This window comes from Campylobacter sp. CNRCH_2007_0968H (genome assembly GCF_025773245.1).
Taxonomy (GTDB): Bacteria; Campylobacterota; Campylobacteria; order Campylobacterales; family Campylobacteraceae; genus Campylobacter_D; species Campylobacter_D lari_D.
The window spans coordinates 1-57,671 of record NZ_JAKMTQ010000004.1 but is presented as its reverse complement, the minus strand read 5'-3'; the positions used below and the strand labels follow the sequence as shown (position 1 = coordinate 57,671).

55 protein-coding genes and 2 pseudogenes are annotated in these 57,671 nt (G+C 30.0%); 39 read left to right on the top strand and 18 right to left on the bottom strand.

The window, feature by feature from the left end:
- The 5 genes and pseudogenes from L8Y18_RS08720 to surE all read right to left on the bottom strand — a co-directional run.
- Nucleotides 1-182: pseudogene (locus tag L8Y18_RS08720) on the bottom strand (class D beta-lactamase); the annotation flags it as partial.
- A gap of 30 nt (nucleotides 183-212) precedes the next feature.
- A pseudogene (locus L8Y18_RS08715) lies at nucleotides 213-308 on the bottom strand (class D beta-lactamase); the annotation flags it as partial.
- Nucleotides 298-753, bottom strand: coding sequence for a GNAT family N-acetyltransferase (locus L8Y18_RS03275; RefSeq protein ID WP_263676228.1), 456 nt, complete (start codon nucleotides 751-753; stop codon nucleotides 298-300). The gene L8Y18_RS03275 and the pseudogene L8Y18_RS08715, both read right to left, overlap by 11 nt.
- Nucleotides 737-1,390, bottom strand: a complete 654-nt coding sequence (locus L8Y18_RS03270; RefSeq protein WP_220566570.1) for a ThiF family adenylyltransferase — start codon at nucleotides 1,388-1,390, stop codon at nucleotides 737-739. Before L8Y18_RS03270 ends, L8Y18_RS03275 begins: the two co-directional genes overlap by 17 nt.
- On the bottom strand, nucleotides 1,369-2,157 hold the full coding sequence (gene surE / locus L8Y18_RS03265; protein ID WP_263676226.1) for a 5'/3'-nucleotidase SurE: 789 nt from the start codon (nucleotides 2,155-2,157) through the stop codon (nucleotides 1,369-1,371). Before surE ends, L8Y18_RS03270 begins: the two co-directional genes overlap by 22 nt.
- A 119-nt stretch (nucleotides 2,158-2,276) precedes the next feature.
- On the opposite strand from surE, the gene pepE reads away from it, so the two are divergent.
- Both pepE and dcuC read left to right on the top strand, forming a co-directional pair.
- Nucleotides 2,277-2,981: a dipeptidase PepE gene (pepE, locus tag L8Y18_RS03260; protein WP_263664578.1), complete on the top strand. Its 705-nt coding sequence runs from the start codon at nucleotides 2,277-2,279 to the stop codon at nucleotides 2,979-2,981.
- A 9-nt stretch (nucleotides 2,982-2,990) separates the two neighbouring features.
- The gene (dcuC, locus tag L8Y18_RS03255; RefSeq protein ID WP_263664579.1) at nucleotides 2,991-4,283 is read left to right on the top strand and encodes a C4-dicarboxylate transporter DcuC; all 1,293 of its coding nucleotides are present in this window, start codon (nucleotides 2,991-2,993) and stop codon (nucleotides 4,281-4,283) included.
- A gap of 24 nt (nucleotides 4,284-4,307) precedes the next feature.
- Here dcuC and pepT read toward each other — a convergent pair whose 3' ends face one another.
- Nucleotides 4,308-5,534: a peptidase T gene (gene pepT, locus L8Y18_RS03250; protein ID WP_133319528.1), complete on the bottom strand. Its 1,227-nt coding sequence runs from the start codon at nucleotides 5,532-5,534 to the stop codon at nucleotides 4,308-4,310.
- A 156-nt stretch (nucleotides 5,535-5,690) separates the two neighbouring features.
- Here pepT and L8Y18_RS03245 point away from each other — a divergent pair, with 156 nt between their 5' ends.
- The 30 genes from L8Y18_RS03245 to serC all read left to right on the top strand — a co-directional run bounded on the left by L8Y18_RS03245 (nucleotide 5,691) and on the right by serC (nucleotide 37,984).
- Entirely contained in the window at nucleotides 5,691-6,497 is an 807-nt protein-coding gene (locus L8Y18_RS03245) for a cytolethal distending toxin subunit A/C (RefSeq protein ID WP_133319529.1), read from the top strand.
- 2 nt (nucleotides 6,498-6,499) lie between these two features.
- The gene (locus L8Y18_RS03240) at nucleotides 6,500-7,303 is read left to right on the top strand and encodes a cytolethal distending toxin subunit B family protein (protein WP_133319572.1); all 804 of its coding nucleotides are present in this window, start codon (nucleotides 6,500-6,502) and stop codon (nucleotides 7,301-7,303) included.
- Nucleotides 7,304-7,312: 9 nt separating this feature from the next.
- A complete protein-coding gene (locus L8Y18_RS03235; protein WP_263676224.1) occupies nucleotides 7,313-7,885 on the top strand; it encodes a cytolethal distending toxin subunit A in 573 nt (190 codons plus the stop codon).
- A 78-nt stretch (nucleotides 7,886-7,963) separates the two neighbouring features.
- Nucleotides 7,964-10,813, top strand: a complete 2,850-nt coding sequence (locus L8Y18_RS03230; RefSeq protein ID WP_263664580.1) for a DEAD/DEAH box helicase family protein — start codon at nucleotides 7,964-7,966, stop codon at nucleotides 10,811-10,813.
- On the top strand, nucleotides 10,800-12,638 hold the full coding sequence (locus L8Y18_RS03225) for a site-specific DNA-methyltransferase (protein ID WP_220566577.1): 1,839 nt from the start codon (nucleotides 10,800-10,802) through the stop codon (nucleotides 12,636-12,638). Before L8Y18_RS03230 ends, L8Y18_RS03225 begins: the two co-directional genes overlap by 14 nt.
- A gap of 1 nt (nucleotide 12,639) precedes the next feature.
- A complete protein-coding gene (locus L8Y18_RS03220; RefSeq protein WP_263664582.1) occupies nucleotides 12,640-13,794 on the top strand; it encodes a serine/threonine-protein kinase in 1,155 nt (384 codons plus the stop codon).
- A 149-nt stretch (nucleotides 13,795-13,943) separates the two neighbouring features.
- Nucleotides 13,944-15,041, top strand: a complete 1,098-nt coding sequence (lpxB, locus tag L8Y18_RS03215) for a lipid-A-disaccharide synthase (RefSeq protein WP_263664583.1) — start codon at nucleotides 13,944-13,946, stop codon at nucleotides 15,039-15,041.
- A gap of 9 nt (nucleotides 15,042-15,050) precedes the next feature.
- Nucleotides 15,051-15,536 (top strand): transcription elongation factor GreA, encoded by a 486-nt coding sequence (greA, locus tag L8Y18_RS03210; RefSeq protein WP_039619215.1) that lies wholly within the window; start codon nucleotides 15,051-15,053, stop codon nucleotides 15,534-15,536.
- A 3-nt stretch (nucleotides 15,537-15,539) separates the two neighbouring features.
- Entirely contained in the window at nucleotides 15,540-16,268 is a 729-nt protein-coding gene (locus L8Y18_RS03205; protein WP_412175452.1) for a UDP-2,3-diacylglucosamine diphosphatase, read from the top strand.
- The gene (locus L8Y18_RS03200; protein WP_133319535.1) at nucleotides 16,268-17,221 is read left to right on the top strand and encodes a chemotaxis protein; all 954 of its coding nucleotides are present in this window, start codon (nucleotides 16,268-16,270) and stop codon (nucleotides 17,219-17,221) included. Before L8Y18_RS03205 ends, L8Y18_RS03200 begins: the two co-directional genes overlap by 1 nt.
- 2 nt (nucleotides 17,222-17,223) lie before the next feature.
- Nucleotides 17,224-19,530, top strand: a complete 2,307-nt coding sequence (locus L8Y18_RS03195) for a chemotaxis protein CheW (protein WP_263664584.1) — start codon at nucleotides 17,224-17,226, stop codon at nucleotides 19,528-19,530.
- A 4-nt stretch (nucleotides 19,531-19,534) separates the two neighbouring features.
- The gene (locus L8Y18_RS03190) at nucleotides 19,535-20,053 is read left to right on the top strand and encodes a chemotaxis protein CheW (protein ID WP_133319537.1); all 519 of its coding nucleotides are present in this window, start codon (nucleotides 19,535-19,537) and stop codon (nucleotides 20,051-20,053) included.
- Nucleotides 20,053-20,679, top strand: a complete 627-nt coding sequence (gene serB / locus L8Y18_RS03185) for a phosphoserine phosphatase SerB (protein ID WP_263676223.1) — start codon at nucleotides 20,053-20,055, stop codon at nucleotides 20,677-20,679. The genes L8Y18_RS03190 and serB overlap by 1 nt, the downstream gene beginning before the upstream one ends.
- Entirely contained in the window at nucleotides 20,676-21,647 is a 972-nt protein-coding gene (locus tag L8Y18_RS03180) for a transaldolase (protein WP_133319539.1), read from the top strand. Before serB ends, L8Y18_RS03180 begins: the two co-directional genes overlap by 4 nt.
- Before the next feature lie 47 nt (nucleotides 21,648-21,694).
- A complete protein-coding gene (locus tag L8Y18_RS03175) occupies nucleotides 21,695-22,231 on the top strand; it encodes a 50S ribosomal protein L25/general stress protein Ctc (RefSeq protein WP_133319540.1) in 537 nt (178 codons plus the stop codon).
- 1 nt (nucleotide 22,232) lies between these two features.
- Nucleotides 22,233-22,772, top strand: a complete 540-nt coding sequence (pth, locus tag L8Y18_RS03170; protein ID WP_263665473.1) for an aminoacyl-tRNA hydrolase — start codon at nucleotides 22,233-22,235, stop codon at nucleotides 22,770-22,772.
- A 3-nt stretch (nucleotides 22,773-22,775) separates the two neighbouring features.
- Entirely contained in the window at nucleotides 22,776-23,837 is a 1,062-nt protein-coding gene (locus tag L8Y18_RS03165; RefSeq protein WP_263659768.1) for an LptF/LptG family permease, read from the top strand.
- Between the two features lie 17 nt (nucleotides 23,838-23,854).
- Nucleotides 23,855-25,060 (top strand): diaminopimelate decarboxylase, encoded by a 1,206-nt coding sequence (gene lysA, locus L8Y18_RS03160; RefSeq protein ID WP_263676222.1) that lies wholly within the window; start codon nucleotides 23,855-23,857, stop codon nucleotides 25,058-25,060.
- 1 nt (nucleotide 25,061) lies between these two features.
- A complete protein-coding gene (locus tag L8Y18_RS03155; RefSeq protein ID WP_263664589.1) occupies nucleotides 25,062-25,823 on the top strand; it encodes an HAD-IIA family hydrolase in 762 nt (253 codons plus the stop codon).
- A complete protein-coding gene (pheA, locus tag L8Y18_RS03150) occupies nucleotides 25,820-26,893 on the top strand; it encodes a prephenate dehydratase (RefSeq protein ID WP_263659771.1) in 1,074 nt (357 codons plus the stop codon). The genes L8Y18_RS03155 and pheA overlap by 4 nt, the downstream gene beginning before the upstream one ends.
- Nucleotides 26,883-27,974: a histidinol-phosphate transaminase gene (hisC, locus tag L8Y18_RS03145; protein WP_263676221.1), complete on the top strand. Its 1,092-nt coding sequence runs from the start codon at nucleotides 26,883-26,885 to the stop codon at nucleotides 27,972-27,974. The genes pheA and hisC overlap by 11 nt, the downstream gene beginning before the upstream one ends.
- A 14-nt stretch (nucleotides 27,975-27,988) precedes the next feature.
- Nucleotides 27,989-29,674: a flagellar basal-body MS-ring/collar protein FliF gene (fliF, locus tag L8Y18_RS03140; protein WP_263676220.1), complete on the top strand. Its 1,686-nt coding sequence runs from the start codon at nucleotides 27,989-27,991 to the stop codon at nucleotides 29,672-29,674.
- Complete coding sequence (gene fliG / locus L8Y18_RS03135) at nucleotides 29,674-30,702, top strand: flagellar motor switch protein FliG (protein WP_039619192.1); 1,029 nt, start codon at nucleotides 29,674-29,676, stop codon at nucleotides 30,700-30,702. Before fliF ends, fliG begins: the two co-directional genes overlap by 1 nt.
- A 4-nt stretch (nucleotides 30,703-30,706) precedes the next feature.
- On the top strand, nucleotides 30,707-31,519 hold the full coding sequence (gene fliH / locus L8Y18_RS03130; protein ID WP_263659773.1) for a flagellar assembly protein FliH: 813 nt from the start codon (nucleotides 30,707-30,709) through the stop codon (nucleotides 31,517-31,519).
- Nucleotides 31,516-33,345, top strand: a complete 1,830-nt coding sequence (dxs, locus tag L8Y18_RS03125; RefSeq protein WP_263676219.1) for a 1-deoxy-D-xylulose-5-phosphate synthase — start codon at nucleotides 31,516-31,518, stop codon at nucleotides 33,343-33,345. Before fliH ends, dxs begins: the two co-directional genes overlap by 4 nt.
- Before the next feature lie 81 nt (nucleotides 33,346-33,426).
- Nucleotides 33,427-33,840 (top strand): peroxide-responsive transcriptional repressor PerR, encoded by a 414-nt coding sequence (perR, locus tag L8Y18_RS03120; RefSeq protein WP_133319550.1) that lies wholly within the window; start codon nucleotides 33,427-33,429, stop codon nucleotides 33,838-33,840.
- Between the two features lies 1 nt (nucleotide 33,841).
- Nucleotides 33,842-35,026 carry a hypothetical protein gene (locus L8Y18_RS03115; RefSeq protein WP_220566594.1) on the top strand — a complete coding sequence of 395 codons (1,185 nt, stop codon included), beginning with the start codon at nucleotides 33,842-33,844 and terminating at the stop codon, nucleotides 35,024-35,026.
- 7 nt (nucleotides 35,027-35,033) lie between these two features.
- Nucleotides 35,034-35,735 carry a bifunctional demethylmenaquinone methyltransferase/2-methoxy-6-polyprenyl-1,4-benzoquinol methylase UbiE gene (ubiE, locus tag L8Y18_RS03110; protein ID WP_133319552.1) on the top strand — a complete coding sequence of 234 codons (702 nt, stop codon included), beginning with the start codon at nucleotides 35,034-35,036 and terminating at the stop codon, nucleotides 35,733-35,735.
- A complete protein-coding gene (gene xseA, locus L8Y18_RS03105) occupies nucleotides 35,732-36,895 on the top strand; it encodes an exodeoxyribonuclease VII large subunit (RefSeq protein WP_263676217.1) in 1,164 nt (387 codons plus the stop codon). The genes ubiE and xseA overlap by 4 nt, the downstream gene beginning before the upstream one ends.
- 12 nt (nucleotides 36,896-36,907) lie before the next feature.
- Entirely contained in the window at nucleotides 36,908-37,984 is a 1,077-nt protein-coding gene (gene serC, locus L8Y18_RS03100; protein ID WP_263664597.1) for a phosphoserine transaminase, read from the top strand.
- A gap of 60 nt (nucleotides 37,985-38,044) precedes the next feature.
- Here serC and kcuS read toward each other — a convergent pair whose 3' ends face one another.
- The 3 genes from kcuS to L8Y18_RS03085 all read right to left on the bottom strand — a co-directional run bounded on the left by kcuS (nucleotide 38,045) and on the right by L8Y18_RS03085 (nucleotide 41,200).
- Nucleotides 38,045-38,236, bottom strand: coding sequence for a KCU-star family selenoprotein (gene kcuS / locus L8Y18_RS03095; RefSeq protein ID WP_133319555.1), 192 nt, complete (start codon nucleotides 38,234-38,236; stop codon nucleotides 38,045-38,047).
- Nucleotides 38,233-40,338 carry a carbon starvation CstA family protein gene (locus tag L8Y18_RS03090; protein WP_263676216.1) on the bottom strand — a complete coding sequence of 702 codons (2,106 nt, stop codon included), beginning with the start codon at nucleotides 40,336-40,338 and terminating at the stop codon, nucleotides 38,233-38,235. The genes kcuS and L8Y18_RS03090 overlap by 4 nt, the downstream gene beginning before the upstream one ends.
- A 148-nt stretch (nucleotides 40,339-40,486) precedes the next feature.
- Nucleotides 40,487-41,200: a DUF4198 domain-containing protein gene (locus L8Y18_RS03085; protein WP_220566597.1), complete on the bottom strand. Its 714-nt coding sequence runs from the start codon at nucleotides 41,198-41,200 to the stop codon at nucleotides 40,487-40,489.
- 158 nt (nucleotides 41,201-41,358) lie between these two features.
- Here L8Y18_RS03085 and uvrA point away from each other — a divergent pair, with 158 nt between their 5' ends.
- Complete coding sequence (gene uvrA, locus L8Y18_RS03080; RefSeq protein ID WP_220566598.1) at nucleotides 41,359-44,181, top strand: excinuclease ABC subunit UvrA; 2,823 nt, start codon at nucleotides 41,359-41,361, stop codon at nucleotides 44,179-44,181.
- A gap of 18 nt (nucleotides 44,182-44,199) precedes the next feature.
- On the opposite strand, the gene trpB is transcribed toward uvrA, so the two are convergent.
- Complete coding sequence (gene trpB, locus L8Y18_RS03075) at nucleotides 44,200-45,375, bottom strand: tryptophan synthase subunit beta (protein WP_263676215.1); 1,176 nt, start codon at nucleotides 45,373-45,375, stop codon at nucleotides 44,200-44,202.
- Nucleotides 45,376-45,651: 276 nt separating this feature from the next.
- On the opposite strand from trpB, the gene L8Y18_RS03070 reads away from it, so the two are divergent.
- Nucleotides 45,652-46,095, top strand: coding sequence for a YqaA family protein (locus L8Y18_RS03070; protein WP_263659782.1), 444 nt, complete (start codon nucleotides 45,652-45,654; stop codon nucleotides 46,093-46,095).
- Here L8Y18_RS03070 and L8Y18_RS03065 read toward each other — a convergent pair.
- A complete protein-coding gene (locus L8Y18_RS03065; protein WP_263660492.1) occupies nucleotides 46,051-47,055 on the bottom strand; it encodes a nucleoside hydrolase in 1,005 nt (334 codons plus the stop codon). The two genes, L8Y18_RS03070 and L8Y18_RS03065, sit on opposite strands and share 45 nt — an antisense overlap.
- On the bottom strand, nucleotides 47,055-48,410 hold the full coding sequence (locus tag L8Y18_RS03060; protein ID WP_263676267.1) for an MFS transporter: 1,356 nt from the start codon (nucleotides 48,408-48,410) through the stop codon (nucleotides 47,055-47,057). Before L8Y18_RS03060 ends, L8Y18_RS03065 begins: the two co-directional genes overlap by 1 nt.
- Nucleotides 48,411-48,537: 127 nt before the next feature.
- On the opposite strand from L8Y18_RS03060, the gene polA reads away from it, so the two are divergent.
- The 3 genes from polA to motB are packed head-to-tail and all read left to right on the top strand — an operon-like array spanning nucleotide 48,538 to nucleotide 52,707.
- Complete coding sequence (polA, locus tag L8Y18_RS03055; protein ID WP_263666631.1) at nucleotides 48,538-51,177, top strand: DNA polymerase I; 2,640 nt, start codon at nucleotides 48,538-48,540, stop codon at nucleotides 51,175-51,177.
- A gap of 12 nt (nucleotides 51,178-51,189) precedes the next feature.
- Nucleotides 51,190-51,963: a flagellar motor stator protein MotA gene (gene motA / locus L8Y18_RS03050; protein ID WP_133319563.1), complete on the top strand. Its 774-nt coding sequence runs from the start codon at nucleotides 51,190-51,192 to the stop codon at nucleotides 51,961-51,963.
- A 9-nt stretch (nucleotides 51,964-51,972) separates the two neighbouring features.
- Nucleotides 51,973-52,707 carry a flagellar motor protein MotB gene (gene motB, locus L8Y18_RS03045; protein WP_133319564.1) on the top strand — a complete coding sequence of 245 codons (735 nt, stop codon included), beginning with the start codon at nucleotides 51,973-51,975 and terminating at the stop codon, nucleotides 52,705-52,707.
- Nucleotides 52,708-52,725: 18 nt separating this feature from the next.
- Here motB and L8Y18_RS03040 read toward each other — a convergent pair whose 3' ends face one another.
- The 6 genes from L8Y18_RS03040 to L8Y18_RS03015 form a co-directional block, all read right to left on the bottom strand.
- Nucleotides 52,726-53,709 (bottom strand): beta-ketoacyl-ACP synthase III, encoded by a 984-nt coding sequence (locus L8Y18_RS03040; RefSeq protein ID WP_263676214.1) that lies wholly within the window; start codon nucleotides 53,707-53,709, stop codon nucleotides 52,726-52,728.
- Nucleotides 53,696-54,685 carry a phosphate acyltransferase PlsX gene (gene plsX, locus L8Y18_RS03035; RefSeq protein ID WP_220566604.1) on the bottom strand — a complete coding sequence of 330 codons (990 nt, stop codon included), beginning with the start codon at nucleotides 54,683-54,685 and terminating at the stop codon, nucleotides 53,696-53,698. Before plsX ends, L8Y18_RS03040 begins: the two co-directional genes overlap by 14 nt.
- 5 nt (nucleotides 54,686-54,690) lie before the next feature.
- Complete coding sequence (gene rpmF, locus L8Y18_RS03030; protein WP_012662034.1) at nucleotides 54,691-54,837, bottom strand: 50S ribosomal protein L32; 147 nt, start codon at nucleotides 54,835-54,837, stop codon at nucleotides 54,691-54,693.
- A 14-nt stretch (nucleotides 54,838-54,851) separates the two neighbouring features.
- On the bottom strand, nucleotides 54,852-55,205 hold the full coding sequence (locus L8Y18_RS03025) for a hypothetical protein (protein WP_087699608.1): 354 nt from the start codon (nucleotides 55,203-55,205) through the stop codon (nucleotides 54,852-54,854).
- Nucleotides 55,205-55,618: a nucleoside-diphosphate kinase gene (ndk, locus tag L8Y18_RS03020; RefSeq protein ID WP_039642239.1), complete on the bottom strand. Its 414-nt coding sequence runs from the start codon at nucleotides 55,616-55,618 to the stop codon at nucleotides 55,205-55,207. Before ndk ends, L8Y18_RS03025 begins: the two co-directional genes overlap by 1 nt.
- 156 nt (nucleotides 55,619-55,774) lie before the next feature.
- Nucleotides 55,775-56,059 (bottom strand): ferredoxin, 4Fe-4S, encoded by a 285-nt coding sequence (locus L8Y18_RS03015; RefSeq protein WP_039619165.1) that lies wholly within the window; start codon nucleotides 56,057-56,059, stop codon nucleotides 55,775-55,777.
- A gap of 186 nt (nucleotides 56,060-56,245) precedes the next feature.
- Here L8Y18_RS03015 and L8Y18_RS03010 point away from each other — a divergent pair, with 186 nt between their 5' ends.
- Entirely contained in the window at nucleotides 56,246-56,842 is a 597-nt protein-coding gene (locus L8Y18_RS03010; protein ID WP_133319569.1) for a peroxiredoxin, read from the top strand.
- Between the two features lie 244 nt (nucleotides 56,843-57,086).
- The coding region (locus L8Y18_RS03005; RefSeq protein WP_263665462.1) for a cache domain-containing protein at nucleotides 57,087-57,671 on the top strand (585 nt) is incomplete at its 3' end.

The following is a 57,671-nucleotide window of genomic DNA, read 5'->3' as shown; positions in this document are numbered from 1 at the left end:
TTATGATTGATCTAGATATAGTTTTACTACTTCTTCTCTTAGGTAAAGCTTTTTTAAATCATTTACATTTATATATTTAAGACAAAAGCGTAAATTTTGTTACTTTTTATAAAACTTACAATTTGTCTATATTGTTTTAAATTCCAGTTTGTGTTTTCACTTAGCTTGATGATATTTATAATTTTTACCTTTGTAGTGAAAAATTTATTATTATCTTTTACAATACCTTTATTGAGTGTAATTAAGACATTGAAAATTTTAAAGTAGAAGCAGATAAAATGCATTTTATTTGCTTTTTTAAAATCGTTTTATTTTCTTTTTCATGAAAAAATTTTTTAATTCTTGTTGATCTCTTATAGCAATGTTTTCTTTGATGATTTTAAATCCTGCTTTTAAAAAGAAATTTTTAGCGCTAAGACTAGCAAAAGTATAAATTTCACTATAAGGGTAGTTTTTAAGAGCAAATTCTAATAAAGCTTTACCATAACCTTGATGAGCATAGTTTGCATGAGTAAAGCAAAGATCGAGTGTTTTTTCTTCTAAATTTATACTTATAAAAGATATGATTTGACCTTTTTCTTTATAAGCAAAGCCTAGTTGATTTTGAAATTTTCTTTCCCAAGTTTTTTGGTCTATATTAATCCATGCATGAATTTGTTCTTTTGTATAATCATTTTTACAAAGAGTGGATACGCTTTGTTTAAAAAGCTTGATACAAGGAGCTAAGTCTTTTATATCAAGCTTTCTTATCAAGCACTTTCCTTAAAGCCAAAGAAGCTAAAGCAAGTCCAAAAGAAGCTGTCACACCCATAAATGAGCCAAGATCTTTACAATGAGCTTCTTCATCTGAAAATACCACATCAAAATCCCCTTTAAAGCCCGATTTTCTAAGTTCATAGCGGAATTTTTTAGCTAAAGCATCGCCATGTGTTTTAAATATGCTTGTCGTTTTAATACGCGTTGGATCAAGCTTTCTAGCTCCACCGGTTGATGAGATAAAAATTTGCTTTTTCAAATCAAGTAAATTAGCCAAAGCAACCTTAGCAGGTATATCATCAATCGCATCGATGATAAGATCAAATTCACTCAAATTAAAACTTTTCAAAAACTCATCATCGATTTTACTGACTATACCTTTAGCATTGTAAATACGCTCAAAAACCTTAGCTTTTTCTTCGCCTATATTTTCACTATGAAGCTGGCGGTTTTGATTAGTAGTTTCAAATTTATCCGCATCAATTAAAGTTAGATTACTAAAGCCACTTCTAAAAAGCGCATCAACACAAATTCCACCAACTCCACCAAGCCCACAAACTAAAACTTTAGTGTTTTGAATTTTGATAAAATTTTCTTCATTAATAAGCCATTTTATACGCGTGTATCTATCCATTTTTTCATCCATTTTTTGAGATTTTTCATTTGTTTATAAGCTGTTAGATCAAGCATTATAGGGGTTATTGTGGCATAGCCTTGTTTTAAAAGTGCTATGTCTGAATCTTTTTCATTTTCATGATCAAGATTAGCAGCAGCTAGCCAGTAGTATTCTACACCTCTTGGATTTGTATTTGAGTGTGCTTTATAGCTATAAATTCTTTTACCTGCTTTGCAAATTTTTAAGCCTTGAAAGGCTGTTTTGCTAGAAGGAAAGTTGATATTTAAAAATTCTTTTTTATCTAAAGGAAAGCCCTTTTCAAAGATATTTTTGACTATTTTTTTAGTAAGTTTTAAAGCAAGTTTATAATCAAGCTCTTTTTGATTATCTTTGTAAAATTGCGATAAAGCTATGGCAGGAATTCCATGAAGTACTGCTTCCATAGCACCTGCGCAAGTTCCTGAGTAGGTTATATCCTCGCCTACATTAGCACCTTTGTTAATTCCACTTATGACAAGATCAGGCAAACGCTTTTTATATAAAGCATGTAAAGCTAGATAAATACAATCTGCAGGCGTGCCATCATCAAGCTTGTAAAATCTTTTACTAACCTTATGAAATCTTAAAGGCTTAGTTAGTGTTATGGAGTGTGAGCATGCTGATTTTTCACTAGCAGGAGCTACTATGGTAATTTTAGCTTTAAAATGCTTTCTTAGCATTTTTATAAGCTTTTTTAAACCCTCACTTTCATAGCCATCATCGTTTGTTATTAAAATTTCTTTCATGTTTTTTCCTTTTTTTAAATTCTAACACAAGTAATACAATATTTTTTATTACTAAATTGTTTTTTCATTTTTTAAATATTAAAATTATAGTTTTGATTAATTTTTTAAAGGAAAGAATGATGTCAAAACTTTTACTTTTTAGTGCTTCTGGCTATAAAGATAGTGCTTATTTAAGTCATACTAGAGAATTTATAGATGATTTTTTAAAAGAAAATTCCATGAAAGATGAAGAAATTCTTTTTATACCTTATGCGGGTGTTAGAAGGACTTATGATGCTTATGAAGCTAAGGTAAAAGAAGGCTTGAAAAAAGATAATATCAAATCATTACACCATTTTGAAAATTTAAAAGAAACGATTTTAAATGCAAAAGTTTTTTTAGTAGGTGGTGGCAATAGTTTTATGCTTTTGCATAAATTATATGAAAATGATTTGCTTGAAGTGTTAAAAGAGCGTATTGAAAAAGGGGCTTGTTATATAGGTTGGAGCGCAGGCTCAAATATAGCAGGTCTTAGCATAAAAACAACTAATGATATGCCTATTGTTATGCCAAAAAGTTTTGATAGTTTAGGGGTTTTTCCTTATCAAATCAACCCACATTTTATTGGCGGGAAAATTCCTGGACACAACGGAGAAAGTAGAGAGGAGCGTTTGGAAGAGTTTTTATTAACTAATCCAAAAGACATTGTTTATGCTATACCGGAGGGTTCTGCATTAAAAGTGCAAGATGATAGCTTAAAAATCATAGGTCATCATGATGTGTTAAAACTAAGCTATCCATTTAATGTAGAATATTTAAAAGTCAATCAAATAACTAAAATCTAAAGGAGAAAAATGCAAACTTTTTATCTTTTAGCTGCGATTTTTGGTATTGTGGCTGTGGTTTATTTGCTTATTAAAAAAGTAGAAACAAAAACAGCTTTAATTAGTGTTGGTTTTATTTTATGTTTGATTTCGCTTAAGCCCATTGAAGCTTTGAGTGCTTTTACACATGCTATGGTGCAACCTGCTTTGATTAAGGCAATTTGTGCAAGTATGGGCTTTGCTTTTGTGATGAAAGTGACTAAATGTGATAAACATTTGGTTAAATTACTTACAACACCTTTGAAAAATGTAGGATTTTTCTTAATCCCACTTGCTTTTATGGTAACTTTTTTCATCGCTATAGCTATACCTTCAGCGGCAGGATGTTCAGCTGCAGTTGGTGCGACTTTAATACCACTTTTAATGGCTTCGGGTATAAAACCTGCCATGGCAGCAGCAACAGTGCTTTGTGGAACTATAGGAGGAATTTTAAGTCCAGGTGTTTCTCATACGGCTTTGATTTCTGAAATTTCAGGGAAAAATATACAAGAAATTGTTTTAACTCAAACTCCAAATGCATTAACAGCAGGAGTGATAGTGATGATTTCTTTGATGATTATGGCAGTGATTTTTAAAGATTATCAAAAAGGGCAAGTTTTTGAAGTGGCTAATCAAAACAAGACTGAAGATAATATTGAAAAAGTAAATGTATTTTATGCGCTTATGCCTTTAGTGCCTTTGATTGTACTAATCATAGGCGCAAGTCCTTTAAATGATTATGAGTTTTTAACATGGACAAAACAAGTTGGAGTTGCTGAAGCCATGCTTTTAGGGGCGATTATAGCTTTGGTAGTAACTATGAGTAAGCCTGATAATATTTTTAAAGAGTTTTTCAATGGTATGGGAAAATCTTATGCAGAGATTATAGGGATTATCATAGCTGCTAGTGTTTTTGTTGCGGGTTTAAAAGCATGCGGTGTAATTGATATTATCATAGAATGGCTTAAAAATGAACAGCATTATGTGCGTTTTGGTGGAACTTTTATACCATTTTTAATGGCTATGATTACAGGTAGCGGTGATGCTGCTGCTATGGCATTTAACAAGGCTGTAACTATTCATGCTCAAGATCTTGGTTTTGATCAAGTTAAACTTGGTACTGCAGTGGCAATGTCAGCAGTGCTTGGAAGATACCTTTCGCCTATTTTAGGAGCTTGCATTATCGTTTCAGCTATAGCTGGGGTTAGTCCTTTAGAAATTGTTAAAAGAACTGCTTTAGGTTGTGTTGTTTCGGTGGTTGTAATTGCTTTTGTGTTATTATAATTTTAAGCCTTAAAAGGCTTAAATTTATTTTGCGGCTAGGATGATGATTTCTTGTATAACTTTGCTTGCTGCTTTTAAAGATTTAACAGGTAAATACTCATAAATAGAGTGAAAATTATGTGCTCCGGTAAAGATATTTGGACAAGGTAGGCCTTTTTCTGAAAGCACCGCTCCATCGTATCCTCCACGCATAGGAATGATTTTAGTTTTGATATTTAAATTTTCATAAGCTTGTAAAGCAAGTTTAATAGGCAAAGATTTGGTTGTTTTTAGACTATTAAAGACATTTTTATAACGATCGTTAAGTTTAATGTTAATTCTTTCTTCTCCGTATAGCTTTTTAAAACTATCGTTTAAATCTTGTAAAAATTGCATTCTTTGTTTGTATTTTTCATCATCAAATTCTCTAATATCTATTTTTAAAATAGTTTTAGCACTATTTCCCTTGAGTTCTTTAACCCAAAAATATCCTTCTTTATTTTCTGTGTATTCAGGTGCTTCGCCATTTGGAAGCATAGAGATAAATTTATGTGCTAAAAGTAAAGAATTAACTAATTTTCCCTTAGCACTCATAGGATGAGCAGATTTTCCTATAAATTCTACTTCACAATCTCCTGCATTCCAATTTTCATAAATAAACTCTCCTATCTCGCAACAATCTAAACAATATCCAAAATCAGCATTAATTTCTTTTATATCAAAAGCTTTTGCACCTCTTAAACCTTGTTCTTCATCAGGTAAAAAGCAAGCATAAATATCACCATGCTTAATATCAGGATTTTTAACAAAAAATTCAAGCATATCCATAATAGCTGCAATAGCTGCTTTATCATCAGCTCCAAGCAAGCTTGTGCCATCAGTGTGGATAATATCATCTCCTATGTAGTTTTTAAGCTCTTTAAATTCACTTTCTTTCAAATAAAGATCTAAGTTTTTATTTAAGCATATATCTCCACCTTGATACTTAGTGATTTGTGCTTTGGTGTCATTAGTTTGTTCCATACTTGTATCTAAATGCGCAAAAAAGGCTATTTTAGGAGCATTTGGAGTGTTTGCTGGTAAAAGAGCTGTGGTAATGGTGTTTTCTCTTCTTTTGATGTCTTTTAAACCTAGTTCTTGTAATTCTTTTTCAAGTAATTTTGCAAGCTCCATTTGATTAGGACTTGATGGCATAATGCCTTTGGCGCCATTTTCTCTACTTGTAGTAGTATTAATCTTAGTGTAATTTATAAATCTTTGTACAATATCCATAATTTTTCCTTTTTAGATTAAAATTAATAAAATTATAACAATTCATTTTTAAAATATTTGATCAATCTAAGAAGATTTTATTAAATGATATTTTCTATCAAAATTTATTTAAAATTATGATAATATATTTAAATTTATATTTTTTAAGGAGAGAATATGCAAAAACTTAGATTTATGATGATATTGAGCGTATTTATAACTTTTTTTGTTGGATGTTCTTCTAAAGAAATCAATCCTTTAGGGCGTTCTTTTGGAGAATTTAGCGATGGAGATCCTTTGAAAATAGGTAAAAATCCAACTCCACCGGCTAAACAAAAAACACCAACTTTAGTGGAAGGTAAGAAAATCCCAGCTATACCACTTGAGCCACCTCTTATGAAAGTCAATACTTTTAAAGGAGATAATGCTGTAAAAGGACCATTACCAAGGCTTACATCAAGCAATGGATTTACTTCAAATGCTTTGTATGAAAATATAGGATTTGTAAGCGATTTTGTAACTATTATGAACCCAAATGGAGCTGCATTAACGGTTTGGGCTTTAAATCCAGGCAATTGGATATGGGGGTATAATTTATTTGATAGTAAATCTTTTGGTGATGCAAGAGTGTGGCAACTCATTGAATTTCCAAATAATACTGTGATGATTAAAAATGCAAAAACTTTAACTTGCTTAAATGCTTATGGTAATGGTATAGTACATTATCCTTGCGATCAGACAAATTTTGCACAATTTTGGAGATTATATCCTATGAGCAATGGTGCTTATCAAATTCAAAATTTTGCAACACAACAATGTATACAAACGACAGTTGGAAATGTAATGGAGGAATTTTATTTTGACTATTATAGTATTTATTTGACACCTTGTTTGAAATCAAAAGAAAAAAATTTAGATAGACAATGGAGCATTAGTGCGCCTGCTTTTCAAACAAGATCGCCTTATGCTTATACGGGAGAGTGATGATGAAAAAGATAGTATTTTTGATTTTTAGTTTTAATTTATTATTTGCTGCTTTGGAAAATTATAATAGCGGTACTTGGAATTTACAAGGTGCATCAGCTTCTACCGAAAGTAAGTGGAATATTAGTATAAGACAGCTTGTAACCGGTGCTAATCCTATGGATATTTTGGCTGTTCAAGAAGCAGGAGTTTTACCAAGTACTGCTATAATGACGCCAAGACAAGTTCAACCCGTGGGAGTTGGCATTCCTATTCATGAGTATGAGTGGAATTTGGGCTCATCAAGTCGTCCAAATTCAGTTTATATATACTACTCAAGAGTTGATGTTGGGGCAAATCGCGTAAATATGGCTATTGTGAGTAGAACGCGAGCTGATGAGGTGATAGTTTTACCGCCTCCAACCGTTGCTTCAAGGCCTATTATAGGAATTCGTATAGGAAATGATGCGTTTTTTAGCATACACGCTTTATCAAGAGGTGGTAATGATGCAGGGGCTATTATAAGTGCTGTGGATATGCACTTTAGGAATATGCCACAGGTTAATTGGATGATTTTAGGGGATTTTAACAGACCTCCTGGGACTATTGTAAATTTAATTGATCCGGATTTAAGATCTCGCATTAATATAGTCGCACCTCCTTCTTTTACACAAACAGGTGGCAATACAATTGATTATGCGATTACGGGAAATTCAAGCACTACATCTTTATATAGTCCGCCTAGAATTCTTGCAATCTTAGCTGTAGCAGGACTTAGGACTTTTTTAGCTTCGGATCATTTTCCTGTAAATTTTAGAAGACCTTAGGAGAAGATGATGAGAAAAATTTGTATTTTATTTTACTTTATTTTAAGTTTTTTAAAAGCTGAAGTTTTATTTGATGATTTAGAAGATTTTACACCTATGTTCGCGATAAGATCTTTAGAAACGGGAATTTCACTTAGTCCTTTTAGATATAGCTCTGAAAAACTAGAAGAGCAAAATTGGTTTTTAAAAGAGATAATTCTTAGCGATGCGTTAAAACAAAAAGATAGATATGCCGTGCAACGCCCTTTTGGCTATGTGCAGTTTATAAACCCTAGAGGTGCTGATGTATGTTTAGCTGTCTTAAGTGAAAAATCTTTTGGAGTGAAATCTTGCAAGCAAGATTTGCAAGATGGGCAAATGCAAACGGTTTTTTCTATCATGCCTACTACAAGTTCAGCTGTGCAAATTAGATCTTTAACTCATGGCGGGGTAAAATGCATGAGTACCTTTTATGAAGCGCGCGTGCCTATAGAAAATCGTTTTGGCTTAGATGATTGCACTGTAAATCCTTCTGTGCCGATAGAGTTAAAAGAGTTATTTTTCTTTGCTCCTGCTATTGTTGAAGCAACTCCGATTTATTAAATTTAACCCGCTTTTGCGGGTTTAAACTCTAAGTTAAAATTTGTTAGAATGTCTTTTTAGTTTTTGTTAGGGAAAAAAATGATTTTTGAAAAACAAGAATATCAAGAAAAGTGCATAAACAACATCATAGAGCTTTTAAAAGATTTTGATTTTAAAAAACAAGATAATTTAAAAGAATGTTTGCAAGAATTTTATAAAACCACAATCTTGCCGGTACAAAATATCACCGATAAGTTAAATTTAGATGTTTTAATGGAAACAGGTACAGGAAAAACCTTTACTTATCTAAATTTGATTTTTGAGCTTAACAAAATTTACAAACAAAATAAATTCATTATTTTTGTTCCAAGAAAAGCAATTTTAGAAAGCGTAAAGCAAAACATAGATCTTACTAGAGAATATTTTTATGTGCAGTATAAAAAACACATAAAAGCTTATTTTTATACAGATGCAAAAAGCCAAAATTCTATCATCAGTCATTATATAAAAAATCAAGATGAGCTTTCAGTGTTGATTTTAACAAATAGTGCTATAGATAAAAAAGATAATATATTAAACAAAAACAATGAAAATTTATTTAATTCAAAAAGTATTTTTGAAAATATCATAGATCTAAAGCCTATTAGTATTATAGATGAACCACATTTGCTTAAAGGTAAAGCCTTTAATGAGTATTTTTCTAGATTAAATTCTATTTATTTTCGTTTTGGAGCTACTTTTCCAAAAGAAAAAGATTATGAGCTTAGCAATTTAGTATATTGTCTTGATTCTATATCGGCATTTAAAGAATATCTTGTAAAGCAAGTTAGAGTAAGTTCTTTAGGAACTCAAAATAAAAATATTTTTTTAAAAGAATATAAAAGAGATTTAGTTACTTTTACTTATTTTTCAAATGGCATAGAACAAGAAATAAAAATCAAAAAAGGCGATAGTTGTCAAATTTTAAATAATGCTATTTTAAAAAGTGTAAAAGAAAATAAAGCGTATTTTGATAATGATATTATCATAGAAAAAAAAGAAAGTTATATTTTAAGTGAAGAAGAAATCACAGGGCTTTTGCAAAATGCTATTAATTTACACTTTGAAAAAGAAGAAAAATTATTTAAACAAAATATTAAAGCATTAAGCTTATTTTTTATACCAAATATTTTAGATTTTAGAGGCGATAATCCTTTTATAAAAAATAAATTTGAAGAGCTTTATAAAGAAAAAAGAAAACAAATACTTGAAACTAAAATAGACAAATCTTATAGAGAATATTTGGAAAAAGATTTTGATGAAGATGGAAATTTAAAAGTCCATCAAGGTTATTTTAGTGGCGATAAAGGGAGTGCTGATGAAAAAGAAGCTTACGGGGTTAAACTTATTTTAGAAGATAAAGAAAAATTACTTTCATTTGACACTTCTTTGCGTTTTATTTTTAGTGTTTGGGCTTTGCAAGAAGGCTGGGATAATCCAAATATTTTTACCCTTACCAAGCTTTCAAATTCTTCTTCGCAAATTAGCATACACCAACAAGTTGGTCGTGGACTTAGACTTTGTGTAAATGATAAAGGCAAAAGAATTACCCATAGTTATTTAGATTTTAATGATAGCAAATTTTATGATATTAATTATCTTGATATTTTAGTTAGTGCAAGAGAATTTAACTATATAGAAAATTTGCAAAAGGAAATTACAAATTCTAGTTTTGCTTTTGATAATAAAATATTAGAAAAAAGTTTTTTAGAAAATCTTTTGAATATAGATTTAGCTAATGATTTGGTCTATATTTTAAAAAAATTAAAATTAATCACTTACAATGAAGAACAAAGTAATTATGAAATAATATCTCCTATATATGAAAACATAAAAGATAATGATGAGATTAAAGAACTTCTAGGTGATAAATTTGAAGTTTTATTAAAAATTCTTAATGAAAACTCCCAAAATAAATACAAGCAAATCATAAATGCAAACAAAGAAAATAAAAAAATAAAAATAAATTCAAATCTAGCTAAAGATTTTAAAGAGCTTTGGGATATTATAAATAAAAAAGCAAATATAGTTTATAAAAATATAAAAGAAAATGAACTTATAGAAACAATAGCAAAAGAATTTAACGCTTTAAAAATAGAAAAAGAAATTTTGTATTATGAAAAGAAAGTTTTTAACGCACAAGAAAATACCATAATCACACAAGAAATTGATATTTTAAAAGAGATTGATTATAAAGCTAGTTTGTATAAAGATATTCATAATTTATTTTTAAATTTTTGTAAAAACGAAAAATTTCCTTTGCAATTTTTGCTAAAGATTTATGAAAAATTAAATAAAACTCAATTTGAAAATTCCCCTAAAAAAGCTTTTGATAGTTTAAAAAACATAATTAAAAATAATCTTCATCATAGTTTATTGCAATGTCTAAGTTATGAATTTTCTTTAAATATTTTTTCAAATTCTTATGAGAATTTAGTAGAAAACGGCAAAATTATAGACAATATAGATATGCAAAAATTAGGACGCTACATAGATGATGAAAAACCAGCTAAAAACTATCTTTACGAAAGTGTGGTTTATGATTCTGATATAGAAAAACAAATTATCAAAGAAAATAACGAAAATATAAGAAAAAAAACCATAAAAGTTTTTGCGAAATTACCAAAATTAAGCATTCCAACTCCATATAAAAATTATGAACCTGATTTTGCTTATTTTTTAGAAGATGATAAAGGTAAAAAAATATTTTTTATATGTGAAAGTAAAGGTTATGATGATGAAAATGATATTTCATCAAATGAAAAGAAAAAGATAGACTATGCAAAAGTATTTTTTAAAAATCTAAATGATAGTTTAAAAAATGAAAATATAGATATTGTTTTTAATACAAGATTAAATAAACAAAAATTCATAGAGTGTATAAAGGAAGTTTTAAATGGTAGATATTAATAATATAAAAAAAGAAAATTTAATCAATACAAAAGAAAATAAAAATGATTTTTTAGAGCATTTAAAACATAATTACCCGCAAACCATAAGTGATAATGTGCCAAATTTAAATGCAATTATGCAACTTTTAGGTTTAAATACTAAAGTCCAAGGTTATGAGCTAACTTTTGCTGGTAAAGCTTTAGCAAATGCTTTATGTAATACTCAAAATACCAATGAATTAAAATTTGAAAAAGAACAGAGTTTAAATTTTGAAAATACCAAAAATATCATCATAAAAGGGGATAATCTTGATGCTTTAAAGCTTTTAAAGCAAAGTTATTATGAAAAAATCAAAATGATTTATATAGACCCACCTTACAATACAAAAAATGATGATTTTATCTATAATGATGATTTTAGAAAAGACTATAAAGAACTTTTAAAACAAACAGGACTTTTAGAAATCGATGAAAATGGAGTTGAGATAGAAAGTGAAACTTTAAGGTTTTTTAATAGTATAAAATCAAGCAAAACTCATAGTGGATGGCTTTCCTTTATGCTTCCACGACTTAAACTTGCTAGAGATTTACTTCGTGAAGATGGAGTGATATTTATAAGTATAGATGATAATGAACAAGCAAATTTAAAAATACTTTGTGATGAGATTTTTGGAGAAGAGAATTTTGTTTCTTGTTTTATTTGGCAAAAAAAGTCAGGTGGAGGGCAAGCAAAATATTTTTATGAAGGACATGAGTATATACTTATATACACAAAAGATAAAATAAATTTAAATGGACTTTTTAAATATAAGGAAAAAGCAGATATTAATAACGATTTAATAAGAAAAGTTCATGGTAAATATAATGGACATCCGAGAATTGTTGAAATTTTAAAAAAATATAAGAAAAAAGTCATAGATCATAGAAATTTAATGTTTGAAGAATTGGATATTTTTTTAAAAGAAAAAATGATTAGTGAAAAAAAATATAATGATATAAAGTCAAAAATTGATAGTGGTGAATATTTTCTACAACAATATAAAGATACAAATTTTCATCTTATTTGTTCTTATCAAGATGATAATTTATCTAAAATGTATTCTATATTTAGTGGATATTGGACTTCAGATGGAAATGAAGAAATAGAAAATATATTTAATGGAAAATTGATTTTTGAAAATCCAAAACCAACTAAATTAATCAAAGAAATATTTTTTGCAAATGCAAAAAAAGATGATATTATTCTAGACTTTTTTGCAGGAAGTGGCACAACAGCACAAGCAGTTATGGAACTAAATGCACAAGATAATGGAAATCGTAAATTTATTCTAGTCCAACTTGATGAAAAGATAGATGAGAAAAAAAGCAAAGTTGCTTATGATTTTTGTAAAAACGAACTAAGTAGTCAAAACCCAGTCATTAGCGATATAACCATAGAAAGAGTTAAAAGAGCAGGCGAAAAAATAGCAAAAGAAAATGCAGATAAAAATTTAGACTTAGGATTTAAAGTGTTTTCTATGGTGGAAAAACCAGAGCTTGTATGCGATGGTAATGATAGTTTAAATTTGATAAATCATGCAAAATTAAGTCCGTATGAAAAGGCGTTAAATTTGGCTTTGCAAGATTGTAAAACCTTAGATAATGATCTAAAAATGATTTTAAAAGATAAAATTTATCAATGCGAACAAAGTTTTTATGTGATAAATTTTGATGATGAAGTTTTAAATTTTTTGAAAAATACTCAAAATGAAAATGTATATATTAATGGCTTTGGAGGTATAGATTTAGAAATTTATTTAAATTTAGAAAGCTTTTTAAAAGAACGCTTGAAAGTGGTGTATTGATATGGAACAAGAAATTATTAAATTTATCAAACAAAAAGATTATGAAAAAATCATTTTTTTGGGCGAGGGTTCGTTTGGTAAGGTTTTATTGATTAGAGATGTTTTTATCGATGAGCTTTTTGTTGTAAAAAAATATGATCCAGATGATATGTTAGATGAAAATGATAAGAAGAGATTTTATAAAAATTTTTTAGATGAGATAAAGATTTTATATAAGTTAAATCATAAAAATATAGTCAGAATTTTTAATTATTATCCTTATGAAAATACTCATACGGCTTATATTATTATGGAGTATATACAAGGGAAAAATATCAAAGAGTATTTTGATGATGAAAATAACTTGGAAAATTTAAATTCTATTTTTATGCAACTAATTGAAGTCTTTGCTTATATAGAAGAAAAAGGCATTATACATAGGGATATAAGAGAAAAAAATATTCTTATAGGCGATGATGGAGTGGTTAAAGTTATTGATTTTGGCTTGGGGAAGATTTTTGATGTAGAAAAAAACGAGGATACTTTAAATTCAATTATAAATAGAAACGATGTTGATACTTTACCAGAAGAGTATTTTCAAAAGGAATATACGATTCAAACTGATATTTATTATTTGGGTGATTTGGTTTATAGGCTTATCAATAACTTGGCAGAAAATAAACATAATTTTAAATATTTTGATATTTTAAATAAAATGATAAAAAAAGAAAAAAAAATTCGTTATCAAAGTTTTGCAGACATAAAGAGAGAGTTAAACAAAGAAAATTTCGTCAATTTAAAAATTAGCCAAGAAGATAAAGCGATTTATAATATTTTTTCAAATTATATTATTGGCTATGTTGATTCTTTTATAGGAGAGCCTGTATTAAATACTGATATAAATGAAATTCTAGGAGAAATTGATAAGGTTATTCAAAGAAATTCTTTTAATGAGTATATTGAAAATAATTCTAAACTTATAAACATAATCATTAAAAATAATTTTTATATACAGCAAAATCCTAGTTGTATTAAATGTGAGGAATTGGACAAATTTTATAAGTGGTTTAAAGCGTTAAATGGCAAAATGCAAAAACTTGTTTTAGATAATCTTGAAGAGAAAATATCTCAAATTCCTTTTACATCAAAAGACGATGATTTTGTCTTGCCTTTTTAATTATATAAACTAAGCAGGTATAAAATTGTAATCAAATTTTATAAACTTATCAAATAATGAAATTAAGACAATGTGAAACTAAAATAAAACTATTAGAGAATTAAAAAATCGGTTATGATATTTCTTTAAGATGTAAGAAAGAGTAAAAAATGAAAACCTTTTTAGTTTGTGCCTTAGAGCCTTCAGCAAATTTGCATTTAAAAGAAGTTTTAAAAGCTTATAAAAATGAGTATAAAGAATTTGATTTAGTGGGAATTTATGATGAGAATTTATGTGAAGAATTTAGTCTAAATTCCAAGCCACTTTATAGCTCACATGAGTTTAGTGCTATGGGTTTTATAGAGGTTTTGCCGCTCATTTTAAAAGCTAAAAGAGCCATAAAAGAGCTAGTGAGTTTAAGTTTTGCTCAAAAAATTGATGCGATTTTATGTATAGATTCTCCTGCCTTTAACTTACCTTTTGCAAAGGCTTTAAAAAAAGCAAATTCCAAAGTAAAAAGAATTTATTATATTTTACCTCAAGTTTGGGCATGGAAAAAAGGACGCATTCCTATCATAGAAAGTCATTTTGATGTGTTAGCTTCTATTTTACCTTTTGATGGTGAGTTTTTTAGTAAAAGCACTTATGTGGGACATCCGCTTTTAGATGAGATAAAAGAATTTAAAAATCAAGAAGATATAAATTCTATACTTTCAAAAAAAGATGATGAAAAAATCATCGCTTTCTTACCGGGCTCAAGAAAAAGTGAAATAAAGCGTTTGATGCCTATTTTTAGAGAATTAAGCATTAAATTTAAAGGTAAAAAAATCCTTTGCGTACCCGAGTTTAATTTAAAAAGATTAGAAATTTACGGAGAAATGAGTAATTTTGAAATTCAAACTAACACCCCAAAGGTGCTAAAAAATGCTGATTTTGCTTTTATTTGTAGTGGCACAGCTACACTTGAAGCAGCTTTGGTCGGCACGCCTTTTGTGCTTGCTTATAAAGCTAAAGCTATTGATGTATTTATCGCAAGATGTTTTGTAAAACTCAAACATATAGGCCTTGCAAATATCTTTTTAGATTTTGCAGGAAAAAGCGAGCTTAATCCTGAATTTTTACAAGAGCAAGTGAATGTGGAAAATTTATATCAAGCTTATCTTAAATACGATTATAAGGCATTTTTTGATAAAGTAGATTTTTTAAAAGAATATTTGCAATTTGCAAGTGCAAAAAATTTGGCTAAAATACTTTATGAAATCAAATAAGGATAAATCATGCAAAAAGAACCTATGAGTAAATACGGCTATGAGAAATTAGAAAAAGAATTAGAGCATTTAAAAAAAGTTGAACGTCCAAAAGTAGTAGAAGAAATAGACATAGCAAGAAGCCATGGAGATTTAAAAGAAAATGCAGAATATCACGCAGCTAGAGAAAAACAAGCTTTTATAGAAGGAAAGATTGCTGAACTTGGGGATTTGATCTCAAGAGCGCAAATCATCGATCCATCTTCTTATGAGCATGATAGTGTGAAATTTGGCTCAACTGTTGTTGTAGAGGATTTAGAAAGTGAAAAACAAAGCACTTATACTTTGGTAGGGGTAAATGAAGGAAATTTAGAAAAAGGCTATATTTCCATTAGTTCGCCTATTGCTAAAGCAATGCTTGGTAAAAAAGAAGGGGATGATTTTAAAGTGCGTTTGCCAAAAGGCGAGAGTGAATTTGAAATCATTTCTATAGAATACAAAGCTTTGGAATTTTAATTTTTGCAAAAAATAATTATAAAAGAAAATGCTATTTTTATTGCCGATGCGCATGAAAATAAAAATAGGCGTGGTTTTTGGGAGTTTTTGCAAGCCTTAAAAAATAAAAAAATTCAAACTCCACAGCTTTTTTTAATGGGTGATATATTTGATCTTTTAATTTATGAAGTAAAGGCCACGCATGATTTTGCAAAAGCTTATATAGACTTACTTGAAGAACTTGCGTATGAAATTGAAATCATTTATTTAGAAGGCAATCATGATTTTAATTTAGCTAAATTTTTTAAAAAAGTGAAAGTTTTTAGTATAAAACAACAACCCTTGCTTTGCGAATTTCAAGATAAAACCTTAGTAAAATTAGCCCATGGGGATATTTTTTTAAAACCTTTTTTGCAGTTTTGCTTAAAAAGTTTAAGAAATCATTATTTGCTACTTTTTTTAAATTTTTTAAATATTATTAGTAAAGAAAGAATTACTCAAAAAATTCTAAAAAATCAAAACAAAAAACAACTTATTAGAAAAATTCCCCATTTTTCTGCTTTAGTAAAAGAGCGTTTAAAGCACTATAATATAGGCTTTGTAATAGAAGGTCATTATCATCAAGATGTATTTTTAAAAAATGAAGATATAAAATATCTAAATTTAGCTACTTTTGCATACAAGGAAAGTTTTTTTATAGTAAAATATGAGCCAGAAATCAGATTTCACAAAATAGAACTTAAGGAGGCATAATGTTTGATGAGAATGTCGTTAAAACAGGTTCAAATGAAATGGAACTTGTTGATTTTCGCATCTTTAAGCAAGGCCACGATAAAGTCTATGAGGGAATTTATGGTGTAAATGTTTCTAAGGTTAGAGAAATCATTAAAATTCCTTTTTTGACTGAAATTCCAGGAGTACCTGAATATGTAGAAGGTATTTTTGATCTTCGTGGCGTGGTGATTCCTGTAATCAACCTAGCAAAATGGATGCAAATTCAAGAACCAGAAATGACAAATATAAAACCTAGAGTTATCATTACTGAATTTAGTAATGTTTTAATCGGTTTTATTGTCCATGAGGCGAAAAGAATTCGTAGAATTAATTGGAAAAATATTGAACCAGCTACTTTTGCAACAAGTGCGGGTAGTTTAGATAAGGGTAAAATTACTGGTGTAACTAAGATCGAAGGAGATGAGGTTTTACTTATCCTAGATTTAGAAAGTATAGTGCAAGAACTTGGAATTTATACCCCGCAAACTGATATTGACGATGATAAAATTCAAAAAATCGAAGGTATGGCTTTAGCACTTGATGATAGTTCAACTGCAAGAAAACTTGTTAAAGATTTACTAAATAAAATCGGTCTTAAAGTAATTGAAGCTAAAGACGGTGTTGAAGGTTTACATAAACTAGAAGAGCTTTATAGTACTTATGGCAGTGATTTAAATAAACATTTAAAAATTATTGTAAGTGATGTTGAAATGCCACAAATGGATGGATTCCATTTTGCAGCAAAAGTTAGAGATGATGAGAGATTTAAAAATATTCCTATCGTATTTAACTCTTCTTTATCAAATGAATTTATGAGTGATAAAGGTGTTAAAGAAGCAGGTGGAGATGGGTATTTAGTTAAATTTAATGCAAGTGATTTCTTTGCTGAAATTTCTCGTATCATAGCAAAACATGAAAAAGGTGAGGAGTAAAAATGGAAGATATTCAAGAAATACTTGAGGATTTTTTAGTTGAAGCCTTTGAATTAGTCGAGCAAATTGATCATGATTTGGTTGAATTAGAAGCAAATCCTGAAGATTTAGAATTATTAAATAGAATTTTCCGCGTTGCGCATACTGTTAAAGGATCATCAAGCTTTTTAAATTTTGATGTTTTAACAAAACTTACTCATCATATGGAAGATGTTTTAAATAAAGCAAGACATAATGAGCTTAAAATTACTCCTGAAGTAATGGATGTAGTTTTAGAATCTATTGATATGATGAAGACTTTATTAAATTCTATTAGAGATAATGGAAATGATACAGCAATCGGACTTGATATAGCTCCAATTTGTGCAAGATTAACCGCAATTTCAGAAGGAGAAAGTTTAGAATCAATTACTCCGGCTAAGACTGAAGAGCCAAAAGAAGAAGTTAAAGAAGAGCCAAAAGCTGAAGAACCTGAAGTTGATGTAAATAAACTTAGTGATGATGAAGTTGAAGCTGAAATTGAAAGACTTTTAAAAGTAAGAAAAGCTGAAGATCAAGCAAGACGCGCTGAAAAGAAAAAAACTCAAGAATCAACTCCAACTCCAAGTAAACCAGCTCCACAAGCACAAAATGCAGCAGCTGAGAAAAAGGTCCCTGCAGCAGGTGGTGGAAGCAGTGGTGCAAATATGGATCAAACAATTAGGGTTGAAGTTAAAAGACTTGATCATTTAATGAACTTAATTGGTGAGCTTGTATTAGGTAAAAACCGCTTGTTAAAAATTTATGATGATGTTGAAGAAAGATATGATGGAGAAAAATTCTTAGAAGAATTAAATCAAGTTGTTTCTCAACTTAGTATTGTCACTACAGATATTCAACTTGCGGTTATGAAAACAAGAATGCAACCTATTGCGAAAGTATTTAATAAATTCCCAAGAGTTGTGCGTGATTTAGGCCGTGAACTTGGTAAACAAATGGAGCTTGAAATTTCAGGGGAAGAAACTGAACTTGATAAGTCTATTGTAGAAGAAATTGGCGATCCTATTATGCATATGATTAGAAATTCTTGTGATCATGGTATAGAAGATCCAGCAACGCGTATAGCTAATGGTAAACCAGAAAAAGGAACGGTTAATCTTAAAGCATATAACGAAGGAAATCATATCGTTGTTGAAATTGCCGATGATGGTAAAGGTTTAGATGCTGATGTGTTAAAATCAAAAGCAATAGAGAAAAACTTAATCACAGAGCGTGAAGCTGATCAAATGAGTGATAAAGAAGCATTTGCATTGATTTTCAAACCAGGTTTTTCAACCGCTGCAAAAATCACCAATGTTTCAGGGCGTGGTGTTGGAATGGATGTTGTTAAAACTAATATTGAAAAATTAAATGGTGTGATTGAAATCGATAGTGAGCTTGGAAAAGGCACTGTGATGAAGCTTAAAATTCCACTTACTTTGGCGATTATTCAATCTTTACTTGTGGGAACTCAAGAAGAATTTTATGCTATTCCACTTGCAAGTGTTCTTGAAACAGTTAGAGTGCCAATTGATGATATTTATACCATTGAAGGTAAAAATGTACTTCGCTTAAGAGATGAGGTTTTATCTTTAGTAAGACTTTCAGATGTATTTGGCGTAAAACAAGTGCTTGAAAATACTGATCAAACTTATGTAGTTGTTATAGGTGTGGCAGAAAGTAAGCTTGGTATTATAGTAGATACTTTAGTAGGTCAAGAAGAAATTGTTATCAAGTCTATGGGTGAGTATTTGCAAAATATCCAAGGTATAGCAGGAGCAACTATCCGTGGTGATGGTAGAGTAACTTTGATTATCGATGTTGCTGCTATGATGGATATAGCTAAAGAAATTAAAGTTGATATTAAAGCACAAATTGAATCGCAATCTAAAAAAACAACTAAAGAAAAACCAAGTGATTATACAGTGCTTATAGTGGATGATTCTAAAATGGATAGAAATATCATGCAAAAATCATTAGAGCCACTAGGTGTAAGTATTATAGAAGCAACTAATGGTGTTGAAGCATTAAATACAATTAAATCAGGCGAGCATGATATTGATGCTGTGTTGATTGATATTGAAATGCCAAGAATGGATGGTTATACCTTAGCAGGTGAAATTAGAAAATATTCTAAATATAAAAACCTCCCACTTGTTGCAGTAACTTCAAGAACTAGTAAATCAGACCGCTTAAGAGGTGTGGAAGTAGGAATGACTGAGTATATTACTAAGCCTTACTCTCCAGAGTACTTAGAAAATGTAGTTAGAAAAAATTTAAAACTAGGATAAGAAGATGAATGATAAATTAAACCAGGTTTTGCAAAAACAACAAGCGCAAATTGCAGAACCTGATGTAGATAAAGAAGAGGATATTATTCAGCTTGTTGGTTTCGTGGTAGGAGATGAGGAATACGCTATTCCAATTCTTAATATCCAAGAAATTATTAAACCTATAGAATATACTAGGGTTCCAAGTGTACCTGATTATGTTTTAGGTGTATTTAATATGAGGGGTAATGTTATGCCTTTGATTGATCTTGCTAAAAGATTTAATCAAGGTAGTTCTAAAATGACTCCTCAAACAAGATATATTGTTTTAAAAGGTATAGCAAATGGCAATCAAACTCCTGCAGGTAATGCAGGTTTTGTGATAGATAGATTAACAGAAGCTATTAAAATTCACAGAAGTAGGATTGATCCACCACCTGAAACTTTACTAAAAGAAAAAGGTATGATTTTTGGTATAGGCAAAAGAGAAGAAAATATCTTGACTATATTGAAAGCTGAAGCTTTATTAAAGCGTGAGTTTTAATGATAAAGCTTTGTGCCTTTGACTTTGATTCTACGCTAATGGATGGGGAAACTATCGATATTTTAGCGCAAGAATATAATGTTGGTGATGCTGTAAAAGCAATCACCAACAAAGCAATGAATGGTGAGCTTGATTTTTTTGAAAGCTTAAGTGCTAGAGTAGCTTTGCTTGAAGGTATGCCTATAGAGCAGGTAAAGAAATGCTGTGAAAATTTACCTTTGATGAATGGCGCCAAAGAATTATGTGAATATTTAAAAAGTAAGAATATAAAAATAATCGTTTTTAGTGGTGGATTTCATGAAGGAATTGATTTAATACAAAATAAACTTCATTTTGATTTTGGTTTTGCTAACTTTTTACATAGTAAAAATGGTTTTTTAACAGGAAAAGTTGGCGGAGAAATTATGTTTAATAACTCAAAAGGTATTATACTACAAAGACTTAAGAAATTTTTAAATTTAAAAACAGAAGAAATTATGTGTGTAGGCGATGGAGCTAATGATATTTCTATGTTTAAAGAATGTGGATTAAAAATAGCTTTTTGTGCCAAAGAAATTTTAAAATCTCATGCAGATATTTGTATAGATAAGAAAGATTTAAAAGAAATAATAAAGGCAATACAATGAAAAAATTTTCGCTATGGTGCGATTTTATAGAAAATGAATTTTTAGATCATGAATTTTTAGATTTAATTTACTCAAAAACAATTAATGGTGCTACCTCAAATCCTGCTATTTTCAAAAATGCGATTTTAAACTCAGCTATTTATAAAGAAAAAATCAAAAAATCAAATCTTAAAGATAAAAAAGCTTTATATGAGTATCTTGCGATAGAAGATATAGCTAAGGCTGCGGATAAATTAGCTATTAATTATTATGAAAATAATGATGGTTTTATTAGTATTGAAATTGACCCAAGATTAAAAGATAATACTAGCCTATCTTTGGCCGAAGCAAAAAGATTATACATGCAAATTGCAAAAGAAAATGTGATGATGAAAATTCCTGCTACAGAAGCTTCTTATGAAGTAATGCAAGAATTAATGAAAAATGGTATTAATGTTAACGCTACTTTGATTTTTGATTTTGAGCAAACTAAAAAATGCTTTGAAGCTTTAAATTTAGGTTTAAAAGAATTTAGAAAAAATAATACCACAGCTAAAAAAGAGCCTCGAGCAGTTATTAGTATTTTTGTAAGCCGTTTTGATAGATTATTAAATAATCAAGTTTTAGATAAAAATTATATAGGAATTCTTACTGCAACAAAGGCTTATAATTATATCATTAAACAAAATGAAACAAATATTAGAGCTTTATTTGCAAGTACAGGTGTTAAGGGTGATGATTTAGAAAAAGATTATTATATTAAAGAACTACTCTATGATAAAGCTATTAATACTGCACCACTAGATGCTATTAAGGCTTTTAAAGGTAAGCAAATTATATTTAAAGAGCCTTTAAAAGATGAGTGTATAGAGAAAAAACTGAATGCAAATATTTCAAAAGATGCTTTAAGTAAAGCTTGTAAAGATTTGCTTGATGATGGGTTGGAGCAATTTTGCATAGCTTATGAAGATATTTTAAAATCTTTATAAACTTATTTAGCTATAATTAGCGTTTATTTTTTTTAGAAAGGAAACAGATGTTAGAAGGTATCGTTAGAGAGAGTATCGGTAGAAAAGCTGCTAAAGCTTTAAAAAGAGATGGTTATCTAATCGCAAACATCTACGGAAAAGGATTAGAAAACATCAATGCTGCTTTTAAAGTAAATGAATTTATTAAAGAAGTACGCAAAAAAACTACTTTAGCTTTTGATGTAAAAGTAGCAGATAAAGTATTAAATGTTGTGGTAGTTGATTATCAAAAAGATCCTGTAACTGCAGAATTAAAACACGTAGATTTAAAAGTAGCACAAAAAGGTGTTATTTCTAAATATATGGTTCCTGTAAAAATCGTAGGAACAGCTATGGGTCTTAAAAATAAAGGTGTTTTAATCCAATCAAAAAGAAGATTGAAAGTAAAATGTGCAGCTGAAAACTTACCAAATTATTTTGAATTAGATGTAACTAAACTTGATGTTGGTGATGCACTTTTAATCCGCGATGTAGTTGTGCCTGAGGGTGTAACTATGGTTGATGCTGATAGAGTAGCTGTAGTTGGCGTAGAAAAAGCAAGATAAAATGACCTTAGTCGTAGGACTTGGTAATATAGGAGAACAATACGCCCAAACCCGTCACAATGTAGGGTTTATGCTAATTGACTTAATTTTGAAAGATTTGCAAACAACAAAGCTTTCAAATGCCAAATTTAAAGGAGAGCTTTTTAAAGGCTCTTCTACTTTTTTTTTAAAACCTTCCACTTATATGAATTTATCAGGAGAAAGTGTAAAAGCTGTTAGTGAATATTATAAATGTGATAGAATCATTGTAATCCATGATGATATAGATTTAAATTTGGGTGCATTGAAATTTAAAATGGGTGGATCAAGCGGTGGACATAATGGGCTTAAAAGTATAGATAATCTTTGTGGCAATGCTTATGAGAGGGTACGCATAGGAGTAGGAAAAGAACAAGATGTAATTTCTCATGTTTTGGGAAAATTTAAACAAGAAGAACAAGAAAGTTTAACTAAGGTTTTAGAACATAGCAAAAAAGCCTTACTTGAGCTTTTAAATTCTGATATAGAAAAAATCGCTTCAAAATATTCTTTAAAAAGTTAAACGATGAGTATATTTTTTCGCTATATTTCATCTTTGTATTTAAAATCATTTTTTATTTTATTTTTTTCTTTGACTTTTTTCTTCGTAGCGATTGATTTTTTACTCAATTTCAATAGACTGCCAAAAAGTGCAAATTTAGAGCTTTTGTATATATTTTTCTTAACATGTTCAGCAGCTTCTTATATACTACCTTTAGCTATAGTCCTTGCTTTGGTTTTATGTATTTTTAATATGATACGCTCAAATGAATTTGTTAGCTTATATGCTTTGGGTTTAAGTAAAAATCAAGTGATTTTTTATCCTTTTTTATGGGCTATGTTTTTTTGTTGTGTTTATGTAGGACTTAATTTTAGTGCCTTTGCTTATGCAGATGAATATAAAAGTAATATTCTCAAGCGTGGCGTTGTAGATAGAGAGGGTGGGGAAGTTTTGATTAAATATAATGATAAATTTATTTATATACAAAAAACAAGTTCTCAAACCTTATATAATGTAAAAATCTTTGATGTAAAAAATTTAGACATTCAAAGCACAATCCATGCAAAAACTGCTAAATTTGATGGAGATTCTTGGAACTTAAATGACGCTAAAGCTACTAATGTACCACAAAATTTGATTGTTTCAAAAGAGGGTTTAAGCGTAGAAGAATTTAAAAATATCAAAGGCTTAGAAGATTTTTCTCCAAAAATCTTAGAAAGAATTTCTTTAGTAGAGAGCAATCCTTCTTATTCTATTTTAGACGCGCTAGAAAGTATGGCAATTTTTGCAAAACAAAATATTTCTACTAATACACTTAGAACAAGTTTATATTCTTTAGTTCTTACACCATTTTTTGCGCCATTTTTAATGCTTATTGTGTATTATTATTTTCCTTTAACAGCAAGATTTTTTAATCTCGCACTTTTAGCTTTTGTGTTTTTTGTGTGCATACTTTTAGTTTGGGGTTTGTTGTTTTTATTAACAAGATTGAGTGAAAATGAAATTTTACTTCCAGAGCTTGGTATAATGCTACCAGTATTTATTTTAATAAGTATAGGAAGTTTTTATTATTTTAAACACAAATAACTACAAGTGAGGTTTTTATGGATTATTTAAAACTAGCAAAAGAATACAACACACCATTTTATATTTATGATTTTGATAAAATTAAAGAGCGTTTTACAATGTTAAAAGATGCTTTTAAGGCAAGAAAATCACAAATTTTTTATGCAGTCAAAGCAAATTCTAATTTAAGCGTTTTAAAGCTTTTAGCTTCTTTGGATAGTGGGTTTGATTGTGTTAGTGCAGGTGAGATTTATAGAGCTTTAAAAGCAGGGGTTAAAAATTATAAAATTATTTTTAGCGGGGTTGGAAAAAGTGCTGATGAATTAAAATATGCTTTAGAGCAAAACATACTTTATGTAAATTTAGAAAGTTATGAAGAAATGCTTCTTTTGGAGCAAATTGCTAAAGAAGGTCAAAAGATAGCTCGTATAAGCATAAGGGTAAATCCAAATGTAGATGCTAAAACACATCCTTATATTTCTACAGGTTTGCATGAAAATAAATTTGGTGTAGATATAGAAAGTGCTAAAAAAATGTATCTTTATGCTAAAAACTCACAATTTTTAGAGCCAGTTGGAGTGCATTTTCACATAGGTTCACAAATTCTTGATATAAGCAGTATCCATGAGGCCTCAGCGATTGTTGCAAAATTAGTAAAAGAACTTTTAGCTTTGAAAATTAATATTAAATTCTTTGATATAGGCGGGGGTTTAGGAGTTTGTTATAAAGATGAACAAGAGCCAAATTTATATGATTATGCTCAAGGAATTTTAGCAAGTTTGCAAGGTCTTGATGTGTGTATAGGTATGGAACCTGGCAGGTTTTTGGTAGCAAATGCAGGCGAGTTTGTTACTAAAGTTTTATATGAAAAATTTAATGATAAAAAGCGTTTTGTGATTATTGATGGGGCGATGAATGATTTATTGCGTCCAAGTTTATATAGTGCTTATCATGAAATCAAGCTTTTGAGTGAAAATAAAGAAGAAAGCCTTTGTGATATTGTTGGTGGGGTTTGTGAGAGTGGAGATTTTTTAGCTAAAGATAGAAAACTAGCTAAAACAAAAGCAGGAGATTTGATCATAGTTAAAAGCGCAGGTGCATATGGTTTTAGTATGAGTAGTAATTACAATACTCGCAATAGAGTATGTGAGCTAGCTTGTGAAAATGGCATAGTAAGAATGATTAGAAAAAGAGAAAGTTATGAGGATCAAATTGCTTTAGAGCTTGATTTTTTAAAGGATTAAAATGTTGTTTTTAGATGTGCAAGGAACTTTGATTTCAGATCATGATAAAAGTCCTATAAATGGTGCTTTAGAACTCATTAAATCTTTAAATAAAGAAAAAATTCCTTATGTGATTATTACTAATAACACCAAAAGATTAGATTTTTTAAATTATTTGCAAAATTTGGGTTTTGAAATTAATGAAAAGGTTTATATTGATCCTTTTTGTGTTTTAAAAGATTATTTAAAACCTTGTAAAATAGCAGCTTTTGGGGCAAAAGAATTTTTAGATTCACTTCAAGAGTTAGGTTATGAGCTTGATTATAAAAATCCAAAAGCATTTTTGCTAGCAAGTTATGATAATTTTAAATTTCAAGATTTTGCTAATATGATAGAGTATATTAAAGATGGCGTGCAAGCTATAGCAATGCATGAGGGTAGTATTTATAAGAAAAACTCAAGGCTTTATCCAGGCGTTGGAAGCATCATGTCTATGCTTAAAAATGCATGCGAGTTTGATTATAAAGTGATAGGAAAACCTAGTAAGGCTTTTTATGAAAGTGCTTTAAAATTATTAAAACAGCAAGATTGTAATGTGAGTTTTAAAAAGATTTTGATTATTAGTGATGATTTTAAAGGCGATTTGCTTGGTGCTTATGAGCTTGGTATGCAAACAGGCTTAGTTTTAAGTGGTAAAATTTCTAACACTCAAGGTCTTGATACAACTAAACTTAATTTTGTATATGATAGTATTAAGGATTACTACATATCGAGGTTTAAATGAAAGATATAGAAAAATTACGCAATAAAATCGATACTATCGATGATAAAATTTTGGCTTTGCTTAATGAAAGAATGCTTCATGTTAAAGATATAGGAGTTATTAAACAAAATTTAGGTGGGAGTATTTATAGACCTGAGCGTGAAAGAGCTATTATAAATAGACTTAAAAATTATAATCATGGTTTATTAGATCAAAATGCAATCGAAGCAATTTATCAAGAAATTTTTGCTGTATCAAGAAATTTAGAAATGCCTCAAAGCATAGCTTATTTAGGGCCTGAAGGAAGTTATACGCATCAAGTAGCAAGAACGCGTTTTGGTGCTATGAGTCGTTATACTCCACTTGCAAATATAGAAGATGTTTTTAAAGAATTAGCTCACAAAGAAGCAAAATATGGAGTAGTACCTATAGAAAATAATACAGCAGGTGCAGTGGGTGTGACGCTTGATTGTCTTGGAAAATATGAGGATGTAAAGATTTTTGCTGAAATTTATATGGACATTCATCATTCTTTTGTAAGTATGAGTGAAAATTTAAAAGATATTAAACGCATATATTCTCATCCACAAGGTTATAATCAATGTAGAAATTTTTTAGAAAGTCATGATTTAAGTGAAGTAGAATTTGTAGCAAGCAAATCCACAGCTCATGCAGCTTACTTAGCTTCGCAAGATGTTACTTCAGCCGCGATTTGCTCTAAAATTGCAGCAAAACTTTATAATGTACCTATATTATTTGAAACGATTGAGGATAATTTGGCAAATCGTACTAGATTTTTGATTTTAAGTGATATAAAAATACCTCAAATGCCTCATTGTAAAACTTCTATCTTAGCACTTGCTGCACACAAACCAGGTGGGCTTAGTGACTTGTTATATGAGTTTAAAAAAGAGGGGATAAATTTAACAAAACTTGAATCACGCCCTATAAAAACAAGAGAATTTGTGCATAGTTTTTATATAGATTTTGAAGGACATATTGATGATGAAAATGTCCAAAGAGTATTAAAAAAAGCTGAGCATATAAAATGGCTTGGATCATATTTATCAGGAGAAAGCAATGAAATTTAATCCTTTTTTAGAGGCTATTAAAACTTATGAAAGTGGCAAGGATATGGATTTAGTTGCTAAAGAATATGGTTTAAAAGAAGTTATTAAACTAGCAAGTAATGAAAATCCTTATGGTACAAGTAAAAAAGCTAAAGAAGCCATCATAAATAATGCACATTTAGCTCATTTATATCCTGATGATACTATGAGTGAATTAAAACAAGCTCTAGCACAAAAATATGATATTTTAAAAGAAAATCTCATTATAGGTAGTGGGAGTGATCAAATCATAGAATATATAGTACATGCAAAACTTGATCATTCTAAGGCTTATCTGCAATGTGGGGTTAGTTTTGCTATGTATGAAATTTATGCAAAACAACTAGGAGTTAAGGTTTATAAAACTCCAAGTTTAACCCATGATTTAAATGAGTTATATGAGTTATATCAAAAGCATAAAAATGAAATCAAAGTAATTTTTTTATGCTTGCCAAATAATCCTTTGGGTGAGTGTTTAGACGCAAGTGAGGTTTTTGAGTTTTTAGAGAAAATTGATAAAGATTGTTTGGTGGCCATCGATGGAGCTTATAATGAATTTGCTTCATTTAAAGATAGCAAAAAGCATATTAATCCTAAAGAATTAATCCATAAATTTCAAAATGCAGTATATCTAGGAACCTTTTCTAAGCTTTATGGTTTGGGCGGTATGAGAGTGGGTTATGGTATAGCTTGCAAGGAAATTATCAATACATTTTATAAATTACGAGCACCTTTTAATGTGACTAATTTGAGTTTAAAAGCTGCTGTTGCTGCATTAGATGATGATGAGTTTGTGCAAAAAACCTTAGAAAATAATTTTTCACAAATGAAACTTTATGAAGATTTTGCTAAAAATTATAAAATTCGATACATTCCAAGCTATACAAATTTTATTACCTATTTTTTTGATGAAAAAAATAGCACAGATTTATCTGAAAAACTGCTTAAAAACGGTATAATAATAAGAAATTTACAAAGTTATGGTTTAAATGCTGTGCGTATAAGTATAGGTACAGAGTATGAAAATTCAAGGTTTTTTGAAGAGTTTTCTAAAAATTTTTAGTTTGTAGGAAATAAATGGATTATAAAACTATACTGCACCAAGTAGGTCAGCTTTATCAAAATTTAAGTTTAAGACAGCGTATTATTATTGCTGCTTCTATTGTTGTTGTAGTTGGATTTTTAGTATTTTTAACCCTTTTTAGAAGTGGCTCTACAGTAGCTAGCGAAGCTGGATATTCAGTATTATTTGAAAATGCTAATACTAGTGATTCGGCGATGATAGTAACTCAACTTGAAAAAAGTGGAGTTCCTTATATTTTGCGTAATGAAGGAACGATTTTAGTTCCTAATGAACAAGTATATAAACAGCGTTTAGCTATTGCTTCTGCAGGATTATTGCCAAAAGATAATAAAGTAGGCTTTGAGCTTTTTGATAAACAAGAATTTGGAGCCACAGAAGCTGAGCAAAAGGTAAAATACCAAAGAGCATTAGAAGGTGAGCTTGCTAGAACGATTGAAAGTTTAGAGCCTATTCATAGTGCTACGGTTCATATTGCTTTTGCTAAAGATACACTTTTTACCCAACAACAAGTTCCACCAACTGCTTCAGTAGCTTTGACTATAAAAGAAGGTTTAAAGCTTAATAAAAAGCAAATTATGGGGATTAAAAACCTAATTGCTTCTTCAGTAACAAAACTTACTCCAGAAAATGTAAAAATCATGGATCAAAAAGGTATTCCTTTAGATGATGAGGGTGCTTTTGAAAGTGATTTAATCGCTGCTCAAATTAAATATAAAAGAGATCAAGAATATGAATTAGAGCAAAAAATTGTTGCTTCTATTGCTCCATTTGCAGGTGGCTATGATAGGGTAGTAGCAAAGGTTAGTATTGATTATGATTTTTCTAAAGAAGAATCTCAAAGTGAAGTATATGATCCAAATACCGTTGTGCGTAGTGAGCAAACCTTGGAAGAGCATAGAGAAGGCTATAAAGATAAAGAAATTCAAGGTGTACCAGGTGCTGTTTCAAACATCGGTCCTGTGGAAGGTTTGGATGATAAAGGTGCGCGCGAGGTTTATACTAAAAATCAAACTACAACTAATAATGAAATTTCTAAAAAAATTACCAACACCACTAAGCAATTTGCAACCATTAAAAGAATTTCTGCAGCCGTTGTGGTAGATGGAAAGTATAAAGTAATTACTGATGATCAAGGAAATGTTACTAATGAGTACATTCCTTTGAGTGATAAAGAAATTAAAGCGATTGAAAATCTTACTAAAGGTGCCATAGGATTTAATCTTGCTAGAGGTGATGCGGTTGAAGTAAATAATTTGGAATTTCATAGAACAGCTAAAGTTGAAAATAAGGTTCAAACTTTTTATTCAAGATTTGTTGAGCCTTTTATTCCACCTGTTAAGTATGTATTTGCCGCGATTTTGCTTTTTATCTTTTACAAAAAAGTTATTGTGCCATTTTCTCAAAAAATGCTTGCAGATATTAGACTTGAAGAAGAGATGGAAGGTAAGGATGGGCAGATTATTGATGAGGCTGAAGATGCTATTGAAAAATTCAATGCTGCTCGTAGAAAAGTTGAAGAACAGCTTGGTTTTGGAGATAGTTTTGATGAGGATGCATTACAATATGATGTTTTACTTGAAAAATTAAGAGCAGTAGCTAATGAAAAAGGCGAAGAAGTGGCATTATTGTTGCAAAAACTTGTTGAAAATGAAGCCGAATTTGGTGAGAAGGATATCTAATGATAAAGCTTAGCGAAGAACAAAAAATGGTCTATGATGACCTTTCTATGCCAGAAAAGGTCGCCATATTTTTAATCCAACTTGGAGAAGATGTAACGACAGTTTTATTTTCTCATATGGATATTAATGTCATCACTGAAATTTCTCGCTATATTGCTTTAGCAAAAAATGTTGATAAGCCAGTTGCTACTGCAGTGCTTGAGGAATTTTATACTTTATTACAATCAAATCAATACTTAAAAAGTGGTGGTTTGGAATATGCAAAAGAAATTTTATTTAGAACTTTTGGTCCTGAAATTGCCAATAAAATTTTGGAAAAACTTACCAAAAGTATGGAAAATAATCAAAATTTTGCTTATCTTTCACAAATTAAACCACAACAACTTGCAGACTTTATCATTAAAGAACACCCGCAAACTATAGCTTTGATTTTAGCTCATATGGATACTACTCAAGCTGCTGAAACTTTGGAATATTTTAGCGATGAATTAAGAGCTGAAGTTGTAATAAGAATGGCAAATCTTGGAGATATATCTCCTTCAATTATCAAAAGAGTATCTGCTGTGCTTGAAAGTAAGCTTGAAAGTCTTACTTCTTATAAAGTTGAAGTGGGTGGTCCAAGAGCAGTTGCTGAAGTGCTTAATCGCTTGGGTCAAAAAGCCTCTAAAACAACACTTTCTTATATTGAGCAAAGTGATGAAAAACTTGCTACAACCATTAAAGATTTAATGTTTACCTTTGATGATATTTCTCAACTTAGTACTAATGCGATTAGAGAAGTTTTAAAAGCTGCTGACAAGCGTGATTTGATGATAGGTTTAAAGGGCGCAAGCGAGGATTTAAAACAAAAATTTATGTCCAATATGTCTACGCGTGCTGCTGAAGCTTTTGTAGAAGAAATGGGCTTTTTGGGTGCTGTGCGTGTTAAAGATGTAGAAGAAGCACAAAGAAAAGTTGTAGAAGTGGTGCAAAAACTTGCAGAACAAGGTCTTATCCAAGTTGGTGAGGCTGATGAGATGATAGAGTAAGATTATGGCAAAATTAACCAATGTAATTTCACCTGAAAATATTTCTGCTCATGTAGTTGAGGGTTATCATTTTAAAGTTATGAGTGAAATGCCCTCTAGTGAAGAACAAAAACAAGAAGAAATTCAAACTATAAATCAAGTCTCTCCTGTCCAAAACACACAACAAGCAGTAGAAAATCAAACAATAGAAGCTGCTCCACAAGCCCCACAACCACAAATTCAACCTGATTTTGTTGAAGATTTACTTAAAAAAACTGATGAAATGTCAGGAAATATCATTAAGTTGCAAATGCAGATAGAAAGCCAAGAGGCTGAATTTAACAATCGTTTAAATACAGAATTAGAACATGCAAAGGAAAAATTTACTAAAGAAGGTTATGAACAAGCACAAAAGAATTTTGAAAGCGAATTAGAAGCCTTGAAGGAAAAATACTTAAAAAGCGTAGAAAAGCTTGAAAATACAGTGCAAAATTTAAATGAGTTTTTATCTAAAAATGAAAAAGAATTAGCCGATACAGCTGTAATTATTGCAAAAGAAGTGATTGCAAAAGAGCTCGAAGAAAATTCATCACTTATAGCATTAAATTTAGCAAAAGAACTTATGAGTGAACTTAAAAATGCTACTAAGATAGAATTAAAGTTAAGTCCTGATGATTTTGAATATGTAAAAACACACTTGCAAGAACAAAGCAATATTAAATTTAGTCTTGATGATGCGATTAATAAGGGAAGTATTTTAATATTAAGTGATGCGGGTAATATAGAGTCAAACCTTAACAATCGTTTGCAAAAAATCAAAAACATGGTTAATGAATGATAGATTTAAATAACTTAAATATTAAAAATATGCAAATTAAAGAACTGGAAAATTTAGCTAGTAATTTGCGTGAAGTTATCATAGATACAGTGAGTAAAAATGGTGGACATTTAAGCTCAAATTTAGGTGTAGTTGAGCTTAGTATAGGAATGCATTATGTTTTTGATGTGCGAAAAGATCCTTTTATTTTTGATGTTTCACACCAATCTTATCCACATAAGCTTTTAAGTGGTAAGATAGATAATTTTCATACTTTAAGACAATTTAATGGCTTGAGTGGATATACAAAGCCTGATGAGGGGGATTATTTTGTAGCAGGACATTCAAGCACTTCTATATCTTTAGCAGTTGGAGCTTGTAAGGCTATAAGATTAAAAAAAGAAGATCGCTTACCTGTTGTATTAATAGGTGATGGAGCGTTAAGTGCAGGTATGGCTTATGAAGCTTTAAACGAGCTTGGTGATAGAGAATATCCTTGTGTGATTATTTTAAATGATAATGAAATGAGTATTTCAAGGCCAATTGGAGCTATTTCAAAATACCTTTCTCAAGCAATGGCAACGCAGTTTTATCAAAAGTTTAAAAAACGCATAGAAAATCTTTTAGAGTATTTTCCTCAAGGCGCATCTTATATGGCAAAGCGTTTTGAAGAGGGTTTAAGACTTATTACACCTGGACTCTTATTTGAAGAATTAGGACTTGAATATATAGGGCCTATTGATGGACATAATTTAAATGAAGTTATTAATGCGTTAAATCAAGCTAAAGCTATGAATAAACCTTGTGTAGTGCATGCGCAAACTATCAAAGGCAAAGGTTATACATTAGCTGAAGGTAAAAATGCTAAATGGCATGGAGTAGGTGCTTTTGATAGAAGTAGCGGAGAGAGTTTAAAGGCTAATATGAACAAAAAAAGTGCGACAGAAATTTTTTCAAATACACTTTTAAATTTAGCTCAAAAATATGAAAATATAGTAGGTGTAACTGCTGCTATGCCAAGTGGAACTGGAATAGATAAGCTAATGGAGAAATATCCTGAGCGTTTTTGGGATGTAGCAATTGCAGAACAACATGCAGTTACTTCTATGGCAGCTATGGCTAAAGAAGGTTTTAAGCCTTTTATAGCAATTTATAGCACTTTTATGCAAAGAGCTTATGATCAAGTTATCCATGATTGTGCTATTATGAATTTAAATGTAGTTATTGCTATGGATAGAGCTGGCATAGTAGGAGAAGATGGGGAAACTCATCAAGGTGCTTTTGATGTTAGTTTTTTAAGTGCTATACCAAATATTACTTTAGCGGCTCCAAGAGATGAGGCTATGATGGAAAAAATTATGGAGTATGCTTATTTTCATCAAGGTGTTTTTGCTTTTCGTTATCCTAGAGGTAATTTTTTATTAGATGAAAATTTTAATCCATGTGAGATAAAACTTGCAAAAGCTCAAATTTTATCTAAAGTGCAAAGCGATAAAGTATTTTTAGGTTTTGGTCAGGGTGTGGCTAAGGCAAAACTAGCTTTAGATAAACTTGGTTTAGATTATGCAAGCTTAATAGATTTGATTTTTGCAAAACCTTTAGATGAAGAGCTTTTAAAAGAATTGGCAAAAGATACAAAAACTTGGTTTGTTTTTTCAGATAGTGCTAAGATAGGTGGAGTGGGAAGTTTGATTGCAACTTTCTTGCAAAAAGAAAATCTTTATCATATAAAACTAGTAAGTTTTGAATTTGAAGATCAATTTATAACTCATGGTAAAACAAATGAAGTAGAAAAATTTCTAGAAATTGATGTTGAATCTTTGTGTAAAAATATTAAAATTTATTAAAAGATAAAAAATATCCTTTAATATAATCATTTTTTTATAAAAAAAGCGTTATACTATATAAAAAATATCGGAGAATTAATAATGGAACTTATTCAATTGCTTAAAAATTGTGATTTAAAAGCTACTCCTCAAAGACTTTGTATTTTAAAAATTTTAAAACGCCATGAACATCCTAATATAGAATCTTTATACGAAAGCATTAAGGAAGAATATCCTTCTATCTCTTTAGCTACAGTGTATAAAAATTTAAATACTTTAAAAGAACAAGGCTTGGTTGTAGAAATCAACACTCCAAATCAAAAAACTTGTTATGATATTTATGAATATCCTCATATACATGTAATTTGTAGCAAATGCAATCATATAGAAGATGTATGTTATGAAGATAGTGGGATAAATAAATACCAAGAAGATCTTGAGAAAAAAATTGGCAATATCATTGATTATCTTGGCGTATTTGCTTATGTGAATGGTTGTAAAGCTTGTAAAAAATAAAATGGTTTGTGAAGTCCAAAGACGCTTTTTGCTCAAAAATGATGACTTTATAAAAATTTTAAAAGAAGAAAAAATTATATATTCTAAGGATAAAATACGCGTTTTCTTTACGCGTATAAGTCCTTTTTGTGATGTTAAATATAAAAAATTTAATAAAAATTATTATCGATTTTCACTTTATAAACTGCATGATATTTTAGATAAAAAAAATCATAAACTTTCTAAAAAAGAATTTAAACAGCAAAGTAAAAAAATTATAGGAAGTGTTATTAAGAAAACTAGAATTAGTTTTGAGATTAATAGTGCTCGATTTTTACTTTATAAGTTTAAAAATAATCTGCAAGATTTGGTCATTTTGAAAGTTGTTTTTCCTACTTTTGAAAAAGCAAAGCAATTTAATTTACCTCACTTTTTTAAAAGCTATAAAGAGATTTCAGATGATGAAAATTTCTACAGTAAAAATTTAGCATTATATGGAGATTTTTCTAAAATTTTTGATAGTGCTAGATGTATTAAGATTTTAGATAAACAAGAAGATATTAGCTTACATTTTCCAAATCAAATTCAAAGTTTTGAAGCGGGTAAAATTTTACTTTTTGTGCTTTTAAAAAGATTAAAAAATGACAGATTGAATTTTTTACAAAAATTAAATTTTGAAAGTTTTGAGCAATTTTTTGTAAGTCTTAGGCAAATATGCATTTTCTTTGAGCTTTTTAGCACTCTTTTTGAAAAGAGTATTCAAAATAAACTTCAAGATTATATTTTGAATTTGGAAAAACAAATTTGTAATGATAAAATTTGTAAATTTGAATTAGAAAAATATATTTTTATTTTAAGTGATGAAAAAATCAATGATATTTTTCTTGATATGGATTTTATTTTAAAGAATGATTGTAGTTTTTATCAAGGAGAGAAAAATCAAATTTTAAAGTCTTTAGTGGCTTTTAAACTAAGAAAAGAATTAGTTTTTTTAAAGAAAAAAATTGTAAAATCTCAAACAAATCATAAAGAAGAATTAGAAAGAATAAAATTTTTATTATGCTATTTTGCAACTATGTTTGAAGAAAAAAGTATTGAAAAACTAAAAAATTATTTTGAATATAATTATTTAGAACAAATTTCTTATGATGAAAATATAATAAAACAAATTGAAAAAAGCATTAAAAAATTAAAAATATATAGTTAGGAAAAACATGCAAAAACAAGAAAAAATAGTCAAAATGTTTGATGATATAGCACCAACTTATGATAAGGCTAATAGAATTTTAAGTTTTGGAAGTGATGTGAGTTGGAGAAAAAAAGCTTGTTTAGATGTTTTTAAATTTTCTAACAATGAACTTGATATTATCGATGTGGCTTGTGGTACAGGCGATATGATTATAGAATGGCAAAATCAAGCCTTAAGGACAAATAAAAATATCATTAGTATAAAAGGAGTTGATCCAAGTGCGGGCATGCTTGAAGTGGCTAAGAAAAAAATTCCTGATGCGACTTTTGTACAAGCAAAAGCACAAGAACTTCCACTTGAAAGTGAAAGTGCAAATATCATAAGTATAAGTTATGGCATACGCAATGTGGTAGATAGGAAAGAAGCTATAAAAGAATTTGCAAGAGTGTTGAAAAAGGATGGGATTTTACTTGTGCTTGAATTTACTAAAAGAGAGCAGGGCGGTTTTATAGCTGCTTGTAGAGATTTTTACTTAAAAAATATTTTACCAAAAGTGGGTGGATTTATCAGTAAAAATTATAGTGCTTATGAGTATTTACCAAATTCGATAGAAGATTTTTTAAGCAAAGAAGAATTTATTAAAGAATTGAGTGAGTATTTTGAAATGCTAGAGTATAAAAGCTTTAGTTTTGGTGTTTGTTCTATGTTTATTGCAAGAAAAAAATGAAAGTTTCAGAACTTAATCTAAAAGCTAAAAGTTTATTAGAATTTCATCTTGATGATATAGAGCTTAGTGGAGAAATTTCTAAAATTACCATTCATAGTTCAGGACATTGGTATTTTGATTTAAAAGATGAAAAATCAAGCATAGCTTGTGTGATGTTTAAAGGCTTTAATCAGTTTGTCCAAGCTAAACCTAAAATTGGCGATATGCTTGAACTTAGAGGTTATGTGAGTTTATATGAAGCAAGTGGCAGGTATCAATTTATCGCCAAAAGTATGCAAAAAACAAGTCTTGGAGATTTAGAAGCTAAATTTTTAGCTCTAAAAGAAAAGCTTGAAAAAGAAGGTTTGTTTGATACAAATGTTAAAAAAAGCATTATTAAATTTCCTAAAAAAATAGGTATAATTACTTCTTTTACTTCAGCTGCTTTGCAAGATATGTTAAAGCTAATTTCACAAAAAGAATACAATCTTTGCAAAATAACTATTTTTAATGCCCTTACCCAAGGACAAAGTGCCCCAAATTCTTTAATAAATGCTTTAAAAAAAGCCAATGAGTATAATTTAGATGCGATTATTTTGGCAAGAGGTGGTGGAAGCAGAGAAGATTTGTTTTGTTTTAACGATGAAGAACTTGCAAGATGTATTTTTTCTTTAAAAACGCCTATTGTTTCTGCTATTGGACATGAGATTGATTATGTTATTAGTGATTTTGTAGCAGATTTAAGAGCACCAACTCCAAGTGCAGCTATTGATATGATTTTTCCAAATAAACTAAGTTTGGAACAAGGACTTGATGAGCTTGCCATGCGTTTTAAAAACCAAATGTTAAATCATCTTAAGTTTTATCAAAACAAAATCGATCACTTGCAAAATTTAGCCAAAGCTAAGTCTTTAGAAAATGCTTTTTTTCTTAGAAAACAAAAGCTTGATTTTTTACAAAGCCAACTAAAGAGCGTTTTAAATTTAAAATTATTAAATTATGAAAATAAGCTTGATAATTTTGAGGAACTTTTAACTCAGCATAAAAATTTCTTTGATAAAAGTAAAAATTTGATAAATTTACAAAAAGATGGCAAAAATATCTCTCTTGAAAAGCTAAAAAAAGGAGATATTGTAAAACTTTGCTCAATAAATGAGAGTAAAGAAGCTCAAATACTATAAAAAGGAGATAAAATGAGAGTGATGAATTTTAGTGCAGGTCCTTCAAACCTGCCTGATGAGGTTTTAAAAGAAGCTAGGGAGCATTTGTTTGATTATCATGGTAAAGGCTTTTCTATTATGGAAGTTTCTCATCGTGGAAAGGTTTTTGAAGAAGTGCATTTTGAAGCTATCAAAATGGCAAAAGAACTTTATGGCGTAAATGATGATTATGAAGTGCTTTTAATGCAAGGTGGGGCTAGTTTGCAATTTGCTATGATACCTATGAATTTATATATGGGTGGAGTTTGTGAATTTACTAATACAGGAGTTTGGACTAAAAAGGCTATTAAAGAAGCTGAAATTTTAGGAGTAAATACAAAAATAGTAGCAAGTAGCCAAGAAAGTGAGTTTGATCATATTCCACAATTTGAATTTAGCGATAATGCAGATTATGCTTATATATGCTCTAATAATACCATTTATGGAACCCAATATAAAAGCTATCCAAAGACTAAAAGTCCTTTGATAATTGATGCTTCTAGTGATTTTTTCTCTAAAAAGATAGATTTTTCTAATATTGCTATGCTTTTTGGTGGGGTGCAAAAAAATGCAGGAATTTCAGGGCTTGCTTGTGCTTTTGTGCGTAAAGATATGATAGAGCGTAGTAAAAACAAAAATATACCTAGTATGTTAAAATATAGCGTTTATGCTGAAAATAATTCTTTATTTAATACTCCAGCAACCTTTGCTATATATATGTTTAATCTTGAAATGAAATGGCTTTTAAATCAAGGTGGATTAGACAAAATCAATGAGCAAAATATACAAAAAGCCAAAATTTTATACGATGTGATTGATGAGAGTAATGGTTTTTATAAAGGTCATGCCAAAAAAGAGGATAGATCATTAATGAATGTTAGTTTTAATATAGCTTATGATAAAAACTTAGAGCCAGTTTTTGTAAAAGAAGCTGAAGAAAATGGTATGATAGGGCTTAAAGGACATAAAATTTTAGGTGGAATTCGTGCTAGTATTTATAATTCTATCAGCATTGAAAAGGTTCAAAAGTTAAGTGAATTTATGAAAGCTTTTGCAAAAAAACATGCTTGATTTTTGGTGATTTTCACCAAAAATCATTTGTATAGTAAAAACTTTACTCTTTAATATTTATCAGCATTTTCCTAAGCCACTATTGTATTTTTTTTCAAGAAAATCTTTGAAAAATTCTTTTCTACTTTTACAAGGTGCTTTAGGATGTTTTTCTCTCATATGTTCAAGATATTTATCATAGCTTGCAACTCCAACTAAGGGATGAAAAAACCTTTCGGATTTTTCATACCATAATTTAAGTTTTTTTATCATGTTTTTTCCTTTTTTAATGCTATATAAGGGCTTTCTTTTAAAGGAATGTTTAATTTTTTGATAAAAATTCCAAAACAAGAAAGTATAACAAGCAAAGTGGTAATCATGAAAAACACACATAAAATTGCATTTATTAAATTGGAGTTTTTAGCTTGAGATGCTAATTTTATATCTTTTTTGATTTGCTCGATTATTGCTTCATCTTGTGTTTGAGAAAGTTTTAAATTAAATTCTTGTATTTTTTGTGTATTTATTTGTACAGCAGCAACATGACTTATAGCATTATGGATTGGATCTCCTTCTTTGTAAGGAAGAATTTTTTGAATACCTCCATAAAGTGTTGCGATTAAAACAAAACAAGCAGGTATGAGAGTAATCCAAGTATATCTTGCCTTTCCCATTTTAAATAAAATCGCACTTGCTAAAAGCAATGCCATACCAGCAAGCATTTGATTACTCACTCCAAAAAGTGGCCATAATGAGTAAATTCCACCTTTTGGATCTATCGCTCCTTGATAGAGAAAATACCCCCATCCACCAACACTTAAAGCTGTTGCAAAAATTCCTGCTAAGGTATTATTGATATTTCCTAAAGGTTTATAAACATTACCCAATATATCTTGAGCCATAAATCTACAAGCTCTTGTCCCAGCATCAACTGCAGTTAAAATAAACAAGGCTTCAAATAAAATAGCAAAGTGATACCAAAAGCCCATTAAATTCACTCCACCAAATAATTCATGTAAAATTAAAGCAACACCTACAGCAAATGTTGGTGCCCCACCAGTTCTTGATAATATGCTTTGTTCGCCTATATTTGTAGTTAAAGTAGTGATTTCTTCAGGAGTTATTTTAAAACCCCAGCTAGAAATAGCAGTAGCTGCATTTGCAACATCTACACCTATAGTAGCAGCAGGTGCATTGATGGCAAAGTAAAGACCAGGGTGTAAAATACAAGCACAAATTAAAGCCATGATAGCCACAGCACTTTCCATAAGCATGGAGCCATATCCAACAGCTAATGCATGAGTTTCATTTTCAAGCATTTTAGGAGTTGTGCCACTTGAAATTAATGCATGAAAACCACTAATAGCTCCGCATGCAATGGTAATAAATAAAAATGGAAAAATTGCTCCAGCAAATACAGGCCCACTTCCATCTAAATATTGAGAATTAATTTTTGGCATTTGAAGATCAGGCGCTACAAATACAATAGCTAAAGCCATAACCACAATAACACCGATTTTTAAAAAAGTTGATAAATAATCTCTTGGAGCAAGTAAAAACCAAACAGGTAAAATTGCAGCTATAAAACCATAAGCCATCATAATAAGTGCTAAAGTTGGCGCATCAAAGGTAAATATTTTCGCCCAATAAGGATCAGCAGCTATTTCACTTCCATAATGTATGGCTAATATGAGCAATATAAAACCTATAATAGAAGCTTCACCAACCCTACCAGGTCTTAAAAATCTCATATAAATTCCCATAAAAACAGCAATAGGAATGGTCATTGCGATGGTAAATAATCCCCATGGAGATTCTGCTAAAGCTTTTACAACAACCATAGCTAAAATCGCAATAATTATAAGCATAATTCCAAATATAGCAATCATTGCTATTGCGCCGATAAATTGTCCTAATTCATCTTTTATCATCTCTCCTAAAGATTTTCCATTACGACGCGTAGATATAAATAAAACTACAAAATCATGTACCGCACCTGCTAAAACACCGCCTATTAATATCCAAAGCATAGAGGGTAAATAACCCATTTGTGCAGCAAGTATAGGACCTACCAAAGGACCAGCTCCTGCGATAGCGGCAAAATGATGTCCAAAAAGCACAATTTTATTTGTAGGGACAAAATCACATCCGTCATTTTTAACTACAGCAGGAGTTGCTCTGTTTTTATCTAGCTCTAGCACCTTATAGGCAATATATCTACCATAAAATCTATACCCTATGATATAAATACATAAAGCAGCAATAACAAGATAAATCGCTGAAATACTTTCGCCATTTTGGAGTGCTAATATGCCAAAACAAACAGCACCGACAATGGCAACAAAAAACCATAATATTTTGTTAGTAATATTCATTTAATTCCTTTGCTTTAGTGAATTTATTTAGTGTATCGTAGAATTATATTTTATTGCTATATAGGATAAATAAAAAATTAATATATTACAAAATGTAACATATTTCTTAGTCAATTAAAAATTAATTTTATTGACTAAGAATTTGAAATTATTTAGATTTAAAACTTAGTGTCGCTGTTAATTGTAGAGTATCGCCATATCTGTCTAGATTGTATGGTAATTTGATGTTCGCAGCTATTATTTGTAAACCATCTTTTGGTTTTGTGAGTGTGATTGTTGCTATACCTTTTTCATTTGTTGCTATGTTGTCGATATCATCATTTTGATCTTCAAATTCAACTCCTTTTACGGGTTTTCCATCTAGTAAAACTTGGAGTTTTAATTTATCTCCTTCATGTAGTGTTAAAGGATTTTGTAAAGGAACTATTTCAAATTTTAATCCTAATGGTTTTTTTGAACCTTCATCCCAAGAAAAAATACTTTTTCCCATTTTGAAAATTTTTCTTGTTTGAGTGACTTCATTTGCACCAGTAATATCTGTAATATCAGATCTTTTTTGTGCATAATGTTTTCCATCTTTTGTAAATGTGTAATATCCAAAATCATAATTAACACTTGCAACAGCAGGTTTTCCTTCAATAAATATTTTGTTATTTTCGTAGTCATAGCCAGCTTTTAAATTTTTTCCTTGAGAATCTTTTGCACTTATACCAAAAACCCTATCAGGTTGATATTGTCCCCAGTGATCATCAGCCCAAAAACCTACTTCATATCCATTGCTAGTTTGCATAGGAAAGAATTGATGAGCTAAAGCAGAACTTGCTATAAAAAAACTCAAAAACACCATTTTTGAAAATTTCATTTTTTCTCCTTTAAAATAATTTTGATAATCATTATATATATTTTTATTTATATAAAACTTAAGGATGTATTTTAATTTTTCCTTTATAAAAAAGAAAAATATTTTAATTTTTCTTATGTTAAAATCATAAATTTATTTTTAAATATTTAGGAAAAGTTATGAATGATACTATTAATATAATTGGTGCTAAAGAGAATAATCTTAAAAATATCAACCTAGAAATTCCTAAAAATAAGCTTATAGTTTTTACAGGACTTAGTGGAAGTGGTAAATCCACCTTGGCTTTTGGTACACTTTATGCAGAAGGACAACGCCGCTATATTGAGAGTTTAAGTGCTTATGCAAGGCAGTTTTTAGATAAAGTGGGTAAGCCAAATGTTGATAAAATAGAAGGTTTAACTCCTGCTATTGCTATTGATCAAAAAACAACTTCTAAAAATCCTCGATCAACCGTTGGAACTATTACTGAAATTTATGATTATCTAAGACTTTTATACGCAAGGATTGGCTCACAACATTGTCATCAATGTGGCCAAAAAATCTCATCTATGAGTGCAGCAGATATCGTAGGTGAAATCTTAAAGCTTCCAAAAGGGGCAAAAATCATCATTTATGCTCCTTTGATCAAAGAAAAGAAGGGAGCTTTTGCAGATCTTTTGGAAAATTTAGTCGCAAAAGGTTATGTTAGAGCGCAAATTGATGGGGTTTTAACGCGTCTTGATGAGGATATTGAGCTTGCTAAAACTAAAAAACATACAATAAAGCTTGTGATAGATAGACTCCAAGTGCAAGATGATATGTTGGCAAGACTTGCAAGCGATATAGAAAAAGGTCTTAGTGAGAGCTTTGGTGAAGTGGAAATTGAAGTTTTAAATAATGAAGAATTAAACATAGCAAAACATTTTCATTATAGTGAGCATAATGCTTGTTTTGATTGTAAAATTTCTTTTCCTTTGCTTGAGCCTTTGAGTTTTTCTTTTAATTCTCCAAAAGGTGCTTGTCCAAGTTGTGATGGTCTTGGTATAAGATATACGCTAGATATGAAAAAGCTTATCAATGAAGAATTAAGCTTAGAAGCAGGAGCTGTAAAGCTATTATATGGGTTTAATAAAAGTTATTACTATAAGTTTTTAATGGCCTTTTGCGAGCAAAATGATATAAGGGTAAAAATTCCATATAATGAGCTAAGCGAAGAAGAAAAGCGTCTAGTACTTTATGGTAATGCCAAGGAAATTAACTTTTTATGGAAAAGACATCGCTTAAATCGCAAATTTGAAGGTGCAGTTAAATATGCTTATGAAATGCTAAAAGATGAAAAAGATTTAAGCGAGTATATGAGCGAAAAAACTTGTAAAGATTGCAATGGTCATCGTTTAAGAGCTGAAAGTTTAGCTGTAAAAGTAGCTGAGAAAAATTTGGGTGAAATTTTAGATATGAGCATAGAAAATACCACTGCATTTTTTTCAAAAGAAGCTAATTTTGCGTATTTAAGTGAGCAAGAAAGATTGATAGCTAAACCTATTTTTAAAGAAATTAATGAAAGATTGTTTTTTCTTTATGATGTAGGACTTGGGTATTTATCCTTAGGGCGTGATGCAAGAACAATTAGTGGAGGTGAAGCTCAAAGAATTCGTATAGCATCTCAAATTGGTAGTGGTTTAAGTGGGGTGATGTATGTTTTAGATGAGCCTAGCATTGGTTTGCATGAGCGAGATACAGCAAAACTCATTAAAACTTTAAGAAATCTTCAGCAAAAGGGTAATACTTTAATCGTGGTTGAGCATGATAAAATGACAATAGAAGAAGCAGATTTTATCGTAGATATTGGTCCAAATGCTGGTAAATTTGGTGGTGAAGTTGTATTTAGTGGAACTTATAAAGAATTATTAAAAAGTAAAAGCCAAACTGCCCTTTATATGAGTGGTAAAAAGCAAATTGCCCATCAAAAACACAGAGAACAAAAAGATTTTATTAGTTTAAAAGATGTGAGTATTAATAATATTCAAAATTTAAGTGTAGATTTTCCATTGCATAATTTAGTAGCAATTACAGGTGTTTCAGGAAGTGGTAAAAGCTCGCTAATCTTGCAAACTTTGCTTCCATTTGCAAAAGAAGAGCTTAACCGTGCTAAAAAAGTTAAAAAACTAAGTGGGGCTAAGATAGAAGGTTTGGAAAAACTTGATAAGGTAATTTATCTTGATCAAAGTCCTATAGGAAGGACTCCTCGTTCAAATCCCGCTACTTATACAGGTGCTATGGATGAAATTCGTAATCTTTTTGCAGCTACCAAAGAAGCTAAAATGCGAGGTTATAAAGCAGGGCGTTTTTCTTTTAATGTTAAAGGTGGAAGATGTGAAAAGTGTAGTGGAGATGGTGAAATTAAAATAGAAATGCACTTTTTGCCTGATGTGATGGTAACTTGTGATGTTTGTAATGGTAAAAGATATAATGATGCAACTTTAGAGATTAAATATAAAGGTAAAAGCATAGCTGATGTTTTAAATATGAGTATTATTGAAGCAAGCGAGTTTTTTACTTCTGTACCAAAGATAAAACAAAAGCTTGATACTTTGGTAAAAGTTGGGCTTGATTATCTTACCTTAGGACAAAATGCAACTACTTTAAGTGGCGGGGAGGCTCAGCGTATTAAGCTAGCTAAAGAATTAAGCAGAAGCGATACAGGAAAAACTCTTTATATTTTAGATGAACCTACAACAGGACTTCATTTTGAAGATGTTAATAAACTTATTGTAGTTTTGCAACATTTAGTTGATCTTGGAAATAGTGTGTTTGTGATAGAGCATAATTTAGATGTGATTAAAAATGCTGATTATATCATCGATATGGGACCTGAAGGTGGAGTTAAAGGTGGTAAGGTTATAGCTAAAGGTAGCGTTGAAGAGCTTGCTAAAAATCATAAAAAAAGTGGTTCTTATACAGGGTATTATCTAAATTTAGAGCTAAAAAGCATAAAAAAATAAATTGGTTGAAGTTATTCTTCAACCATAAATTTCACCTTTTTTATATTCATAAATACTTTGCATATCTTTATCTCCTCTTCCTGAAAGATTTACAACTATCACACTTTTTTTCTTTAAAGTCGGACAAAGTTTTTCTAAATAAGCTAATGCATGTGAGCTTTCAATAGCGGGTATAATACCTTCTTCTTTACATAATAATTTTAAAGCATTAATACACTCATCATCACTAATAGCATGATAACTTGCTCTTTTACTTTCTTGCAAATATGCGTGCAAAGGCCCTATGCCAGGGTAATCAAGCCCAGCAGAAATACTAAAAGTATGAGCAATATTGCCTTTATCATCTTGTAAAATTTTAGTTTTCATACCATGGATAATACCTTCTTCGCCTTTAGTAAGTGTGGCTGCATGATAAGGTGTATCTTTTCCTAAACCTGCCGCTTCAACACCTATGAGCTTAACTTTTTCATCTTTTAAAAATGCATGAAAAATTCCAGCAGCATTGCTACCACCTCCAGCTGCTGCTATGATGTAATCAACTTTTTTATTTAATTTTCTAAGTTGCATTTTGCATTCTTTACCTATAATACTTTGAAAATGCGTAACAATTTGTGGATAAGGATAAGGCCCCACTGCACTTCCTACTACATAAAATACTTCTTTGGTATTTTTAACCCAAAACTTTAAAGCCTCATCTACCGCATCACTTAAAGTTTTACTTCCACTTTCTACTGCGTGAACTTTTGCTCCTAAAAGCTCCATTTTATAGACATTTAAGGCTTGCCTTTTTACATCAATAGCTCCCATAAATATCTCACATTCAAGCCCCAAAAGTGCTGCTGCAGTAGCTGTTGCAAGCCCGTGTTGTCCTGCTCCGGTTTCTGCAATAATTTTTTTCTTATTCATTTTCTTTGCCATTAAGGCTTGAGCTATGGCATTGTTGATCTTATGAGCTCCTGTGTGAGTTAAGTCTTCTCTTTTTAAATAAATTTCATGATTATAAAGCTTGCTTAAATTTTTAGCATGGTATAAAGGTGTAGGTCTTCCCACATAATTAGCTAAGAGTTCTTTTAATTCTGTGTTAAAATCTTTATCTTTTTTGAGTTTTAAAAAAGCTTTTTCTACTTCATCTAATGCTATTTTTACTTCATTTGGCACAAATTGCCCACCAAATTTTCCATAATATTTTTTCATAGTGTTTCCTTAAAATGATTAATAATTTAAAATCAAAAAATGATCAACTAAAACTAAAAATGTAAAATAAAAAATGATTGAAAATGTAGTAGCAGGCTTAACGCCAAGAAAAAGAAGCTTTGTTAAATGAGTATTCTAAATTTAGTTTAGAAAATTTTTTCCTTTCCATAGTTTTTCCTTTTAAAAAATTGCCAAATGACTTTACATTCTAAGATAATTATTATTAAAAATTCTTTAAAATGATAGTTTATAAAATAAATACTAAGAAAATTTGTAATGTTTGATTTTTTATATAATGATATAAGCTATATAGGGCTTTTTATAGTATGTTTTCTCTCTAGCACGCTTTTACCTATGGCAAGTGAGGCTTTTGTGCTTGCTTTTGTGAAATTAGATTTTAATGCTTATATGGTTTTATTTATAGCAAGTTTGGGAAATACTTTGGGTAGTTTAAGTACTTATGCATTAGCTTATTTTGGAGAGAGTCAAATTTTGGAAAAATATTTTAAAAACTCTTTATGTAAATTAGAAAAAATCAATGCAAACTTTAAAAAATTTGGCTCTTTGTATGCTTTTTTTACTTTTTTGCCCATAGTGGGAGATCTTTTTGCACTAGGGCTTGGATTTGCTAAGTATTCTTTTTTAAAAGCAAGTATTTTTATAGCCTTGGGTAAATTAAGTCGTTATGCTTTTGTAATTTTCATAGCAAATTCCATTTAAAAGCCTTGATTTTAAAAGATTTAAAAGTCTAGCATTATCAACATCTTTTAAAACTTTTATGGTGTTTTTTAATTCATGATTTTTCATAGGCATTTTTGCATCTTTAAAACACCTTATCGTGCTTCCTCTAGCAAAAGTACTATCACAAATGACATCTACTAAATACTCATCAAAATTTGCTAAATTTGGATCAAGCATATAAGCAATAGTTAATGCATCGTGTATCCATGTGCCATTTGTGCCTCTTGTTTTGCTTGCATAATCAATCCAAACTCTTAAAGTCTGCACTAAAAAATCACAAAGTGGATTTTGATTTTCTAAAGTATTTAAATCTTCATGCGTGAGCATAGTTTGCATTGTTGCATTATAAGGAACAAGTGTGATTTTAGCTCTTGAGTTTAAAACTATACTAGCAGCTTCAGGATCAAAGCCAAAATTTGTATCTTTGATATGATAAGGCATATCAAAACTTCCACCCATGATAAAAATTTCTTTTACATTTTTATCAAAGTCTTTAAAAAGCTTCATAGCTATGGCTATATTTGTTAAAGGCCCTATAGCGCAAATTGAAATTTCACCTGGGTTTTGCATAATAAGCTCACCCATTTTCATACAAGCATTTGGGTTTATGTTTTCTAAGATTTTTATAGGTTTTATATGATCCCAAAGATGAGTAAGCTTAAACTCTTCTACGCCTTTATCTAGTCTTTGTCTCCAAAAATGACTATCTTCACATAAAGCTTCATGAGCACCTAAATACAAAGGTATATCTAGATTAAGCTTATTTAATAAATCTTTAGCAACACTATAAGCGGTTAAAGCTTGCACATTACCACTTAAAGTGCTAATCATTTCAAGTTTGATTTCTTTGGAGGCTAAAATAAGTCCAAGGGCTAAACCATCATCAGTATTAGCCCCTGCTATTCCATTGCCTATATCAGTATCTAAAATAAGGCGTATCATATCGCATCTTCTATTAAATTTAAATCCCTGCCTCTAGTTTCTGGTGCAAAGAAAGTTGTGATAAAACCAATTCCTGCAGTGATAACAAAATACAAGGCTATTGGCCACCAAGTGCCATAATAAGCAAGCAAAGCTGAAGCTATCATAGGAGCGGTTCCTCCTGAAAGTATAGAGCCAAATTCTTTTGCTAGTGCCATTTTGGTATAGCGATTTTTTGCTCCAAAAAGCTCCACACCCCACGCAGCTTGTACGCCAAAAATTCCTAAAGATGCTAAAGACATACCTACAATGATAGTTAAAATTACAATAATTTCATTTTTACTATCAAGTAGCATAAAAGCAGGGAAAGCATAAAGCATTAAAAGCAAGCAAAAGGTTCTATAAGTAATACGCCTTCCAAATTTATCACTTAAATATCCTGCTAAAGGTATAACCAAAAATCCCACCAAAGAAGCGATAACAACAGCAGTTGTGGCTACTGATTTATCAAGAAGTAAAATTTTAGTTACATAACCTACTATAAAGCCTTGTGCAAGATAAGATGGTCCATTTTCTCCTATCCTTATACCCACCATAGTCCAAAATGCACGACTTTTCTGCCAAAAAGTTCTTTCATCTTCTTTCATATGTGCTTCATTTTCATGACGAATTTTTAGCATTAATTCTTTTTGTTTTTCAAAAACAGGAGTTTCTTTTACATTTAAACGCATATAAACAGCAAAAAGTGCTATAAAAATACTTCCTATAAAAGGAATTCTCCATCCCCATTCTTTAAAACTAGCATCATCCATACTTGTAACTAAAAGCCACACGAAAGCCGCAAGCAAGGTTCCGCTGTTTGATCCAAGTGCTATAACAGAAGAGATTAAACCTCTATGTTTGCTAGGAGCATATTCTCCAAGCATGACAGTCCCACCTGAAAGCTCAGCACCTGCTCCAAAGCCTTGCATAAAACGCAAAATAACCAAACATATAGGAGCCCAAATTCCAATTACTGCATAACTTGGTATAAAACCAATTAAAGTAGTTGAAATACCCATTAATGCAATGGTGCTCATTAATACATTTTTTCTTCCGTATTTATCTCCTAAATATCCAAAAAATAAAGCTCCAATAGGTCTAGCAATAAAACCTATACCATAAGTAACAAAACTAAGCAATAATGCTATAACAGGAGTTTGTTCAGGAAAGAAAACTTCTGAAAAAACAGTAGCTGCAGCTAAGCCATAAAGTGCAAAATCTGCATATTCCATGGCAGTTCCTAGCCAGCATGAAAACACAGCCTTTTTAAATGCCTTTTTTCCTTGTGGAGTTTGAAAATTTTCATCCGCGATTGATTTTGTTTGCAAGATTAAACCTTTGTTTTAAATTTAAAATATAATTGTAACTAAAATGCTTAAAATGGAAATTTAATACTTTTTACCGACTTTTAAATAATTTTGGGCGATAATTATTATTATTTTTTAATATAGGAAAAAAATGAAAACTTTAACAATAATTGATACTTTTGGCTTTTTCTTTAGACTTTTTTATGCTTTAAAGGGGTTGAAAAATTCAAAAGGTGAGCCTAGTAATATGATTAGTGGTTTTGCTAATTTTATTTATAGTTTGAAAAATGAACATCCTAGTGATATGATTATTTTTGCTCTTGATAGTAAAGGAAAAACTTTTAGAAGTGAAATTGATCCAAATTATAAAATCAACCGCACTCCACCTCCACCTGATTTATTAGCTCAAATTCCAATTTGCATTCAAATGATAGAAAAAATGGGTTTTTCAAGTTTTTCTTGCGAAGGATATGAGGCTGATGATATCATCGCATCTTTAGTTAAAGAGTGTGAAAGTAAGGATATTTTTATAAGAATTATCACTCAAGATAAAGATTTGTATCAACTTATAAAAGATGATAAAGTTAGTATTTATAGCCCTATTTCAAAAAATGATTATAATGAAGCAGGGTGTTTGGAAAAATATGGGGTAAAACCTAGCCAAATAAGAGATTTTTTAGCTCTATGTGGAGATAGTTCAGATAATATCCCAGGGGTAAAAGGAATTGGTGCTAAGGGTGCTAAGAATTTACTTGATGAGTTTGAAAGTATTGAAGGAATTTATGAAAACTTAACACTAGTGCGTAATGAGAGAAGTCGTAATTTGTTGCTTGAAGGCAAAGAAAATGCCTTTTTGAGCAAAAAACTTGCTTCTTTGTATGAAAATTTAGATGTAAAAGATATGCTTTTAAATTGTGAGTATCCAAAAGATGAGCCTTTGCTTAAGATTATGGATATTTTAGAGCATTATGAATTAAATGCTTTGTTAAAAAAACTACGCACTAATCCTACTAATAAAGATAAAAATTTAGGATTTAATGCAAGATTAATTTTAGATGAGAAAGAATTATTTGAAATTTTAGAAAAAATTGATGATCAAAGCATTGTTGCTTTTGACACCGAAACTACGGGCTTGGATACTAAAGAAGCTAAGATAGTAGGGTTTAGTTTTTGTTTTCATGAAAGTGAAGCCTTTTATGTGCCACTTGCACATGATTATTTAGGAGTTTGTAAGCAAATTTCTATGCAAGTAGCTAAAAAGGGTATAGAAAAAATATATCAAAGCACGGTTATAGGCCATAATCTTAAATATGACTTTGAAATCATAAAAAATAATTTTAATTTACTTCCTCCAAAAAACTATGCTGATACTATGATACTTGCATGGCTTAAAGAGCCAAGTTTGCGTGTAAATATGGATGATTTGGCAAAAAGATTGTTTGCTTATGAGACTTTACATTTTGAAGACTTGGTAAAAAAAGGAGAAAACTTTGCAGGAGTGGATGTAGAAAAAGCTTGTAAATATGCTGCTGAAGATGCTTATATTACTTTAAGATTTTATTTGTATTTTTTAAAAAATTTAGAAAAGCCTTTATTTGAACTTGCACAAAAAAGTGAGTTTGAATTTATCAAAGTGCTTATTATGATGGAAAATAATGGCATTAAACTTGACACTCGAAAGCTTGAAAACTTAATGCAAAGTTTTAATCAAGATATTAAAATACTAAGTGAAAAAATATATGATTTAGCGGGTGAAAAATTTAATATTAACTCTCCTAAACAAGTAGGGGATATTTTATTTGAAAAATTAAAATTACCAAGTGGTAAAAAAGGTAAGACAGGTTATTCTACTGATGAAAAGGTTTTAAATGCTATTTTAGATGAACATTTGATTGTAAAAGAAATTTTAGCTTACAGAGAGCTTGCAAAATTAGTTTCTACTTATTGTGAACCTTTGTTAAAATTAGCTAAAAAAGATGAAAATTCAAGAATTTATTCAAGTTTTTTGCAAACAGGAACAGCTACTGGACGCCTTTCATCAAAAGATCCAAATTTGCAAAATATCCCTGCACATGGTCAATATGCTAAGGATTATAAATCTTGCTTTATTGCAAAAGAAGGATTTAGTTTTATCTCACTTGATTATTCACAAATTGAGCTTAGAATGCTAGCACATTTTAGTGAAGATGAGAAATTATTAGAAGCGTTTTCAAACGATGAGGATATTCATGCAAAAACTGCTATTATGATTTTTGGCCATAGTGATTATGAGACAAGAAGTATTGCTAAAAGTATAAATTTTGGTCTTATTTATGGTATGGGTTATAAGACTTTGAGTCAAAATTTAAAAATAGAAGCAAAGTTGGCTAAAGAATATATTGAAAAATATTTTGAGAATTTTACTAGTATTAAAACTTATTTTGAAAAGGTAAAAAATGAAGCTAAGCAAAATGGCTTTATAAGTACTTTGCTAGGTCGTAAGCGTTATTTTGATTTTGAAAATGCAAAGCCTATGCAAATTGCAATGCATGAAAGAGAGAGTATTAACTCTATACTTCAAGGTTCAGCTGCCGATATAATAAAATTGGCAATGATAGAAATAAGTAGAAATTTGGATGAAAACAAACGCTTAATTTTGCAAATTCATGATGAGCTTATTTTTGAAGTAAAAGATGAACTTTGTGAGGATTTTGCAAAAAAAGCTAGTGATATTATGGAAAATATTGTAAAATTAAAAGTTAAATTAAAAACTTCATCAAGTATTGCCAAAAATTGGGGTATATTAAAATAAGGAGAATGTTTAATGGATCTTTCAACCATACTTGGGATGGTATTAGCTGTTGTTAGTATTTCTGTAGGGGATATTTTAGAGGGTGGTAACCCTTTGCATGTTTTACACTTAGCGTCTTTTATTATCGTGGTGCCTACAGCAGCTTTTTGCGCAATGACTTCTACACATAAAAAAATTGTTAAAGGTGCATATAAGGAATTAAAGGTAGTTTTTAAAGGTTCGGGGGTAAATTTAAGTCAAAGAATAGCTGAGCTTGTAGAATACTCTGTTATAGCAAGAAGAGATGGACTTTTGGCTTTAGAGTCAAAAACTAATGAAATTGACAATGAGTTCTTAAAAGAAGCTATGATGATGATGGTAGATGGTAAGAGCGTAGAAGAAATTAAAGAAAGTATGGAAATTCAAGTAGAAGAAATGGAAGAATATTATAAAGAATGTGCAGAATATTGGATACGCTTTGGTGAAACTTGTCCTACTATGGGGCTTGTTGGTGCTGTTTTTGGATTGATTTTGGCACTTAAACTACTTGATGATCCACAGGCTATGGCAGCGGGTATTTCAGGAGCTTTTACAGCAACTGTTACGGGAATTTTTGGTGCTTATGCTTTATTTGGGCCTTGGGGTAATAAAATGAAAGCTAATTCACATGATTTAATTAAGGAAAGAATAGTTATTTCTCACGCTATTGTAAGCATTGCAGAAGGAGCTAATCCAAGAGATTTGGAGGCAAAGTTATTTAACTATTTAAGCCATGATGAGCCTAGAATTTCTCAATTTGATAAATAAGAGTTAAAAATGGGAAAAAAACATAAATGTCCAGAATGTCCAGCAGGTGAAAAATGGGCAGTGCCTTATGCAGACTTTTTAAGTTTGCTTTTGGCACTTTTTATTGCTCTTTGGGCGATTTCTGAAAGTAATCCTGCAAAAACTGAAGCCTTGAAAACTGAATTTGTTAAAATTTTTGAATTCACTGCTTCTAGTCCTTTAGAAAAAGAAAGTGAAGTGCATAATAAATATAGCGCACCTTCAAATGCAAATGTAGAAGAGCTTGAAAAACTTAAGAAATTAAGTATTACTCAACAAGAAAATATAGAAAAATTAAAAGCAGCATTAGATCAAAGAGAAAATAATATAGTTTTAAATTTACCAGCTAGAGTTGAATTTGCTAGAGGTAGTATTCAGATTGATTCTGCTGATGTACAAGATTTTTTAAAGCGTATTAGTGAAGTGCTTAAGAAAATGCCAAAGCAAGCTCAAATAGAACTTAGAGGTTATACTGATGCAAGCGATCGGGATCCTAAGAGAAATTTTGATTTAGCTAGTAAAAGATCTCAAGTTGTAGCTGATTATTTAATAGCTAAAGGAATCGATCCAACTCAACTTATAGTTGTAAGTTTTGGTGATAATTATCCTTTAAGTACAAATAAAGAAGATGAAATAAATAATAGGGTAGAGTTTTATATTCGTGTAGATTCTTCAGACAATCAAGTTAGAAAGTCAGTATTAGATCAAATAGAAACTTTTAAATAACAAATAAGCTTTATAAACTTATTTGTTATTTTCTCCGCCAAAACGAAGCAATGCTGAACCCCAAGTAAATCCACCACCAAAAGCATCAAGCAATATTAGTGAGCCTTGTTTTAAACGACCTTGTTCATAAGCATCATTCATTGCCATAGGTATTGAGGCTGCTGAAGTATTGCCGTATTTTTGCACTGTAACCACGCATTGTTCATCTGCAAAATTTAATTTTTCTTGCACGGCTTTAATAATTCTTAAATTAGCCTGATGAGGTATAAAAAGATCAATTTCTTCACTTTTTATATTATTTTTTGCAAGAATATCAACAACATCATTACTTAGAGTATTTACTGCAATTTTAAATACTTCGTTTCCTTTCATTTGCATAGAAAGAGGAGAGCAAATGCTACTTTTTTGAGATCTTTGAGTTATTAATAAATCTCCAAACTCCCCATCACTTGCTGTATGAGTATCTATAATCGGATAATTATCATCTAAAGATACAATTCCAGCACCAGCTCCATCGCCAAATAAAACACAAATACTTCTATCTGTATAGTCTATAATAGAGCTAATTTTTTCAGCTCCAATAATTAAAACATTTTTCTTTGTTTTGCTTTCAACCATAGATTTAGCAAGTTCTAAAAGATAAATAAACCCTGAACATGCTGCAGAAATGTCAAAAGCAGTGATGTCTTTTAATCCAAGATTATGAGCAATTTTACATGCAGTTGATGGCATAGTAAAGCAATCAGGACTTAAAGTAGCAACAATAATAGCATCTATGTCTTGAGGTTTTAAATTCGCTCTTTGCATAGCTTTGATAGCTGCTTTAGTACCAAGATCGCTCGTGTTTTCATCATCATTTGCTATGCGTCTTTGCTCTATTCCTGTTCTTCTTAATATCCACTCATCACTAGTTTGCACCATAGATTCTAATTCTTTATTGCTAAGTATTTTTTCGGGAATGTAAGAAGCTATACTTTTTAATGAAGCTTTAGTTGATTTCATAATTGGCAAGTTCTTTTTCTATAGTTTGATTTATATTTGATTGTGTAAAATTTAATGCTTGAAAAATAGCATTTTTAATGGCTTTTGGACCGCTTTTACCATGACTTATAATGACACATTCTTTCACACCTAGAAGTGGAGCCCCGCCATATTCTTCATAATCAATGTGGGTTTTTAATTCATTAAAAGCAGGTTTTGCTAAAAGATAGCCAAGTTTTGATAAAAAAGATTTTTGAATTTCTTGTTTTAAAAGTTTTGTAATAACACTTGCTACGCCTTCGCCGGTTTTAAGTAAGATATTTCCATTAAAACCATCGCATACTAATACATCTATCGTGCCATTAAATATATCTCTTCCCTCAGCATTTCCGACAAAATTTGGAAGTTGCTTTAAAAGTTGATGGGTTTCTTTAGTAAGCTCATTTCCTTTGCATTCTTCTTCACCATTTGAAAGCAAAGCAACTCTAGGCTTAGCAATTTTTAAAATTTCTTTAGCATAGGCTTCACCCATAATGGCAAATTGAAACAAATGTTCACTTTTGCAATCAACATTTGCACCAACATCTAGCACTAATGTTCTTGAATGGATATTTGGCATTAAAGTGGCTATTGCAGGTCTAGCGATATTGGCTAATCTTCCAAGTCTTAAAGTAGCCAAACTCATAGTAGCTCCACTATGTCCAGCTGACACAACAGCTTTTGCTTTTTGATTTCTTACTAAATCTATGGCTTTGTAGATTGTACTATCTTTTCGTTTTAATGCATCTGTAGAATTTTCTTCCATAGCAAATACATCAAAAGCCTCTTCATATTCTATATATGAGTTTAATTCTTGAGGGATTAAGGTTTTAAGCTTTTGAGGATCTCCTACTAAGATGGCTTTAAATTTTCGCTCTTTTAGAGCTTGAATTACACCTTCTATAATAGGTTTTTCCCCAAAATCACCACCCATTGCATCAATAGCAATGCTCGTCATTGTTCTTAATATTCCTTAGTTACAGGATTTACACGATGAGGCATTTTGTAGCTACCATCTTTATCCTTAATAGGCATAGGTAGGGTAACTTTGTAATGAGTTCTGCGTTTTGCTGCGCGAGTTTTGCTCACTCTTCTCTTAGGTACTGCCATTTTTTACTCCTTTATTAATTTAAACATTTATTACAATAAAAATAATCACTTAAGTAAGATTGTAATTCACTTGTAGCAAGCTCTATTAAGTCAATATGAGAGTCAAAAAACTCCATAGTATCACTTAAAGTATTATTTTCATCTTTAAAAATTCCATCGCTTGCAAAAAGCTCTATATTTTGATCGATTTCAAGTTCCATTTCATCACCACATCGATCGCAATTTCTATAAGTAAATCCTTTAAAATTAGCTGTTATTTTAGCTAATTTTGGATTAACTTTTGTAATAGTTCCTTCAAAAACTATATTATCAAGATCTAGTTTAAAAGGATAAGCTACAGAGCTAAGTTTTGCAAAGGCAATTTTCATTATAAAATTTCAGTTTTTGAAAAGAAAAATTCTATTTCAATTTTTGCATTTTCCAAGCTATCGCTTCCATGAACCGCGTTTGCATCAATACTATCTGCAAAATCTGCTCTGATAGTACCAGGAGCCGCTTCTTTTGGATTTGTAGCACCCATTAATTCTCTGTTTTTTAACACAGCATTTTCGCCTTCTAAAACAGAAACCACAACCGGACCACTGATCATAAATTCAACTAAGTCTTTAAAAAATGGTCTATCTTTGTGTACAGCATAAAATTCTTGTGCTTCTTTTTCTGAAAGCTGTATTTTTTTTGTAGCCGCTATTCTTAGACCATTGCTTTCAAAGCGTGTTAAAATTTGACCAATAACGCCTTTTTTTACTGCATCAGGTTTAATAATAGAAAGTGTTTTTTCCAAAATCGTCCCCTTAATTTAGATAAGTTTTATGTTTATAAAAGAGCTAATTATATCAAAAAATGCTTTAAAATTATATAAAAATTGTAATTTTGAGTTATAAAATGAAGAAGCTACAAGCATCTTAAATACTAGAAAGATGCTTGTATTGGGTATTAATTAAGCAAATACCGGAGTTGAGCCATCTCTTAAATCGCTTCCGATATTATCACGACTTGGTTGACCACTAACTACATCGCTCCATACAATACAGCCATCAGTTGGACATGCACTTGCACATGCTGGCTGATCATTATGTCCTACACATTCAACACATTTATCAGCATAAACATAATATCTATCTTCGCCCTCAGGGTTATTTGCATCATCTACGATTGCACTTACTGGGCATTCATCTATACAAGAACCACATGCTATACAAATATCAGTAATTTTAACTGCCATTTTTTACTCCTTAAATATTAAAAGTTTAATATAAGATTATCAAAATTGTCTTAATTTTATTCTTAAAATCTTTTAATTTTGATAATAAAATTAATTTACATACAAATTTACACAATTAATAAATTTTTAAATTTACAAATGATATTATTTTGTTACAAATAAAATTTATTAATTAGGAGATAAACGATGATAGTAACTAAAAAAGCTATTGATTTTACAGCACCTGCTGTATTAGGTAATAATGAAATAGTTGGAGATTTTAATCTTTATAAAAATATAGGACCAAAAGGTGCAGTAGTATTTTTCTATCCAAAAGATTTTACTTTTGTTTGCCCTTCTGAAATTATTGCTTTTGATAAAAGATATCAAGATTTTAAAGATAGAGGTATTGAAGTAATTGGTGTATCTTGCGATAACGAATTCTCTCACTTTGCTTGGAAAAATATGCCTGTAAATCAAGGTGGTATAGGTCAAGTTAAATTTCCTTTAGTAGCTGACTTAACAAAACAAATTGCTAGAAATTTTGATGTTTTATTTGAAGAAGCAGTTGCTTTAAGAGGTTCTTTCTTGCTTGATGCTGATGGAACAATCCGCCATGCAGTTATAAATGACTTACCACTTGGAAGAAACATTGATGAAATGATTAGAATGGTTGATACTATGCTATTTACTAATGAACATGGTGAAGTTTGCCCAGCTGGTTGGAATAAAGGTGATGAAGGTATGAAGGCTGACCCTAAAGGTGTTGCTGATTATCTAAGTAAAAACGAAAATAAATTATAATTTTTTAAGCTGAAAGTTATTCTTTCAGCTTAGTATAAATTGTGTTATAAAGTTACAATACTCTCAAAATATACTGATTAATATACATTTTTGATAAATGCTTTTAAAATATTATAACTAGGACATCATGTAATAAATAATTTACTTTTTATTTTATATATTTATTATTTTGTTGTCATTTTATTGTATTAATAGCATGATAATCGTTGTATAAAAATTTACTACAAAATTTTAAGGAGCTGTTATGGTTTTTTCATTTTCTAAGAGCTTATCTTCAAAGCTTATATGGATAATGTGTGTAGGTGTAGTTTCTATTGTAATACTGATTAATTTAGTCAGTTATTTTAATTCAAAAAATAGTACTTTTGATTTACTAACAGAAATACAAGTAAACAATATGGTGGATACAAATGCTCTGTATGATTTTTATGGAAAAACTAAAAGATTAGCTATAGAATCTTTAGCAGAGCAATTTTCTAGTAATTTAAATATGCCTTCAGAACAAATTATGCAAATTCTCAAACTAGCTGCAAAAACTTCTGGGTTTGAGCTAGTTTATGTTGGTTTTGAAGATAGTGGCAAAAATTATCAATCAGATGGTCAAGTACTTGATTTATCAAAGGGTTATGATACTAAAAATAGAGGTTGGTATAAAGAAGCTAAAGCAGCTGGAAAATTTATAACAACTGATCCATATAAATCTGTAACAACAGGAGAAATAGGAATTACTTATGCCATTCCTGTTTATGCTAATGGAAAACTCTTAGCGGTAGTTGGAGGTGACTATAATTTACATACTTTTTCTAAAGATGTTTTAGCTATAGGGCAT

Excerpts from the sequence above, each read along its gene's own strand:
- serB (WP_263676223.1), top strand. The coding sequence starts at position 20,053 with ATGATAAAGCTTTGTGCCTTTGACTTTGATTCTACGCTAATGGATGGG.
- motB (WP_133319564.1), top strand. The coding sequence starts at position 51,973 with ATGGGAAAAAAACATAAATGTCCAGAATGTCCAGCAGGTGAAAAATGG.
- dcuC (WP_263664579.1), top strand. The coding sequence starts at position 2,991 with ATGCAAACTTTTTATCTTTTAGCTGCGATTTTTGGTATTGTGGCTGTG.
- L8Y18_RS03245 (WP_133319529.1), top strand. The coding sequence starts at position 5,691 with ATGCAAAAACTTAGATTTATGATGATATTGAGCGTATTTATAACTTTT.
- L8Y18_RS03090 (WP_263676216.1), bottom strand. The coding sequence starts at position 40,338 with ATGAATATTACTAACAAAATATTATGGTTTTTTGTTGCCATTGTCGGT.
- pth (WP_263665473.1), top strand. The coding sequence starts at position 22,233 with ATGACCTTAGTCGTAGGACTTGGTAATATAGGAGAACAATACGCCCAA.
- L8Y18_RS03040 (WP_263676214.1), bottom strand. The coding sequence starts at position 53,709 with ATGAAATCAACTAAAGCTTCATTAAAAAGTATAGCTTCTTACATTCCC.
- surE (WP_263676226.1), bottom strand. The coding sequence starts at position 2,157 with ATGAAAGAAATTTTAATAACAAACGATGATGGCTATGAAAGTGAGGGT.
- lpxB (WP_263664583.1), top strand. The coding sequence starts at position 13,944 with ATGAAAACCTTTTTAGTTTGTGCCTTAGAGCCTTCAGCAAATTTGCAT.
- L8Y18_RS03010 (WP_133319569.1), top strand. The coding sequence starts at position 56,246 with ATGATAGTAACTAAAAAAGCTATTGATTTTACAGCACCTGCTGTATTA.
- L8Y18_RS03070 (WP_263659782.1), top strand. The coding sequence starts at position 45,652 with ATGTTTGATTTTTTATATAATGATATAAGCTATATAGGGCTTTTTATA.
- trpB (WP_263676215.1), bottom strand. The coding sequence starts at position 45,375 with ATGAAAAAATATTATGGAAAATTTGGTGGGCAATTTGTGCCAAATGAA.
- motA (WP_133319563.1), top strand. The coding sequence starts at position 51,190 with ATGGATCTTTCAACCATACTTGGGATGGTATTAGCTGTTGTTAGTATT.
- polA (WP_263666631.1), top strand. The coding sequence starts at position 48,538 with ATGAAAACTTTAACAATAATTGATACTTTTGGCTTTTTCTTTAGACTT.
- L8Y18_RS03225 (WP_220566577.1), top strand. The coding sequence starts at position 10,800 with ATGGTAGATATTAATAATATAAAAAAAGAAAATTTAATCAATACAAAA.
- L8Y18_RS03240 (WP_133319572.1), top strand. The coding sequence starts at position 6,500 with ATGAAAAAGATAGTATTTTTGATTTTTAGTTTTAATTTATTATTTGCT.
- fliF (WP_263676220.1), top strand. The coding sequence starts at position 27,989 with ATGGATTATAAAACTATACTGCACCAAGTAGGTCAGCTTTATCAAAAT.
- greA (WP_039619215.1), top strand. The coding sequence starts at position 15,051 with ATGCAAAAAGAACCTATGAGTAAATACGGCTATGAGAAATTAGAAAAA.
- L8Y18_RS03270 (WP_220566570.1), bottom strand. The coding sequence starts at position 1,390 with ATGGATAGATACACGCGTATAAAATGGCTTATTAATGAAGAAAATTTT.
- L8Y18_RS03115 (WP_220566594.1), top strand. The coding sequence starts at position 33,842 with ATGGTTTGTGAAGTCCAAAGACGCTTTTTGCTCAAAAATGATGACTTT.
- pepT (WP_133319528.1), bottom strand. The coding sequence starts at position 5,534 with ATGGATATTGTACAAAGATTTATAAATTACACTAAGATTAATACTACT.
- kcuS (WP_133319555.1), bottom strand. The coding sequence starts at position 38,236 with ATGATAAAAAAACTTAAATTATGGTATGAAAAATCCGAAAGGTTTTTT.
- L8Y18_RS03155 (WP_263664589.1), top strand. The coding sequence starts at position 25,062 with ATGTTGTTTTTAGATGTGCAAGGAACTTTGATTTCAGATCATGATAAA.
- L8Y18_RS03025 (WP_087699608.1), bottom strand. The coding sequence starts at position 55,205 with ATGAAAATTGCCTTTGCAAAACTTAGCTCTGTAGCTTATCCTTTTAAA.
- plsX (WP_220566604.1), bottom strand. The coding sequence starts at position 54,685 with ATGACGAGCATTGCTATTGATGCAATGGGTGGTGATTTTGGGGAAAAA.
- serC (WP_263664597.1), top strand. The coding sequence starts at position 36,908 with ATGAGAGTGATGAATTTTAGTGCAGGTCCTTCAAACCTGCCTGATGAG.
- L8Y18_RS03190 (WP_133319537.1), top strand. The coding sequence starts at position 19,535 with ATGAATGATAAATTAAACCAGGTTTTGCAAAAACAACAAGCGCAAATT.
- L8Y18_RS03165 (WP_263659768.1), top strand. The coding sequence starts at position 22,776 with ATGAGTATATTTTTTCGCTATATTTCATCTTTGTATTTAAAATCATTT.
- L8Y18_RS03175 (WP_133319540.1), top strand. The coding sequence starts at position 21,695 with ATGTTAGAAGGTATCGTTAGAGAGAGTATCGGTAGAAAAGCTGCTAAA.
- hisC (WP_263676221.1), top strand. The coding sequence starts at position 26,883 with ATGAAATTTAATCCTTTTTTAGAGGCTATTAAAACTTATGAAAGTGGC.
- dxs (WP_263676219.1), top strand. The coding sequence starts at position 31,516 with ATGATAGATTTAAATAACTTAAATATTAAAAATATGCAAATTAAAGAA.
- pheA (WP_263659771.1), top strand. The coding sequence starts at position 25,820 with ATGAAAGATATAGAAAAATTACGCAATAAAATCGATACTATCGATGAT.
- L8Y18_RS03230 (WP_263664580.1), top strand. The coding sequence starts at position 7,964 with ATGATTTTTGAAAAACAAGAATATCAAGAAAAGTGCATAAACAACATC.
- L8Y18_RS03220 (WP_263664582.1), top strand. The coding sequence starts at position 12,640 with ATGGAACAAGAAATTATTAAATTTATCAAACAAAAAGATTATGAAAAA.
- L8Y18_RS03085 (WP_220566597.1), bottom strand. The coding sequence starts at position 41,200 with ATGAAATTTTCAAAAATGGTGTTTTTGAGTTTTTTTATAGCAAGTTCT.
- lysA (WP_263676222.1), top strand. The coding sequence starts at position 23,855 with ATGGATTATTTAAAACTAGCAAAAGAATACAACACACCATTTTATATT.
- L8Y18_RS03180 (WP_133319539.1), top strand. The coding sequence starts at position 20,676 with ATGAAAAAATTTTCGCTATGGTGCGATTTTATAGAAAATGAATTTTTA.
- xseA (WP_263676217.1), top strand. The coding sequence starts at position 35,732 with ATGAAAGTTTCAGAACTTAATCTAAAAGCTAAAAGTTTATTAGAATTT.
- ubiE (WP_133319552.1), top strand. The coding sequence starts at position 35,034 with ATGCAAAAACAAGAAAAAATAGTCAAAATGTTTGATGATATAGCACCA.
- L8Y18_RS03200 (WP_133319535.1), top strand. The coding sequence starts at position 16,268 with ATGTTTGATGAGAATGTCGTTAAAACAGGTTCAAATGAAATGGAACTT.
- rpmF (WP_012662034.1), bottom strand. The coding sequence starts at position 54,837 with ATGGCAGTACCTAAGAGAAGAGTGAGCAAAACTCGCGCAGCAAAACGC.
- L8Y18_RS03235 (WP_263676224.1), top strand. The coding sequence starts at position 7,313 with ATGAGAAAAATTTGTATTTTATTTTACTTTATTTTAAGTTTTTTAAAA.
- fliH (WP_263659773.1), top strand. The coding sequence starts at position 30,707 with ATGGCAAAATTAACCAATGTAATTTCACCTGAAAATATTTCTGCTCAT.
- fliG (WP_039619192.1), top strand. The coding sequence starts at position 29,674 with ATGATAAAGCTTAGCGAAGAACAAAAAATGGTCTATGATGACCTTTCT.
- L8Y18_RS03195 (WP_263664584.1), top strand. The coding sequence starts at position 17,224 with ATGGAAGATATTCAAGAAATACTTGAGGATTTTTTAGTTGAAGCCTTT.
- pepE (WP_263664578.1), top strand. The coding sequence starts at position 2,277 with ATGTCAAAACTTTTACTTTTTAGTGCTTCTGGCTATAAAGATAGTGCT.
- perR (WP_133319550.1), top strand. The coding sequence starts at position 33,427 with ATGGAACTTATTCAATTGCTTAAAAATTGTGATTTAAAAGCTACTCCT.
- L8Y18_RS03015 (WP_039619165.1), bottom strand. The coding sequence starts at position 56,059 with ATGGCAGTTAAAATTACTGATATTTGTATAGCATGTGGTTCTTGTATA.
- uvrA (WP_220566598.1), top strand. The coding sequence starts at position 41,359 with ATGAATGATACTATTAATATAATTGGTGCTAAAGAGAATAATCTTAAA.